The organism is Acidimicrobiia bacterium, from assembly GCA_040902765.1.
Lineage (GTDB): Bacteria > Actinomycetota > Acidimicrobiia > Spongiisociales > UBA11373 > DATKBG01.
The window spans coordinates 1-57175 of the sequence record JBBDWO010000026.1 but is presented as its reverse complement, the minus strand read 5'-3'; the positions used below and the strand labels follow the sequence as shown (position 1 = coordinate 57175).

At 67.3% G+C, this 57175-nt stretch carries 61 protein-coding genes (1 of these 61 cut by a window edge); 24 read left to right on the top strand and 37 right to left on the bottom strand.

Annotated features, from left to right (window positions below; all coding sequences use genetic code 11):
• Both hutH and WEA29_07305 read right to left on the bottom strand, forming a co-directional pair.
• Nucleotides 1–497, bottom strand: the beginning of a protein-coding gene (hutH, locus tag WEA29_07310) for a histidine ammonia-lyase (protein ID MEX2323564.1). Its footprint begins 1012 nt before the window's first position; 497 of the gene's 1509 nt are visible here — the first part of the coding sequence; its start codon is at nucleotides 495–497; the stop codon falls past the left edge of the window.
• Entirely contained in the window at nucleotides 494–1399 is a 906-nt protein-coding gene (locus tag WEA29_07305) for an arginase family protein (protein ID MEX2323563.1), read from the bottom strand. Before WEA29_07305 ends, hutH begins: the two co-directional genes overlap by 4 nt.
• A gap of 45 nt (nucleotides 1400–1444) precedes the next feature.
• On the opposite strand from WEA29_07305, the gene arfB reads away from it, so the two are divergent.
• Complete coding sequence (gene arfB, locus WEA29_07300) at nucleotides 1445–1876, top strand: alternative ribosome rescue aminoacyl-tRNA hydrolase ArfB (protein MEX2323562.1); 432 nt, start codon at nucleotides 1445–1447, stop codon at nucleotides 1874–1876.
• Between the two features lie 114 nt (nucleotides 1877–1990).
• Here the strand turns inward: arfB and WEA29_07295 are convergent, their stop codons facing one another.
• From WEA29_07295 to WEA29_07285, 3 genes are all read right to left on the bottom strand, one after another.
• Nucleotides 1991–3322 carry a TldD/PmbA family protein gene (locus WEA29_07295; GenBank protein ID MEX2323561.1) on the bottom strand — a complete coding sequence of 444 codons (1332 nt, stop codon included), beginning with the start codon at nucleotides 3320–3322 and terminating at the stop codon, nucleotides 1991–1993.
• Entirely contained in the window at nucleotides 3319–4758 is a 1440-nt protein-coding gene (locus WEA29_07290; protein ID MEX2323560.1) for a TldD/PmbA family protein, read from the bottom strand. The genes WEA29_07295 and WEA29_07290 overlap by 4 nt, the downstream gene beginning before the upstream one ends.
• 125 nt (nucleotides 4759–4883) lie before the next feature.
• Nucleotides 4884–6014: a carboxylate-amine ligase gene (locus WEA29_07285; protein ID MEX2323559.1), complete on the bottom strand. Its 1131-nt coding sequence runs from the start codon at nucleotides 6012–6014 to the stop codon at nucleotides 4884–4886.
• Nucleotides 6015–6102: 88 nt separating this feature from the next.
• On the opposite strand from WEA29_07285, the gene WEA29_07280 reads away from it, so the two are divergent.
• Both WEA29_07280 and WEA29_07275 read left to right on the top strand, forming a co-directional pair.
• Nucleotides 6103–7290: a hypothetical protein gene (locus WEA29_07280; GenBank protein MEX2323558.1), complete on the top strand. Its 1188-nt coding sequence runs from the start codon at nucleotides 6103–6105 to the stop codon at nucleotides 7288–7290.
• A gap of 42 nt (nucleotides 7291–7332) precedes the next feature.
• Nucleotides 7333–8082 (top strand): methyltransferase domain-containing protein, encoded by a 750-nt coding sequence (locus WEA29_07275; GenBank protein ID MEX2323557.1) that lies wholly within the window; start codon nucleotides 7333–7335, stop codon nucleotides 8080–8082.
• A 59-nt stretch (nucleotides 8083–8141) separates the two neighbouring features.
• Here WEA29_07275 and WEA29_07270 read toward each other — a convergent pair whose 3' ends face one another.
• Nucleotides 8142–8888, bottom strand: a complete 747-nt coding sequence (locus WEA29_07270; protein ID MEX2323556.1) for an XdhC family protein — start codon at nucleotides 8886–8888, stop codon at nucleotides 8142–8144.
• A complete protein-coding gene (locus WEA29_07265) occupies nucleotides 8885–9199 on the bottom strand; it encodes an XdhC family protein (protein MEX2323555.1) in 315 nt (104 codons plus the stop codon). Before WEA29_07265 ends, WEA29_07270 begins: the two co-directional genes overlap by 4 nt.
• Nucleotides 9200–9291: 92 nt before the next feature.
• On the opposite strand from WEA29_07265, the gene WEA29_07260 reads away from it, so the two are divergent.
• Nucleotides 9292–10848: a putative glycoside hydrolase gene (locus WEA29_07260; GenBank protein MEX2323554.1), complete on the top strand. Its 1557-nt coding sequence runs from the start codon at nucleotides 9292–9294 to the stop codon at nucleotides 10846–10848.
• A 96-nt stretch (nucleotides 10849–10944) separates the two neighbouring features.
• Here the strand turns inward: WEA29_07260 and WEA29_07255 are convergent, their stop codons facing one another.
• From WEA29_07255 to WEA29_07225, 7 genes are all read right to left on the bottom strand, one after another.
• Nucleotides 10945–11766, bottom strand: coding sequence for an MBL fold metallo-hydrolase (locus tag WEA29_07255; protein ID MEX2323553.1), 822 nt, complete (start codon nucleotides 11764–11766; stop codon nucleotides 10945–10947).
• 7 nt (nucleotides 11767–11773) lie between these two features.
• Entirely contained in the window at nucleotides 11774–12190 is a 417-nt protein-coding gene (locus WEA29_07250; protein ID MEX2323552.1) for a cyclic nucleotide-binding domain-containing protein, read from the bottom strand.
• Between the two features lie 61 nt (nucleotides 12191–12251).
• Entirely contained in the window at nucleotides 12252–12446 is a 195-nt protein-coding gene (locus WEA29_07245; protein MEX2323551.1) for a hypothetical protein, read from the bottom strand.
• Nucleotides 12447–12857: 411 nt separating this feature from the next.
• Nucleotides 12858–14288 carry an SBBP repeat-containing protein gene (locus WEA29_07240; protein MEX2323550.1) on the bottom strand — a complete coding sequence of 477 codons (1431 nt, stop codon included), beginning with the start codon at nucleotides 14286–14288 and terminating at the stop codon, nucleotides 12858–12860.
• 451 nt (nucleotides 14289–14739) lie between these two features.
• Nucleotides 14740–16119 (bottom strand): tryptophanase, encoded by a 1380-nt coding sequence (locus tag WEA29_07235; GenBank protein ID MEX2323549.1) that lies wholly within the window; start codon nucleotides 16117–16119, stop codon nucleotides 14740–14742.
• A 136-nt stretch (nucleotides 16120–16255) separates the two neighbouring features.
• Nucleotides 16256–16639, bottom strand: a complete 384-nt coding sequence (locus WEA29_07230; GenBank protein ID MEX2323548.1) for a CBS domain-containing protein — start codon at nucleotides 16637–16639, stop codon at nucleotides 16256–16258.
• Nucleotides 16640–16812: 173 nt separating this feature from the next.
• Nucleotides 16813–17778, bottom strand: a complete 966-nt coding sequence (locus tag WEA29_07225; GenBank protein MEX2323547.1) for a sigma-70 family RNA polymerase sigma factor — start codon at nucleotides 17776–17778, stop codon at nucleotides 16813–16815.
• Nucleotides 17779–18113: 335 nt separating this feature from the next.
• Between WEA29_07225 and WEA29_07220 the strand changes: the two genes are divergently transcribed.
• From WEA29_07220 to WEA29_07205, 4 genes are all read left to right on the top strand, one after another.
• Complete coding sequence (locus WEA29_07220; GenBank protein MEX2323546.1) at nucleotides 18114–20147, top strand: thioredoxin domain-containing protein; 2034 nt, start codon at nucleotides 18114–18116, stop codon at nucleotides 20145–20147.
• Nucleotides 20148–20281: 134 nt separating this feature from the next.
• A complete protein-coding gene (locus WEA29_07215) occupies nucleotides 20282–21196 on the top strand; it encodes a hypothetical protein (protein ID MEX2323545.1) in 915 nt (304 codons plus the stop codon).
• Entirely contained in the window at nucleotides 21181–21381 is a 201-nt protein-coding gene (locus tag WEA29_07210) for a hypothetical protein (protein MEX2323544.1), read from the top strand. The genes WEA29_07215 and WEA29_07210 overlap by 16 nt, the downstream gene beginning before the upstream one ends.
• On the top strand, nucleotides 21371–22075 hold the full coding sequence (locus tag WEA29_07205; GenBank protein ID MEX2323543.1) for a hypothetical protein: 705 nt from the start codon (nucleotides 21371–21373) through the stop codon (nucleotides 22073–22075). Before WEA29_07210 ends, WEA29_07205 begins: the two co-directional genes overlap by 11 nt.
• A gap of 120 nt (nucleotides 22076–22195) precedes the next feature.
• Here WEA29_07205 and WEA29_07200 read toward each other — a convergent pair whose 3' ends face one another.
• From WEA29_07200 to coxB, 6 genes are all read right to left on the bottom strand, one after another.
• Nucleotides 22196–22507 (bottom strand): hypothetical protein, encoded by a 312-nt coding sequence (locus WEA29_07200; GenBank protein MEX2323542.1) that lies wholly within the window; start codon nucleotides 22505–22507, stop codon nucleotides 22196–22198.
• The gene (locus WEA29_07195; GenBank protein MEX2323541.1) at nucleotides 22504–23340 is read right to left on the bottom strand and encodes a cytochrome c oxidase assembly protein; all 837 of its coding nucleotides are present in this window, start codon (nucleotides 23338–23340) and stop codon (nucleotides 22504–22506) included. The genes WEA29_07200 and WEA29_07195 overlap by 4 nt, the downstream gene beginning before the upstream one ends.
• Before the next feature lie 87 nt (nucleotides 23341–23427).
• Complete coding sequence (locus tag WEA29_07190) at nucleotides 23428–23730, bottom strand: cytochrome C oxidase subunit IV family protein (GenBank protein ID MEX2323540.1); 303 nt, start codon at nucleotides 23728–23730, stop codon at nucleotides 23428–23430.
• Nucleotides 23731–23733: 3 nt separating this feature from the next.
• Nucleotides 23734–24333 (bottom strand): heme-copper oxidase subunit III, encoded by a 600-nt coding sequence (locus tag WEA29_07185; GenBank protein MEX2323539.1) that lies wholly within the window; start codon nucleotides 24331–24333, stop codon nucleotides 23734–23736.
• Nucleotides 24330–26324 carry a cytochrome c oxidase subunit I gene (ctaD, locus tag WEA29_07180; GenBank protein ID MEX2323538.1) on the bottom strand — a complete coding sequence of 665 codons (1995 nt, stop codon included), beginning with the start codon at nucleotides 26322–26324 and terminating at the stop codon, nucleotides 24330–24332. The genes WEA29_07185 and ctaD overlap by 4 nt, the downstream gene beginning before the upstream one ends.
• Complete coding sequence (gene coxB / locus WEA29_07175; GenBank protein ID MEX2323537.1) at nucleotides 26321–27406, bottom strand: cytochrome c oxidase subunit II; 1086 nt, start codon at nucleotides 27404–27406, stop codon at nucleotides 26321–26323. Before coxB ends, ctaD begins: the two co-directional genes overlap by 4 nt.
• Nucleotides 27407–27603: 197 nt before the next feature.
• Here coxB and WEA29_07170 point away from each other — a divergent pair, with 197 nt between their 5' ends.
• From WEA29_07170 to hflX, 3 genes are all read left to right on the top strand, one after another.
• Entirely contained in the window at nucleotides 27604–28434 is an 831-nt protein-coding gene (locus WEA29_07170; protein MEX2323536.1) for a hypothetical protein, read from the top strand.
• A 156-nt stretch (nucleotides 28435–28590) separates the two neighbouring features.
• Nucleotides 28591–30378 (top strand): ABC transporter ATP-binding protein, encoded by a 1788-nt coding sequence (locus WEA29_07165; protein MEX2323535.1) that lies wholly within the window; start codon nucleotides 28591–28593, stop codon nucleotides 30376–30378.
• 123 nt (nucleotides 30379–30501) lie between these two features.
• Complete coding sequence (gene hflX, locus WEA29_07160) at nucleotides 30502–31809, top strand: GTPase HflX (protein ID MEX2323534.1); 1308 nt, start codon at nucleotides 30502–30504, stop codon at nucleotides 31807–31809.
• Between the two features lie 133 nt (nucleotides 31810–31942).
• Here hflX and WEA29_07155 read toward each other — a convergent pair whose 3' ends face one another.
• The 6 genes from WEA29_07155 to WEA29_07130 all read right to left on the bottom strand — a co-directional run bounded on the left by WEA29_07155 (nucleotide 31943) and on the right by WEA29_07130 (nucleotide 37227).
• Nucleotides 31943–33541: an acyl-CoA dehydrogenase family protein gene (locus WEA29_07155; protein MEX2323533.1), complete on the bottom strand. Its 1599-nt coding sequence runs from the start codon at nucleotides 33539–33541 to the stop codon at nucleotides 31943–31945.
• Nucleotides 33542–33731: 190 nt separating this feature from the next.
• Nucleotides 33732–34448, bottom strand: coding sequence for a hypothetical protein (locus WEA29_07150; protein MEX2323532.1), 717 nt, complete (start codon nucleotides 34446–34448; stop codon nucleotides 33732–33734).
• Between the two features lie 88 nt (nucleotides 34449–34536).
• A complete protein-coding gene (locus WEA29_07145) occupies nucleotides 34537–35601 on the bottom strand; it encodes an alpha-hydroxy acid oxidase (GenBank protein MEX2323531.1) in 1065 nt (354 codons plus the stop codon).
• A 302-nt stretch (nucleotides 35602–35903) separates the two neighbouring features.
• Nucleotides 35904–36476, bottom strand: coding sequence for a hypothetical protein (locus tag WEA29_07140; protein MEX2323530.1), 573 nt, complete (start codon nucleotides 36474–36476; stop codon nucleotides 35904–35906).
• A gap of 138 nt (nucleotides 36477–36614) precedes the next feature.
• Complete coding sequence (locus WEA29_07135; protein ID MEX2323529.1) at nucleotides 36615–36848, bottom strand: hypothetical protein; 234 nt, start codon at nucleotides 36846–36848, stop codon at nucleotides 36615–36617.
• Between the two features lie 55 nt (nucleotides 36849–36903).
• On the bottom strand, nucleotides 36904–37227 hold the full coding sequence (locus WEA29_07130) for a hypothetical protein (protein MEX2323528.1): 324 nt from the start codon (nucleotides 37225–37227) through the stop codon (nucleotides 36904–36906).
• A 77-nt stretch (nucleotides 37228–37304) separates the two neighbouring features.
• Here WEA29_07130 and WEA29_07125 point away from each other — a divergent pair, with 77 nt between their 5' ends.
• Nucleotides 37305–37877 (top strand): hypothetical protein, encoded by a 573-nt coding sequence (locus tag WEA29_07125; protein MEX2323527.1) that lies wholly within the window; start codon nucleotides 37305–37307, stop codon nucleotides 37875–37877.
• 61 nt (nucleotides 37878–37938) lie between these two features.
• On the opposite strand, the gene WEA29_07120 is transcribed toward WEA29_07125, so the two are convergent.
• From WEA29_07120 to WEA29_07085, 8 genes are all read right to left on the bottom strand, one after another.
• Nucleotides 37939–38559, bottom strand: coding sequence for a hypothetical protein (locus WEA29_07120; GenBank protein ID MEX2323526.1), 621 nt, complete (start codon nucleotides 38557–38559; stop codon nucleotides 37939–37941).
• A gap of 612 nt (nucleotides 38560–39171) precedes the next feature.
• Nucleotides 39172–39786 (bottom strand): hypothetical protein, encoded by a 615-nt coding sequence (locus WEA29_07115; protein MEX2323525.1) that lies wholly within the window; start codon nucleotides 39784–39786, stop codon nucleotides 39172–39174.
• A 47-nt stretch (nucleotides 39787–39833) separates the two neighbouring features.
• Entirely contained in the window at nucleotides 39834–40208 is a 375-nt protein-coding gene (locus tag WEA29_07110; protein ID MEX2323524.1) for a hypothetical protein, read from the bottom strand.
• A 93-nt stretch (nucleotides 40209–40301) separates the two neighbouring features.
• Nucleotides 40302–41390, bottom strand: coding sequence for a hypothetical protein (locus tag WEA29_07105; GenBank protein MEX2323523.1), 1089 nt, complete (start codon nucleotides 41388–41390; stop codon nucleotides 40302–40304).
• A complete protein-coding gene (locus WEA29_07100; GenBank protein MEX2323522.1) occupies nucleotides 41387–42037 on the bottom strand; it encodes an ATP-binding cassette domain-containing protein in 651 nt (216 codons plus the stop codon). The genes WEA29_07105 and WEA29_07100 overlap by 4 nt, the downstream gene beginning before the upstream one ends.
• Nucleotides 42028–43062, bottom strand: a complete 1035-nt coding sequence (locus WEA29_07095) for a hypothetical protein (GenBank protein MEX2323521.1) — start codon at nucleotides 43060–43062, stop codon at nucleotides 42028–42030. Before WEA29_07095 ends, WEA29_07100 begins: the two co-directional genes overlap by 10 nt.
• A gap of 75 nt (nucleotides 43063–43137) precedes the next feature.
• On the bottom strand, nucleotides 43138–43758 hold the full coding sequence (locus WEA29_07090) for a hypothetical protein (protein ID MEX2323520.1): 621 nt from the start codon (nucleotides 43756–43758) through the stop codon (nucleotides 43138–43140).
• A gap of 19 nt (nucleotides 43759–43777) precedes the next feature.
• Entirely contained in the window at nucleotides 43778–44170 is a 393-nt protein-coding gene (locus WEA29_07085) for a hypothetical protein (protein MEX2323519.1), read from the bottom strand.
• Nucleotides 44171–44555: 385 nt separating this feature from the next.
• Here WEA29_07085 and WEA29_07080 point away from each other — a divergent pair, with 385 nt between their 5' ends.
• Nucleotides 44556–45512 (top strand): hypothetical protein, encoded by a 957-nt coding sequence (locus WEA29_07080; protein ID MEX2323518.1) that lies wholly within the window; start codon nucleotides 44556–44558, stop codon nucleotides 45510–45512.
• Between the two features lie 107 nt (nucleotides 45513–45619).
• Here WEA29_07080 and WEA29_07075 read toward each other — a convergent pair whose 3' ends face one another.
• Both WEA29_07075 and WEA29_07070 read right to left on the bottom strand, forming a co-directional pair.
• Nucleotides 45620–46000 (bottom strand): PIN domain-containing protein, encoded by a 381-nt coding sequence (locus WEA29_07075; protein ID MEX2323517.1) that lies wholly within the window; start codon nucleotides 45998–46000, stop codon nucleotides 45620–45622.
• A gap of 8 nt (nucleotides 46001–46008) precedes the next feature.
• On the bottom strand, nucleotides 46009–46248 hold the full coding sequence (locus WEA29_07070; protein ID MEX2323516.1) for an AbrB/MazE/SpoVT family DNA-binding domain-containing protein: 240 nt from the start codon (nucleotides 46246–46248) through the stop codon (nucleotides 46009–46011).
• Between the two features lie 146 nt (nucleotides 46249–46394).
• Here WEA29_07070 and WEA29_07065 point away from each other — a divergent pair, with 146 nt between their 5' ends.
• From WEA29_07065 to WEA29_07015, 11 genes are all read left to right on the top strand, one after another.
• Nucleotides 46395–47270 carry an ornithine cyclodeaminase gene (locus WEA29_07065; protein MEX2323515.1) on the top strand — a complete coding sequence of 292 codons (876 nt, stop codon included), beginning with the start codon at nucleotides 46395–46397 and terminating at the stop codon, nucleotides 47268–47270.
• 147 nt (nucleotides 47271–47417) lie between these two features.
• Nucleotides 47418–47807: an HIT family protein gene (locus tag WEA29_07060; protein ID MEX2323514.1), complete on the top strand. Its 390-nt coding sequence runs from the start codon at nucleotides 47418–47420 to the stop codon at nucleotides 47805–47807.
• A complete protein-coding gene (locus WEA29_07055; GenBank protein MEX2323513.1) occupies nucleotides 47804–48394 on the top strand; it encodes an isochorismatase family protein in 591 nt (196 codons plus the stop codon). Before WEA29_07060 ends, WEA29_07055 begins: the two co-directional genes overlap by 4 nt.
• A 2-nt stretch (nucleotides 48395–48396) precedes the next feature.
• Nucleotides 48397–49734, top strand: coding sequence for a nicotinate phosphoribosyltransferase (locus WEA29_07050; protein ID MEX2323512.1), 1338 nt, complete (start codon nucleotides 48397–48399; stop codon nucleotides 49732–49734).
• A 39-nt stretch (nucleotides 49735–49773) separates the two neighbouring features.
• Nucleotides 49774–50337 carry a hypothetical protein gene (locus WEA29_07045; protein MEX2323511.1) on the top strand — a complete coding sequence of 188 codons (564 nt, stop codon included), beginning with the start codon at nucleotides 49774–49776 and terminating at the stop codon, nucleotides 50335–50337.
• A 206-nt stretch (nucleotides 50338–50543) separates the two neighbouring features.
• Entirely contained in the window at nucleotides 50544–51497 is a 954-nt protein-coding gene (locus WEA29_07040) for a glycoside hydrolase family 3 N-terminal domain-containing protein (protein MEX2323510.1), read from the top strand.
• Nucleotides 51498–51610: 113 nt separating this feature from the next.
• Entirely contained in the window at nucleotides 51611–52921 is a 1311-nt protein-coding gene (gene allB, locus WEA29_07035; GenBank protein MEX2323509.1) for an allantoinase AllB, read from the top strand.
• The gene (gene alc, locus WEA29_07030) at nucleotides 52921–53934 is read left to right on the top strand and encodes an allantoicase (GenBank protein ID MEX2323508.1); all 1014 of its coding nucleotides are present in this window, start codon (nucleotides 52921–52923) and stop codon (nucleotides 53932–53934) included. The genes allB and alc overlap by 1 nt, the downstream gene beginning before the upstream one ends.
• Entirely contained in the window at nucleotides 53916–54425 is a 510-nt protein-coding gene (gene uraD, locus WEA29_07025) for a 2-oxo-4-hydroxy-4-carboxy-5-ureidoimidazoline decarboxylase (GenBank protein MEX2323507.1), read from the top strand. Before alc ends, uraD begins: the two co-directional genes overlap by 19 nt.
• 74 nt (nucleotides 54426–54499) lie before the next feature.
• On the top strand, nucleotides 54500–54826 hold the full coding sequence (gene uraH / locus WEA29_07020) for a hydroxyisourate hydrolase (protein MEX2323506.1): 327 nt from the start codon (nucleotides 54500–54502) through the stop codon (nucleotides 54824–54826).
• Nucleotides 54827–55993, top strand: coding sequence for a urate hydroxylase PuuD (locus tag WEA29_07015; protein ID MEX2323505.1), 1167 nt, complete (start codon nucleotides 54827–54829; stop codon nucleotides 55991–55993).
• On the opposite strand, the gene WEA29_07010 is transcribed toward WEA29_07015, so the two are convergent.
• Nucleotides 55994–56986 (bottom strand): GNAT family N-acetyltransferase, encoded by a 993-nt coding sequence (locus WEA29_07010; protein ID MEX2323504.1) that lies wholly within the window; start codon nucleotides 56984–56986, stop codon nucleotides 55994–55996. It abuts the gene before it with no gap.
• Between the last annotated feature and the right edge of the window lie 189 nt (nucleotides 56987–57175).

The window sequence follows — 57175 nt, the reverse complement described above, 5'->3', positions numbered from 1 at the left end:
ACCGTGACCTCGCCCTCGCCGATCAGCGGAAGGGCCAGGTGGGCGAACGGGGCGAGGTCACCAGAGGCCCCGACCGAGCCCTGAGAGGGCACCACCGGGAGCACGCCGTGTCGCAACAGGTCGACGATCCGCTCCACGACGACCGGGCGAACCCCGGAGTGCCCCTGCGCCAGGGTCCGGGCTCGCAGCAGCATCATGGCGCGCACCAGTTCTGCCGGCAGCGGATCGCCCACGCCGGCGGCATGAGAACGCAACAAAGCCACCTGCATCGCCGCCGACTCCGACGGGGGCACCCGGGTCCCGGCGAGGGCCCCGAAACCGGTTGTGACGCCGTAGACGACGGCGCCCGAGGCCACGGCGGCTTCGATCACGGCCCGCGCCGCCGCCATCCGGTCGGGGACCGACGGATCGATCTCGACGGTCCCCTCACCCGCGGCGACGGCCACGACGTCGTCGATGCCCAGCGGCCCACCGGTGATGGTGACCGTCCGGGTCACGACGATCTCCGCTGCGCCAGACCCGAGCAGAAAGCCAGGAAGGCGTTTACCACTTGCATCGTGGTCGCCCCTGAAGGATCCCGGGTCGGGTCGGCCTCCACGAAGTCGACCGCCACCACCGCCGTGTGGGAACCGGCGGCGCGACACGCCGCGGCAAGTTGTCGCGGCATCATCCCGCCCGGCCGCGCCCCCGGGCACCCGGGTGCGAAAGCGACGTCGAGCACGTCCATGTCGACGTCCACGAAGATCCGATCACAGCGCTCGGCGAGATCGTCGAGCGCTGTCGACACCAGCCACCCGGCACCGACCTCATCGATTGCGGCCATCGTGATCACCTCGATCCCTTGCTCCTCGCAGTAGTGGCGGTAATCACCCGAGTTGGCGAACGAGTGGATTCCCACCTGGGTGACGTTGCGACCCGGCAGGCCGTCCTCGATGAGACCGCGGATGGGTGTGCCGTTGGTCGGGCCGTTGTCGAGAGAACGCACGTCGTGGTGGGCGTCGAGAGTGAGCACGCCGACCCGTTCAAGGTGGCCAGGAAAGAGCCCCCTGACCAAGGGCCGGGTGATGGCGTTGTCGCCGCCGACGAACGCGTGGATCGCCGCGCCATCGAGTGCCCTGGCGAGGTCGGCCACACCTTCGAGAACACCGTGCATGTCCAGCGCATCGACCGCCCAGTCACCCAGGTCGGTGACCGCCAGACCGCCGATGTCGACGCGATCCTCGGAGTCCCAGGTCGAGAACCGGCCGAGCACCTCCCGGAACGCACCGGGCATGCGCCACGCCTCCGACGGACTCAGCGATGCCGAAGAGGTGGGCACCCCGACCACGGCCAGGTCCGGCGACGCCGAACCCGAAGCAAGCCAACCGTCGGCGCGGGGCCAGAGCGGATCGTCGATCATCCGCTCAGGCTACCGGCGGGGACCCCTCCCGTACGATGGGCCGTGATGAGCGGCAACGATCACCTCGATATCGGCGGCGTCTTCTCGATCCCGCCCGGCGAGCTCACCTGGCGCTTCTCGCCGTCCGGGGGACCCGGGGGCCAGCACGCCAACAAGGCGAACACCAGGGTCGAACTGCTGTGGGATGCCGGGACCAGCAGTGCCGTCCCCGAAGACCTGCGCGAACGGCTCCTCAAGCGCCTCGGAAACCGGGTTCGCGGCGGATCGGTGAGCGTCGTCGTCGACGACACCCGCTCCCAATGGCAGAACCGCGCCCTGGCGCGCCGGCGACTGGCCGGACTCCTCGTCGACGCGCTGCGCACGACCCGCACCCGCCGCCCCACCCGGCCCACGTTCGCGTCCCGAAAACGCCGCCTAGAAGCAAAGAGCCAAAAGGCCGAGACGAAGCGATTGCGGCAACGACCCGAGAGGGAGTGATCCGAAGCACTTAGTACGCACCAGACGGCCGCTGCGCGATCGCCCTCCCCCCTCCCCCCCTACGGGGGGAGAGAGGAAGCCGCGCAACGGGAACCGGGCAACCGGCAACGGCGCCTAGCCCTCCGCTCCTCCGGTGAAGTTCCAGGAGGCCAACTGGAGCGACGGTGCCCGGACGAAGCCGGCGCCGAACTCGGAGTCGGCGTACCGGACGTCGTTGCCCACGGTCATCACGTTGCCCGGGCCGATGCCCGAGATGAACGACTGGGTGAAACGCAGGTTGGTGACAGCACCGGTGATCTTCCCATGCTCGATCATGAAGGTGCCGTTGCGGCTCAGACCGGTCACCACCATGCTCTTCGGGTCGAGTACCCGGCAGTAGTTGAACGTGGTCACGTAGAGCCCCCGTTCGACGGTCGAGATCATGTCCTCGAACTCCGTGCCGCCCGCCTGGATGCGCAGGTTGGCCGCCATCGGCCCCCACGCTGCGCTCGCCTCGTGGGCGTGACCGGTCGACTCGACGCCCGCCTTGGCAGCCGTGCGCCGATCGTGGGTGACCCCTGAAGTGATGCCGTTGCGGATCAGGTCGAGACCGACCCGAGGCGTGCCCTCTGCATCGAACGGAACCCACAGCGCATCCTCCGACAGCGGGTCGTCCACCAGTGTGACCTTCGGGTCGAACTGCTCGGCACCGAGATCGACGAAGGACCGTCCGTCCTCGACGGCCTTGCCGTTGAATCCGTAAAAGGTGAGGAACACGATGATCGTCGCCACACACTCGGGTGACAGGACGACCTCGTAGTGGCCGGGCTTGATGTCGTACGCACCCATGCCCTGTCGCGCCAGGCTGGTCGCCTGACCACCGGTGGCAGCGCCGTCGAGGTCTCCGATCGACCGGGAAGTCTGATGGCCCGAACCGGCGCTCTCCCCCGTCTGGTGGATCCCGTCGATGGATGCCCTGGTGTTGCGCCCGGCGGCGCGCTGGCCCAGCGAGTTGGCGAAGCCGATCTGCTGGTCCGAGGTGTCGCAATAGCCGGCGGCCAGATAGTCGGGTCCGGCGGCGATGAACTGACGCACCACCTCGGCGCGGTCCTCCGGTGAGGCGGCAGCGGTGGCCGGGTCCGACCGATCGCTGCTGTTCACCGGTGTTGGCGGCGTGAGCCCCGCCCACTCCGCGTCGACCGGCTGCAAGGAGGCCGCCTCCAAGGCGTCGTCGACGAGCCGCTGCAGCGCCTCGTCGTCGACCAGGTTGCCGGTCAGGGCGGCGACCCGACCGTCCACGGCGACCCTCAGGCGGATGGCGACGGCGTCCTCGCCGACGTTCTGGTGGATGAACGAGTTGGCGAACCGGGTGAGTGCCTCGCGACCGGTGCTGACGGTCGCCTCCGCCTCGGCCCGGTCGCCGACGATCTCGATGAGCCGATCCGCGATCACTTGTGCTTCGTTCATCCCCGTACCCCCACTCGAACCTCGGCGAATCGACCCGGGCTGGCACTGTGCCCGGTGTGCGCCACCTGCATCGGCTGACCCTTCCCGCAGTTTGGCGTCCCCCAATGCACCCACTCGTCCTCACCGGCCAGCATGTCGAGCTGTGCCCAGAAGCGCGGGGTGATCCCGGTGTAGGTCGGGTTCTTGACCATCTTGCCGAGCTTGCCGTTCTCGATCAGCCATCCAATCTCACAGCCGAACTGGAAGTTGAGCCGCTTGTCGTCGATCGACCACGAGCGGTTGGTCGACATGAGCACCCCGCGCTCGGTCTCGGCGACCATCTCGTCCAGCGACGACGAGCCCGGAAGCAGACCGACGTTGGTCATCCGGACCATGGGGAGGCGGTTGTACCCGTCGGCGCGCACCATGCCGCCCGGGGGGAGATCGGCGATCGACGCCGAGTCCCGTCCCGACAGCACGCCCACCCACCGACCCTCGTCGACGATGGGAACGCGCTGTGACGGGGTGCCCTCGTCGTCGAATCCGAAGGTGCCCAGCGCTCCGGGCAGCGTGGCGTCGGCGGTGATGTTCATCAGTTCCGACCCATATCTGTGGGTCCCTAGCTTGGGAAGCTCCAGGTGCGAGGTCCCGGCGAAGGCCGCCTCCCACCCCAGGATGCGGTCGAGTTCGATGGCGTGCCCGACCGACTCGTGGATCTGCAGGGCGAGCTGGCTCCCCTCCAGAATCAGCGTCATCTCACCCTCGGGGCACTGATCGGCCGAGAGCAACGCGGCGGCCTCCTCGGCGATCCGCTCGGCATGGGCCGGAAAGTCCCACCGCCGAATCACCTCGAACCCGCCCGTCTCGTACTGCCCGAAGGACTGCGGGTAGGAGCGACGCTGGGTCTCTGCCTCGCCCACCGCGGTGGCGTCGAAACCACCACCGGTCTCGACGATGTGCTGATGGATGCGATGTCCCTGCGACGACACGAACCACTTGTGGGTGTCCCAGGCCCCGAACGAAGCAGTGGCGATCCGGATCCCCTCGACCCCCGCCATGGTCGTGGTGATACCGGTGAAGAGGTCCACCTTCTCCGACAGGCTCACCTCGAAGGGGGGTTCCTCGTGAGGCGTCTCGTACTCCGCCTCCACGACCGGCACGTCGGCGAGGGGCATCGCCGGTCCGGGTGCGACCGCCGAGGCGCGGGCGATGTCGACGGCACGACGACCCGCGGCGTCGAGGGCGGAGTCGCTCAGATCGGGCGTGGCGAAGAAGCCCCACGACGAGCCGATGAGGGCCCGGACGCCGACGCCGAGGCTCTCGCCCCGATCGACGCTCTCGACGCGACCGTTCTGCGCCTGGATCTGCTCTTCCCGGCTCTCGACGAACCGGGCATCGGCGTATTCGGCACCGCCGGCCAGCGCCGCCTCCACCGCCCGGGCTGCGGGATCGAACACAACAGACTCCCTCGTGGTCAGCGACCGAGAGGCTAGACCAGCTATCAGCTACCGGCTACCAGCTACCAGCCGGACTCGCCCCGGGTTGGTCTGGCTGGTAGCTGGTGGCCGGGAGCTGGTAGCCGTCAAAGTCCTACCTTCGTATCCACTATCAGCTCGTCGACCACGGCGACTAGGCCTTCGTGGACGGAGCCGCCTGCGTCGACGACGGCCCGATAGGCGGCGAGTTGACGATCAGCGCTGGTGCCTTCGGCGGCGATCCCCGGCGCCCGCAGCACGTGGTCGAGGCAGCCCAACTCCTCGGCGTCAGTACGGACCAGCTCGACGATCTCGTCGACCAGGTCGGGGTAAGGAACGAGAACCCCGCGACCAAAGTCCATCAGTGTCGCCTCGACCCCGTAGCGCTGGGCCCGCCACACGTTCTCGCGGATGAGCATCGTCGCGTAGGTGCGCCACCGCTGGTTCTGCTGGCGGCGCCGGAACAGCATCCCGAGGAGCGACTGGAACACGGCGGCGACGGCGAGACCGTCGTCGACGCGGGTGCACACGTCGGAGATGCGCATCTCGATGGTCGGGTAGCGGGCCGAGGGCCGAACGTCCCACCAGAGTCGGGACGCATCCTCGATGACACCGGCGTCGCGCAGCACGGCGACGTGACGCTCGTACTCGGCCCATGAGGAGAACGGCTCGGGCAGCCCGGTGCGAGGCATCGAGTAGAACACGGCCATCCGATACGACTTGAGGCCGGTGTCGCCGCCGTCCCAGAACGGTGAAGAGGTGCTCATGGCGAGCAGGTGGGGCAGGAAGTAGACCACCTGGTTCATCAGGTCGAGCCGCAGATCCGGGTCCTCGATCCCGACGTGCACGTGCATCCCGCAGATCATGAGCCGACGCACCACGCCCTGGAGGTCCTGGGCGAGCATCAGATACCGCTCCGTGTCGGTGATCTCTTGTGCCTCCCAGTGGGCGAACGGGTGGGTCGATGCGGCGATCACCCTGAACCCGTAACGCTCGGCGATATCGCACACCGATGACCGCAGCGACCGCAACTCGGCTCCGGCACCGCCGATGTCCGCCGCCGGGCTGGTCACGACTTCGACCTGAGCCTTGAGGAGCTCCGGGCTCACCCGAGGACCGAGGAGCTCGGCGCACTCGGCCATGAAGGAGCCACCCGGATTACCCACGAGGTCGCGGGTGTCCGGGTCGACGAGCAGGTACTCCTCCTCGATGCCTACGGTGAACGCCGGGCGCTCGATCACCCGCCCTCCCCTTCTCGTGTCGGAACGGGTGAACCCTACCGGTCGGTGCTGCCCGAACCTCCCCGGTGCGAGTAGCGTTGCGGTGGTGACGACAGAACACGAAGGCGTCCTGCAACGCGTGCGTCCGTGGTTCGATGCGAACCCCGATGTCCGCTCCATCGCGGACGGCGAGATCACGGTCGTCGGCGACCGGCCCGTCGGCATCGATGTGGCCGAGAGCGACGGCGACCTGCTGCTGACCCATCGAATGATCGAACCCGAGGCGCCGGCCGACCGCGTTGACGGAATCGTGGCGGCGCTCGCCGAACCGGTTCCCGGGGTCGCCACCGACGTCCGATTCGAAGACGGCGTCTTGACCGCCACCCTCACCGCGCGGATCGCTGCCGACCGACTGTCCAAGCACTCGGTGCTCGGCGGGGTCTATGCCATCGCCGGACTCGCCGAGACCGCACTCGCCCCCTCACCAGCAACCACCGCCGACGCCCCGGCCGTGGCGGTGCCCGAGGCCGGTGCCTCACCGTTCGCACCGCCGGTGTCACAGTTTGACACCGATGCCGCCGATCCGGACGCTACCCAGGTCGTTGACGACGAACCGGAGCCCGAAGCCGAGCACACCCGTGTCCTGGAGCGGGTATGGGCGCCGACTCACGTTGTGCCCCGCGGTGGCCTCCCGGCATGGCCGCGACCGGACGGGAGGGCACCCGCCGACGTGCACCTGGAACCGCGGGTGGAGCTCGTGGTGGCCGAGACGCGAGGTGACTGGGCCCGCGTCGTCGGCGACAACGGCTGGTCCGGCTGGGTGGACAACCGACGCCTGGTGATGCTGGACCGACGCGGCGCCACCCCCGCCGCGTCGAGGGTGTCCGACGAGCGAACCCCGTCGACGCTCCGGCGGTTCGTCCTCCCGCTGCTGGGAATCCTCTCGATCGGGGCTGCGGTAGCCCTGCCCTGGCTCCGCGACGGTGGAGGCGACCTCGATGCCTTCGAGATCCCCTTCGCCTTCCTGTGGGACGTGGCGACCGCTGCGCAACCCGCCATCGCCTGGGTGCTTCTCGGGGCGGCGGCTCTCGCCGCTGCACTCATCGCCCTCCCCCGCGCCCGACTCGCCCATCTCCCTCTCGGGCTGGCCATCCTGGCGATGCCCATTTTCTTCGTCAGCCAGGTGTACCAGGGCATAGGTGGCAGTGTCTCCGACACGATCTCGCTGATCGGGCTCGGACCGACCGCTGCGCTCCTGGCTGGCGTGTTCCTCCTGGCCTCGGCACGCCGATGAGCCCGGCCGCGGCGTGCGGCCCGCAGGTCACGTAGGCTCCGCGTGAGATGGGATCCGGACCGGTACCTCGAGTTCACCCACGATCGCCTGCGACCGGCGGTCGACCTCCTCGCCCGCATCCCCGTCGACTCACCGGGGAGCGTCTGGGACCTCGGCTGCGGCACGGGACTGGTCACGGCGCTCCTCGCCGAACGCTGGCCCCATGCCGACATCACCGGGCTGGACTCGTCGGCGGAGATGCTCGAGGTCGCCCGTCAGCGAACCGATGTCCGCTGGGTCTCGGGCGACATCACCGACTGGGAGCCGCCGGAGACCGCCGACGTGGCCGTGTGCAACGCGGTGCTGCAGTGGGTCGACGGACACACGACGCTGCTCCCACGCCTCATGGCCGGAACCGCCGTGCTCGCTGTGCAGATGCCCCGCAACTTCGACGCCCCGTCGCACACCATCCTCGCCGAGACGGCGGCGAGCCCCCGATGGCGTGACCGTGTCGGACACCTTCGGCGAGAGCGGCCGGTGGCGGATCCCGAGGAGTACTACGACGCCCTGGCCCCGGTAGCCTACCGGATCGACCTGTGGGAGACCGAGTACATCCATCTGCTCACCGGGGACGACCCGGTGCCGCGGTGGGTGTCGGGCACCGCGGCCCGGCCCCACCTGGAGGTCCTCGGCGAGGACGGACCGGCGTTCCTGAGCGAATACGCCGAGCGAGTGCGCTCCGCCTATCCCCGTCGGCCGGACGGCACCACCCTTTTCCCGTTCCGCCGGATCTTCATCGTCGCCAGCCGCTGAGAGCGCGCGCAAATAGGCTCGCCCCGGGATGAGGTTTCTGCTTGCCACAAGCAGAAACCTCATTTGACCCGCGACCTATTTGCGCGCGCTCTGAGCCGATCGGCCCCCCTGCGGGTCACCACCATCTCGGCAAGGATCGACACCGCGATTTCTTCGGGCGTCTCCGCCCCGATGTCGAGGCCGACCGGGCCGTGGATGCGCTCGAGGTCTGTCTCCTCGAAACCTTCGCTCCTGAGCCGGTCGAGTCGGGCGGCGTGCGTCCTGCGCGAGCCCAGTGCCCCGATGTAGCGAACCGACGAGCTGAGCAACAGCGGGAACAGGTCGGCTTCGAAGCGAGCCTCGTGGAGCAGTGACACGACGTAGGTGCGCGAATCGAGCGCGTCGAGGGCGAGGATCTGGTCCGGCCACCCCTGTCGTACCGATCGAGCCATCGGGAACCGCTCGGGTCGCACGAAAGCCCGGCGCGGGTCGATCACGTCCACGGTGAACCCGGCGGGCGTGGCCATCGCGGACAGAGCCTCGGCGATCGGGCCTGCCCCGCAGATCACGAGGGTCGGACCGGGTCCTATCACCTCGACGAACACCTCGGTGTTCCCGAGCTCGACCACGCCCGTCGCCTCGCGCCCGATGACCCCGGTCAGGATGGCGGCCGCGCCATCGTCGATCACGCCGTGCGGGTCGGCGATGGCTTGTCCGTCTCCGTCGACGACGAGGCGTTCCCAGCGGTGCGGGCCGCTCAGCACGGTCACCAGCGCGCCGGTCCTGCCGGCGGCGACGATCTGACGAGCCGCGTCGAGTGCGCTCACCATGGCTCGATGAGCACCCGGATCGTCCCGCCACAGGCGAGGCCGACCTGGAACGCCGCCTCGTCGCTGATCCCGTAAGAACGGACCTGCGGCTCGCCGCTCGCCAGAACCTCGGCGGCGTGAATGACCACTTCCGACTCCACACAGCCAGCGCTCACCGATCCGACGATCTCCCCGTCCGAGGCGATCAGCATCCGGGAGCCGGCCGGTCGCGGTACGGTGCCGCCCACCGCGATGACCGTGACGGCGACCGCGGATCGACCGTCAGCCAGCCAACGATCACGCACGTCGAGGTCGGTGATGAGCGACACGGGCCAAGTATCCCATCGGCCTTCCACCTCCCGAGTCGCAGCGCTCTCCCTATGCTTTGCGCCCAGCCCGCGCGAACGGACCCATGAGGACCATGCGTCAGGATCGCGGCGGCCTCGAGATCCTCGACGGCCGCCGCAGCAGAACCCGCTTCCGACGACCCCGCCGTCGTCGGAACATCGCCGCGCTACTTCTGAAGGGCACCGCCTTCGCCACCGGCGCGATCGTGATCATCGGCCTCTGGATCCTCGTCACCAGCCTCATCAGCGGCGACCCGGTGCATCTCCTGATCGTCGACGAACGCACCGGCCAACCGGTCGTCGGCGCAACGGTCACCAACGAGGGCGGCCGCACGGTGACCACCGACGAGAACGGGGGTGCCGCCATCGCCTTCGAAGCCCCGGAGCGCCTCTTCGTCGCCGCCAGCGGGTACCACCCGGCCACCTACGAGGTCGGCGAGCTGCCGCGGCAGTCCGGGCTGACCCTGATGGTGAACCCGCGGGTCTTGCAGGGGAGGGTGGTCGGCCCTCGCGGTGTCGGGCTGCTCGGAGCCAATGTCACCCTGGGCGACCGGACGGCGATCACCGGCGACTTCGGCTCGTTCGAACTGTCAGGAGTGGAACCGGGCACGCTCGAGATCTCGAAGATAGCCTGGGAGGACACCGAGGCGTACTGGGACGGTGACCCGGGGCGGTTCGACGTCCCGATCGCGCCCTTCGTCGTCCGGGGCATCCGGGTCCACACCGGTGCCGATCTCGACTGGATCTTCGGCCTGATCGAGGGCACGGTCATCAACACCCTCGTCTTCGACACCAAGATCGAGGACGGCCAGGTGGTCTACGCCATGGACCACGAACTGGCGCGGGAGTTCGGCGCCATGACCGCCCACTACGACGCCGAATACGCCATCGCCGAGTCCCACCGCCGAGGGCTGTACACCATCACCCGAGTGGTCACCTTCCAGGACTACTGGGCCGCACCCGCCCGGCCCGAGTGGGCGATCCACAACTCCGAGACCGGTGAGGTGTGGCGCAACGTCAAGGGACTGACCTGGCTGGATCCCACCAATCGTGACGCCTGGGAGTACCCGCTCTCCATCGCCGTCGAGGCGTGCCGGATGGGCTTCGACGAGATCCAGTTCGACTACGTCCGGTTCCCTACCGACGGCAACACCACCGTCGCCGAGTATTCGATCAGCGCGGTTTCCCAGGAGGTGCGGGTCCAGACGATCTCCGACTTCCTCGCCGAGGCGCGTCAGCGACTCCATGCCGAAGGGTGTGCCGTGTCTGCCGACATCTTCGGCATCATCCTGTCGGTGCCCGACGACCAGGGGATCGGGCAGCGGGTCGAGGAGCTGTCGATGTCGGCAGACGCCCTCAGCGGCATGCTGTATCCGAGCCACTACGGACGGGGGTGGCTCAACCTCGATGAACCAAACGACCACCCGTACACGGTGGTGTCCGAGGCACTCGAATCGGCGTCGCTGCGCAATGTCGGCGGGACCCTGATGCGGCCGTGGCTCCAAGGGTTTTCCTGGTCGCCAGCGCAGGTCCTGGAGAGCATCCGCGCCGCAGAGGAGAACGGCGGCGGGTGGCTGCTGTGGAACTCGCTGAGCCTGTTCGACCCGCGGTGGCTCCCGCCCGACGAGTAGCGATCAGAGGGCGCGGCAATGGCTCGCTCCGGGATGAGGTTTCTGCTTGTGGCAAGCAGAAACCTCATTGGACACGCGACCTATTGCCGCGCCCTCTCAGAACGGGATCGACATCCCCTCGAAGGCGGCGTCGGTACGCGGGAAGCGAGTCCGAGCCGCGGCTCGGATGGCATCGATGCCGTCGTCGGAACGATCGGGATCGTGGCTGGTGAGGATCAGACGCTCGACACCGGCCTCCCGTGCGGCCCTGGTAGCACTCTCCCAGTCGCTGTGCCCCCACCCAACCCGCATGGCCCGGTACTCGTCGGGGGTGTACTGCGCGTCATGGATGAGTACCTGCGCCCCCCGCGCCGCCTCGACCAGACGGCCGTCCACCGCAGGATCGCCAGCCTCATGGTCGGTGGCGATGACGATGGACCGGTCCTTGGTGAGCCGGAATCCGATCGAATCCTGAGGGTGAGTGAGGTCGATCGGGTCGACGACCACCGAGCCGACGGTGATCGACCTTTCGATGGTCCGATACTCGACCCGAGCGGTCGCCTTGGCCAGAGTGATCGGCCACCAGGGTGGGCAGATGATGCCGTCGATGATCTCCTGCGGGCCCGAACCCTCGTAGTCCATGCCGTACACCACGAACTCGTTGGCCGCTTCGAAGAACGGAGCGAACATGGGGAGCCCCTGGATGTGATCCCAGTGGTAGTGCGTGAGCAGCAGCGTGAAACGCTTCGGGCCCGGTGTCAGCGAGTGCTGCAGGCGACGGAGCCCGGTCCCCCCGTCCACCACCAGATAGTGATCGGGTTCCACCATGGTGTACAGGCTGGTCGTGTTCCCCCCGTACCGGCGGTACTGCTCGCCGGAGACCCCGATGGAACCGCGGCATCCGGCGACGATCAACGATGCTGAGGCATCCTCGCTCACGCTGGTGTCAGTCCAGCAGGAGTGCGTCGGTGTCGCGGAGACGCCGGAGCAACTCACCCATCATCCGCGCCCCGACGTCCGGATGCGTGGTGAGGAAGGCTCGGAGATCCCAGGAAGTGATCACGAGACAGGTCAGGTCGCTGGTGGCGACGACATCGGCGGTCCGCGGCGTGTCCTCGAGAAGGACCGCCATTTCGCCGAAGTAGCCACCCGGCCCGAAGTCGGCCAGCACCGTCTCGCCTTTGCGCGCCTGAGCGGTACCCGACAAGATGAGGTAGAAGCCGCGCCCGGTGGCACCTTCCTCGATCACCAGATCACCTTCCGGGAAGCTGCGTTCCTTGGCGGTCCGCAGCACGTTGTCCACGTCGGCGTCGGTGAGCCCACCGAAGAGGGCGGTCTTCTTCAGGAAGTCGGCGGCACTCATGTCCCTCCCGTCGGATCGATGTAGGTCCACACGATAAAGCACCGCCCGGCCCCGTGCGCCGTCAGGAAGCCGCTGAGCCCAGGCCTACACCGACACCAACGGGACCGGCCTCACCATCGCCCGCCAACTCCTCAGCCAGAAGATCAACGGACAAGCCGTCGTCGCTGAACGACTCGGACACGCCGGCATCCTCGACCGCCACCAACAAGAACTCAAAGATGCCGCGACCAGCTCGGAGCTGATGATCGTCGAACACGATCTACCCAACGGTCCGCACTGTGTCGGCAGCGCCCATAGCGGCGGCAACCGGACTCTCGATCCACTACGCGTACAAGATCCGGAATGGTGAGCACACACCGCACCGGCGCCACTGGGCAGCCCTGCGAGCGCTGTCCCTGACAACCAACCCTTGAGACTGAACCCGGGGCTGCGAGTCTCTCGGGAGATCGTTCGACCTGAAGCCGGGGCGGTCAAGCCCCGAGCAATCGCAGTGCGGGCCAGGAGCCCCAACGGCGAGTCCGCGGGGCGTCGCCGCAGCGGGTTCCGAGTGGTGGGGTGTCGGCTGCTCCCGGGGTATCCACAGGATCGAACGCATGACGTCACATCGAGGTCGAACACCCCAACCTTCTACGGGCATTGCGCCCCGCCGAAGCTCGTGACCGGAGGGTCAGAGACCGAATGCTCCTGCTACCGGCAGCCAGGTGGTTGATCCCCAGGTGAACTGCGAGTCGGCGTTGCCCTGGGTGTTGGTGTGCCGGAAGTAGAAGGTCGTCGTCGAGGGTCGGAACACCGCCGGGGTGTCCACCCCATCGACGATCCCCCAGTCTCCGGCGATCAGCCGGTCACCGGGATCCCCGAAGATGAACTGGGAGTCGGCGACACCCTGGGTGTGGGTGTTGCGGAAATACACCAGTCCGGTGGACTCGCGATGCAACCCGACGGTCTCTGTCCCGTCACCGTTGAAATCACCCACAAACGGCTTGTCGCCGGGGTTACCGAAGTAGTAGGAGAACTCGGCGGCACCCAAGCCCCCGTCGTTTTGGCCGAGGGCGTTGATGATGAAAAAGCGGCCCTCCGACGGCCGGTAGATCGAAACCGTGTCACAGCCATCTGCGTTGAAGTCTCCGACGATGGGGAGGCCTCCGGGGTTCCCCAAAAAGAACCGGATATCGGCAATCCCCTGGGTGTTGGAGTTGCGCAGGTAGACAAACCCGTCGGACTGGCGGTACATCCCTGGGGTGTCATCCCCATCACAATCCCAATCCCCCACAATCGGGAAATCCCCCGGGTTGCCAAAGTAGAACGACGTCACCGCACCGGCACCGTTCCGCAGATACCACAGGCCCTGCGCCGGATCCACCAAACCCACCGTAGATGCTCGAATCACCGTCACCGTGAACGACGCCGAACCCACATTCCCCGCCGCGTCCGACGCCGAACACGTCACCGTCGTCACCCCGATCGGAAACAACGAACCTGAAGGCGGAACACACGTCGGACCCGAAGTCACTCCAACATTGTCGGTGGCAGAACCCGACCCGAAGCTCACCACCGCACCAGAAGGACCCGTCGCCTCCTCCACCACATCAGAAGGAGGCGTCACCACCGGATCTGTCGTGTCGCCCAACTTCACCACGAACACGTCGCTAGCGCCCGCCGAGGTCAGATTGAGCGTGCCGGCACCGGGATCGAAATCCGCCGTCCCCGAGAAGTGACCGGTGGTATAGACGTTGCCCGACCCATCCACCGCCACCCCTTGGCCAATGTCGTCGAGGCCGCCGCCCAGTTGGCGGGCCCACACCAGGTTGCCGGCGGAATCCAACTTGGAGACAAACACGTCGCCACTGCCAGCCGAGGTCAGATTGAGCGTGCCGGCACCGGGATCGAAATCCGCCGTCCCAAAGAAGTAGCCCGTGGTATACACGTTGCCCGACCCATCCACCGCCACCCCCCTGCCATAGTCATCGCTGCCGCCGCCCAGTTGGTCGGCCCAAACGAGATCACCGCCGCCGCCGGAGCCACGATGAACACCCCTGCAACCAGCATCAGGGCTACGAGGCTTGCCCTGCAGCGAGCACGACCAAACACAGCGCGCCACCCTTGTTGAATTCTGACAGACATCGAGAGGTGCCCAAAGCCTAGCCGACGGCCACCCGCGATGAGCGCGCCTGGATATCCCGGAACCAGAAGCAAGGGCCCGCTAGTCGTCGAGGCCGAATGCTCCTGCCACCGGCAACCAGGTGGATGATCCCCAGGTGAACTGCGAATCTGCCACACCCTGGGTGTTGGTGTGGTGAATCGTTCGGGCTGCGCCCCTGCGGCGGCCTGCTCATACCGGAAGGTCTTTCGTGGCCCGCAGGATGCGCAGCGGTAGGTGTTGCATCGCCCTGATACCCGTTGGCCGATGGTCAGGTTCAACAGGTCGAAATGGACCGCCTCGCAGCGTTCCGGCGCACTCTTCGGCTTCCGGTCGAGAGCTTGTTTGAACACCCGCCAACCGGCAACGACGGCGCCCGCCCCCCTAGCCCCCAATAGCCAAAAGCCAATAGCTACTCCATCTGCTCGAACCTGGCCGTGAAGTGCCGCAGCCAGGGAGCCTGCTCGATGATGCGGTATCCGCGCAGCGTCGGGGCGTGTTCCGCCACGGCGACGACCACTTCCCCCACGTAGTCGATATGGCTCTGCGTGTAGGTCCGGCGGGGGACGGCGAGCCGGACGAGTTCCATGGCCGCCGGTGTCTCGGTGCCGTCGGCATGGCGGGTGGCGAACATGACCGAACCGATCTCGACCCCGCGAACCCCACCCTCTCGATAGAGCTCGACGGCGAGCGACTGCGCCGGGTACTCCGTCTGGGGGATGTGCGGCAACAGGGCCCTGGCATCGAGGTAAACCGCGTGACCGCCCGGCGGCCACACCACCGGGATGCCGGCGTCGCGAACCTTCTCAGCCAGGTACTCGGTGCTGCGAATCCGATACTGGAGATACCGCTCGTCGAGCACCTCGTCGAGACCCTGGGCGATCGCCTCGAGGTCGCGACCCGCCAGGCCTCCGTAGGTGGGGAATCCCTCGGTGAGGATGAGCAGGTTGCGACATTGGGCGGCGAGCCCGGCGTCCCGCATCGCCAGGAACCCGCCGATGTTGGCGATGGCGTCTTTCTTGGCCGAGAACGTGACGCCATCGACCAGCGAGAACATCTCGGTGGCGATATCACGCGGCGTGCGATCGGCATGTCCGGGCTCCCGTAGCTTGATGAACCAGGCGTTCTCGGCGAAGCGGGCGGCATCCATGAACAGCGGTAGACCGTGACGGTCGCACAGCGCCCGGGCGTCGCGTAGGTTCTCCAGCGACACCGGCTGTCCACCGCCGGAATTGTTGGTCACCGTCACCATCACCAGCGGGATGCGCTCGGCCCCCACCTCGCCGATCAGGCTCTCGAGCGCGTCGACGTCGAGGTTGCCCTTGAACGGATGGTCGCTCTGCAGATCGCGGCCCTCGGGGATCACCAGATCGCGCGCCTCGGCCCCCTGATACTCGACGTTGGCTCGCGTCGTGTCGAAGTGGGTGTTGCTCGGCACGATGTGGCCGGGCTCGGTCATCACTGAGAACAGGATCCACTCGGCGGCGCGTCCCTGGTGGACGGGAATCACCTCGGGGAGACCGGTCAGGGAGGTCACCGTCGACGCGAAGCGCTCATACGAGCGGCTTCCGGCGTACGCCTCGTCGCCGACCATCATGCCCGCCCACTGCTCCGCCGACATGGCCCCGGTGCCCGAGTCCGTGAGCAGATCGATGGTCACCTCGTCAGCACGCAGCCCGAACAGGTTGTACCCGGCCCGAGCCAGCGCGGCCTGGCGTTCGTCGAGGCTCGGGAAGGCGATCGGCTGAACGCTGTGGATCTTGAACGGCTCGATGATGGTGCGATAGGGCACAGGGAGACGATAGGGATGGTCAAGCCGAACCTCTACCTCGGTGGCCTCCTCGAGCGAGACCGGGATCCGCGCCTGGCGGCGGCGCGGGCCATCATGGACGCGATCAACCGGCGGATCAGCCCTCACCTCTGAGCGGCTACTCGGCGGCGGGTCCCCCGACGATCGCCCACAGGATGTCGCGGATACTCACGATGCCGAGCAGCTCTCCGTCGGCCATCACCGGCATGTGCCGGTAGCCAACTTCGAGGAGCCACGCAGCCGCCTCCTCGACCTCGACATCCGGCGAGAAGGTGTCCGGAGCGTCCGCCATCCACTTCGACACGACCTCGTCTTCAGGGTCGGCGCCATCGGCGATAGCTCGGACCAGGTCGCGTTCGGTGATGATGCCGACCAGGTTTCGATCCGACACCACGCCGAGGCTGCCCAACCCGCCGTCGACCAGCACTTCGGCGGCGTCGGCGAGGGTGGCCTCCGGCCCGATCACGGCCGCAGATCCACCGACGAGCGATCCGAGCTTCAAGGTGGCCTCCGGAGTAACGAGTAGCGAGGCGAGAGTAGCGAGTAGCGAGTAGCGAGTAGCGAGGCGAGAGTACCGGGGCTCACCGGCGACCGCGTCCGTCCACCGATCCTCGCTACTCGAAGGGCCGCCAGGCCCGACTCGCTACTCGCTACTCGAAGGGCCGCCAGGCCCGACTACACCAGGTCCTGCTCGCGAATGCCGAACGACGGATGGCGGAGACGGCACAGCGCCAGCTTCTCCAGCTGACGGATGCGCTCGCGGGTCAGGTTGAACTCATCGCCGATCTCTTCGAGCGTGCGGGGTACACCGTCGAGGAAGCCGTAGCGCAGCGCCAGGATGCGACCCTCCCGATCGGGGAGACGGGAGATCGAACGCCGCAGGCTGTCGGCGATGTCGCCCTCCTCGGTCACCTTGACCGGATCGACGGCGTCTTCATCCTCGATGAAGTCGCCGAGCTGGGCACCATCCTCACCGACCGGCTGCTCCAGCGAAACGGTGTCGGCGACACCGAGCGCCAGCTCGACCTTGTCGACGGTGACCCCGGCCTCCTCGGCGATCTCGGCCGGCTTGGGATCCCGTCCCAGCTCAGCCTTGAGACTCGCCTGGGCTGCCCGAACCGCCGCCAGCGTGTCGTGGAGGTGCACCGGGATGCGCACGGTGCGCGACTTGTCGGCGATGGCGCGGGTGATCGCCTGCCGGATCCACCAGGTGGCGTAGGTGGAGAACTTGAAGCCCTTGCGCCAGTCGAACTTCTCGACGGCACGGATCAGACCGAGGTTGCCCTCCTGGATCAGGTCGAGGAAATCGATGCCCGACGTATTGGCGTAACGGCGGGCGTTGGCCACCACCAGCCGCAGGTTGGCGGTGAGGAAGTCATCCTTGGCCTGGCGTCCGAGACGGGCCATCCGCTTGAGCTCGACCTCCTCGGCCTTGCCCTTGAAGTCACGAGCCTCCAGGCGCTTCTGCGCCTCCTCGCCTGCTTCGATCTTCTGGGCGAACTCGACCTCGAGCTCGGCGGTGAGCAGCTCGTACTCACCGATTGCCGTGAGGTACTGGCTGACGAGGTCGGTCGTGAGCCGACCGCGCTCGTCGGTCAGCTTGCTCCGGTCACGGTCCCGTCGGGATTTCGAGACTGCCATCGATGAATATCGTCCTCTCCAAGAGAAATCGGGCGGACGCGATCGCCAGCACTCGTCGCGTGTGTGGCGAACGGCCCGTGCGTTGCACGGAAACCCACTGGTCCCAACTATGTCACAGGGACCGCGCTTTGTGAACCCCCCAATACCAGGGGACATTCCCATGGAAGAACCAAGAGACAAGAACCAAGAACCAAGAACCGACAGCCCATAGCCCATCGCCGTCGCGGCGCGTCGATGTCCGGCGCGCTCTCATCGGCGACCCGATGGTCGACCTCGGGCGCCCTCCCATGCCCCTTCCCCAGTGCTCAGTGCCCTGCCCGCGGTACCGTCTCGGAATGGCCAACCGCCTCGCCGACGCCACCAGCCCGTACCTGCTCCAGCATCGGGACAACCCGGTGGACTGGTACGAGTGGGGGGAGGACGCCTTCGCCGTGGCCCGGGAACGCGACGTGCCGGTCCTGCTCTCCGTCGGCTACGCCGCCTGCCACTGGTGCCATGTGATGGCCCACGAGTCGTTCGAGGACGCCGCCACCGCCGAGCTCATGAACCGGTGGTTTGTCAACGTGAAGGTCGACCGCGAAGAGCGACCCGACGTCGACCGCGTGTACATGGACGTGGTCCAGATGATGACCGGCCGCGGCGGGTGGCCGATGACCGTCTTCCTCACGCCGGAGGCAGAGCCCTTCTACGCCGGGACCTACTTCCCCCCCACCGACCGGTACGGGCATCCGTCGTTCACCCGGGTCCTCGAGGCGGTGCACGAGGCGTGGGAGCAGCGTCGCGGCGAGATCGAGGGCCAGGCCGAGCGGCTCCGGACCGCAGTCGCCGCACCCGCCCTCCCCGACCGGGACCAGCCCGACGAGGCGACGCTGGCGGCCGTCCACGACGGCATCGCCGGCGTGTTCGACGCCACGTTCGGCGGGTTCGGGACGGCGCCGAAGTTCCCCCAGGCGTCGACGCTCGAGTTCCTCCTCCGCTCGGCGGGCCGCCCCTGGGCGCCGCAGTCGGCGGACATGCTGGCCGTCTCGCTCACCGCCATGCACCGCGGCGGCATCCACGACCGGGTCGGCGGCGGGTTCGCCAGGTACTCGGTGGACCGCCGCTGGCTGGTGCCCCACTTCGAGAAGATGCTGTACGACAACGCCCTGCTCGCCCGTCTCTACGCCCGGGCGTCCCAGGTCACCGGGTCGCCCCGATTCGAGTCGGCGGCCCGCTCCACCCTCGCCTACATGGAGTCCGACCTGTCGCTGCCCGGCGGCGGGTTCGCCTCGTCCGAGGACGCCGACTCGGAGGGAGAGGAGGGCCGCTTCTACGTCTTCGACCACGACGAGGTGGCTCGGGCCGCCGGCGACGCCGCTCCGATCGCGCTACGCGCCCTGGGCGTCACTCCGGAGGGCAACTTCGAGGGGCGCTCCATCGTTCACGAGCCGGTGACGGCCGAGGAGATGGCCTCCGAGCTGGACATCGGGGTCGTCGACGTGGAGGCGGCCGTCGCCGCCACCCTTCGGGCGCTCGGCGAGCTGCGCGCCCGGCGCCAGCGCCCCGGCCTCGACGACAAGGCGGTGTGCGCCTGGAACGGGCTGGCGGTGCGCGCATTCGCCGCCGCGGGCAGCGCCCTCGCCGATCCCGCGCTCGTCGAGCGGAGCCGCGCCGCCGCCGCCTTCATCCTCACCGAGCTGAGGCGCGAAGATGGCAGGCTGGTCCGGTCGACCCGGGCCGGGCGGCACAGTGGGCCGGGATTCTGCGACGACTACGCCGCGGTCGCCGTCGGGCTGTTCTCGCTGTATCGGGCCACCGGGGAGGGCCGCTGGTTCGAGCACGCCGCCGAGATCACCGCCGACATGGTCGACCTCTTCTGGGATGCCGATCACGGCGGGTTCTTCACGACGGGCTCCGACGCCGAGCGGCTCATCGCCCGCCCGAAAAACCTGTTCGACAACCCGACACCCTCCGACAACGCGCTGGCGGCGGAGGCTCTCCAGCACATGGCCGCCCTCACCGGTGAGGACCGTTGGCACCGCCTCCTCGATGACGTCCTCCGCATGGCGACACCGACGGCGCGTCGCCACCCCGATGCGTTCGCCCACCTCATGTCCGTGGCCCTGGTCTCCCTGGCCCCGCCGACGGAGGTGGCGGTCGTAGGCCCCGACCGTGGTCCGCTCACCGCCATCGTCCGCGGCGGGTACCGGCCCGAGGTGTTCCTCGCCGAAGGCGACGATGACGACACCGTCGTTCCGCTGCTGCGCCAGCGCCCGACGATCGACGGCCGCGCCACCGCCTACGCCTGCCGCGGCTGGGTGTGCGACGCCCCCACCACCGATCCCACCGCCCTAAAGGAGTCCCTGCCACCCCCAATCACGCTGGGGTAGCGCCGTCGACCGCGAATCGCGAATCGCGTTCTGCCGCTCGGCGGCCATCTGCTACGTGACGCGTGCCGCGTGAAACGTGACGCGTGTCTATCGCACCGCGTGCGTAGGATTGTCACCGTCCAGGGAGGCGAAACGTGGAAGGACAGACACCGCGCGGGCCGGAGGAGGGAGAGCCCTTTCCGGCCTTCGACCCCGACTATGCCCGGCAGCAGGCTCGACCCCGGCCTCGGGGCGGCGGGCCCGTGACGCCGCCCCCCGGTACGGGCCGGCCGACGCCCCAGGCGAGCCCGTGGATCGTGGGCCTCGCCGTGGCCGCCGTATCGGTCACGGTGAGCATCATCGCCTTCGGGCTGTTCGCCGACCCGCAGGGAAGCAGCGGCACCAGCACCACCCTGGCCACCGACACCACCACCCCCGGTGACGGCACCACCGATCCCACCGCTACCACGAATCCGGACGATCCAGACGGAACCCTGACCACGCTGCCTGGTGGCGGCGACGATACCAAGCCACCGATCGTCGCCACCGGCGAACCGATCCCGGTGAGCGAGCTGACCATGCAGGCCGACGGCATCGGGACCCTCGCCTTCGGGACTGCCGGCAGCATCGTCCTGGGGCGCTTTGCGGCCACCTTCGGCCCGCCCACCGACGACACCGGCTTCATCGTCGGCTCGGGCACCTGGGGCGAGTGCCCTGGCGACACGATCCGGGTGGTGCGCTGGGGGCCACTCAACATCGTGTCGCGCGGCGAGGCCGCTACCACCGAGTTCGTCTCCTATCGGATAGACCTCCGGTACGGCGGGGTGACGTCCGAGGTCACCGACATGCAGACCCTCTCCGGTCTCCGGGTCGGTGACACGGTCGAGACGCTGCGGACCATCTACGAAGGGTTCGACATCCTCTTCCGGGTGTACCCGTCGATCGGAACCTCGTTCGAGCTACGTGGGTCGCCGCAGGGCGACATCCTGCTGTGGGGTCCGGTGGAGTCCGAGGCCGACAACTCCCGGGTCAACGGCATCTACTCCCCCGACGTGTGCCGCACCAGCTGATAAGCACTTTGCCCTGGGTCGTCGCCCATCACGCGACCAACTGGCTGCTCCTCGCCGTGCCGCTGGTCCTCGTCATCGGATGGGTGCGATGGGCGGAACAGCGCGCCACCCGAGCGGAGGGCGATGGGGTCGCCCCGTCTAACATCCCCGACGATCCCGACGACGGAGAAGACCGTGAGCCGTGAGACTCTCACCGCCAGTGCCCTCGGGGGGTTCACTGGGGCGGCGTTGGGCATCGTGGCACTCGTGTTCGCCGCAGCGCGCACCCTGGAACACGGCCTCGTCCCCGGATCATCCGGCGCCACCTTCGTCGTCGGCCGCGGGTCGATGACCATCTTCATCATGCTCGCCGGTACCGCCCTGGGAGCGGCCGTCGCCGGTCTCGGCTACGGCGTCGGACGCCTCGGCTCCCCGCGGGAGCGTCGCTACCCGGCTGGGGCGTTCATCGGCCTCGGAGCCGTCACCGGAGCGATCGCCGCTTTCGCTGCGTCCCGGGCGGCGATCGGTGCCACCGCCACTTCCATCCTCGACGGAACGGTGACCCTGACGGTGTTCCGGGCGGGCCTGGTCGCCGTCATCGCCGGGGTCGCCACCGGGCTCGTGGTCGCCGCATCCGTAGAGCGCATGTCACGCCCAACCATGTTCGGCTTCGAAGGTGAGGCGTGGCCCACGAGTTTCGCTGCCTTCCTCCGGGAGGCGGCGCCAGCGGTCGGCATCCCCATGGCGGCACTGATCGGCCTCGCCGCCGGGGCGTTCGCCTTCAGCCGCTTCCTGCTGGGGGTCAGCCACCTCACCGCCCTCATCGGGTTCGGCGCGGCAGCAGCCGTGATCCTCTTCGGCGCCGCCGCGATAGCGGCGCGGGAGCCGAAGAAGAGATAGTCGCAATTCGCAATTCGCAATTCGCAATTCGAAAGACGCAGCGAACGGAGCCGCGAGGCAGGTCGATCCTCTGGCTAATAGCGAATCGCGAATTGCGAATCGCGGCGCCGAAGGCGCTACCTACCCATCCTCCAGCAGGATCGCGACGTTGATGCCGTCCTCCACGCGGTAGGTGACCCGCACGGGGAAGCCGTCACGCAGGTGCTCCCACAGGTGTCCGAGTGGAGCACCGATCTCCCCCTCCTCGTCGAGGAACCCTTTGAGATCGGGGCCAGGCACGAAACGCTGGCGACCTTCGGGGGACTGCACCTCGAACGCGGTCACGGTTTGGAGGTCGCCGTCCACGGAAACCACGGTGCCGACCACGCGCTGATCCCCACCGGTGCATCCCGCCAGCACCAACGCCAGGGTGAGTGCGGCCAGGCGTCTCACGGCGCCACCGCCCGACCGGTACGAAGCCGACTCGCCCGCTCCTCGTCGGCGGCCCACGTGAAGAAGATCACCGCGATGGCGGACCACAAGATCGCCCCGCCGCCGACCTTCATGATGAGGCCACCGACGGTCTGATCCGTCACCACGTCCACCCCCCACAGCTTCGGAAGTTGGGTGTAGACCCGGTAGACGGCGTCGTCGGCGAACGTCAGGAACGATGCCGGGATGGTCGGCACCAGGGACTGCAGGAACAGGTACCCCATGGCCGAGAAGGGCCGCAGTTTCGGGATCTCGGGTAGCGGCCCGACCACCGGCCACCACATGAGTAGCGCCGTCATGACGAGCCCCAGGTGGATGCTGAAGTGGGCGAGCTCGCTGGTGACCACCGCAGTCACCACCCCGGGGATGTGAGTGATGGCGATCATGAGGTTGAACAGGATGAAGGCAACGACCGGCTTGGTCAGCCCCCTCACCACCGGCATGAAGGGACGCAACAGCAGCCGCATCAACCAGGCCGGAGTCCCCTTGAGCAGGGCGGGCGAGAAGACGAGAGTGAGCACCAGGTGCTCCACCATGTGCACCGAGTACAGGCTCCCCTCCCCGATGTCGTGGATGGGCGTCGCCTGGACCAGGGCGAACGAAACGACGGCCACGATGAACCAGGCGACCTGGCGTCGCGATGCCGGCGGCTCACCGGGCTCGGCGTACCGCAGCGCCAGCCTCCGCATGGCGTACCAGTAACCCCCCACGAGAGCAACGATGATGCCGATGACCTCGGGATGGACGTGCCACGGGAAAGCTTCCATCCCGACCGCTTCGGCAGCAAAGAGCATGGGGGGAGGTTAGGCAGCTACCAGCTACCAGCTACCCGCTGCGTCGACGGGCAACCGGCAACCGGCGACCGGAGATTGAGCGGGAGCTCAATCTCCGATGAGCACCCCGAAGGTGAAGAGCACGGCACCGAAGAGGACGGGCGCCGCCACGAGGCCAATGAGGAACAGATTCTTCATGAGCCGTTCTTCATAGCGCAGGTGCATGTACCAACCGACGACGATGAAGAACTTGGCAGCACCCATGGTGAGCAGCAGCGGGGCGACCACCGCGTCCAGCCCGGGCAGGTATGTCGCCCAGATCTCAGCGGCAGTGATCACGGCGAGGACGACGGCGATCTTCCAGTAGTCCTTCGGGGTGGGATGCGGGCGGTGGTGGGTTGCTTCAGCCATGGCTCACACCTGCAGCAGGTAGACGACGGTGAAGATGACGATCCAGACGATGTCGACGAAGTGCCAGTACAGACCCACCGCTTCGACGTTCATCCCCTCGTTGGGGCGCATCCTGCCGGCGTAGGAGATACCGGCGGTGCCCAACAGCATGATCACGCCGATGGCGACGTGGGCGCCGTGGAAGCTGGTGAGGACGAAGAAGGCGGTGCCGAACGGGCTGGTGGTGACGGTCAGGCCGTTGTGAACGAACTCGGTGAACTCGAACACCTGCCCGGCGATGAACACGGTGCCAAGCAGAGCGGTCGCCACCAGCCAGATGCGGGACCGGCGCCAGTCGGACCGCTCCGCCGAGTGGTGGGCGAGCACCATCGTCAACGAGCTCATCAGCAGGATGAACGACGACGCCGAGGTGAAGGGGATGTCGAAGATCTCGGCGGCGGTGGGACCGTCGCCGGTCCTGGTCCGAAACAGCAGGAACGTAGAGATGAGGGTGCCGAAGAACAGGCACTCCGACCCGAGGAACACCCACATGGCGACCTTGCGGGTCCGCACCGGATCGGGATGCCCGTCGTGGTGCTCGGCGACGGCAGCGTCAGCGCTCACGACTCACCCCCATCACCCTCATCGCCATCGTCAGTGTTCTCGGCGTCTTCTTCATCAGTCTGCTCGTCGCCCTCGTCGCCCTTGTCGTCCTCGGTGCCCTCGGCGTCCTCACCATCATCCGCATCCGGGCTCGCTGGTGACTGGGAACCGGCAACCGGCAACTCCTCCTTCGTGAGCGGCTCCAACGACCAGCCGAACAGGCCCCACAGGGTGACGCCGACGCCGGCGCCTGACAGGACCAACCCGAGCGGCGGGTACACCAGGCCGAGCATGATCAGGAACAGGCCGAACGCCGCCAGCGCCGGGTAGTACGACGGTGATGGCAGGTGGATGTCGGTGGTCGGCTCGGCCTCGGGATCGGGTGGGTTCGAGCGAGCCACGGCGTGGCCCTCGTCGTTCTCGGTGTACTTGGCGTGCCACCAGGCGTCCTCGGTCTCCACATGCGGGATCTCGGCGAAGTTGTACGCCGGTGTCGGCGACGGCGTCGCCCATTCGAGGGTGCGGCCATCCCAGGGGTCGGCACCGGCGATCTCGCCCCGGGTGCGGGTGCGAATGGCGTTCCACAGGAAGATGGCGACGGAGAAAGCGATCAGGAACGCACCGACCGTGGCCATCAGGTTCCAGAACTCGAAGCCGAGCCCACGCGGGTAGGTGTAGGTGCGGCGGGGCATGCCGTTGAGCCCTAGAACGTGCATGGGGCCGAAGGTCATGTTGAACCCGATGAACATCACCCAGAAGTTCCACTTGCCGAGGCGTTCGTCGAGCAGGCGGCCGGTGATCTTGGGCCACCAGTAGTAGAGCCCGGCGAACAGGCCCAACACGGCGCCGCCGAAGAGCACGTAGTGGAAGTGGGCGACCACGTAGTAGGTGTCGTGCTGCTGGGTGTCGGCGGGGACGACCGAGTGGGTGACGCCGGAGAGCCCGCCGATGACGAACATGGCGATGAACCCAAGCGCGAACAGCATCGGGGTGGCGAATCGGATCGACCCACCCCAGATCGTCCCCAGCCAGTTGAAGATCTTCACCCCGGTTGGCACCGCGATGAACATGGTGGTGATGGCGAAGGTGGCCTCGGCGACCGGCCCCAGCCCGGCGGTGAACATGTGGTGAGCCCACACGCCAAAGCCCATGAAGCCGATGGCGATGCCCGAGAAGATCACGAACGCCCGGCCGAACAGCGGCTTGCGGCTGAACGTCGGCAGCACCTCGGAGACGATGCCCATGGCGGGCAGGATGAGCACGTAGACCTCGGGGTGGCCGAACAGCCAGAACAGGTGCTGCCACAGGATCGGGTCGCCACCGCCGAAGGCGTCGAAGAACAGCGTCCCCAGGTTGCGGTCCAGATACACCTGGAAGAGGCCGACCGCCACGATCGGCAGCGAGAACAGCAGCAGGAACGCCACCACGAACGCCATCCAGGCGAACACCGGCATCTGCATGAGGCTCATACCAGGCGCCCGCATCACGAACACCGTGGTGATGAAGTTGATCGACGCCATGACGGAGGCCACGCCCAGGATTTGGAGACCGAGAGCCCAGTAGTCCATCCGGACCGTCTCGGTGACCTGCTGGGCGAGCGGGGCGTACCCGGTCCACCCGCCATCGGGGGCGCCGCCGAGGAAGAACGACATGGTGAGGAACAGCCCGCCGAAGAAGAAGATCCAGTACGACAGGGCGTTGAGCCGGGGGAAGGCGACGTCACGGGCCCCGATGAGGATCGGCAAGAAGTAGTTGGTGAACGCCGCCGCCGCCGGCATCAGCACCAGGAACACCATCGTGGTGGCGTGCATGGTGAACAGTTGGTTGTATGCATCCGCCGACACCACCGCTCCATCGGGGACGGCGAGCTGGAGCCGGATGATGAGCGCCTCGACCCCACCGACGATGAAAAACGTCATCGCCGAGCCGCCGTACAGGATGCCGATCCTCTTGTGGTCGGTGGTGGTCACCCACGCCCACAGTCCCCTGGCCTCGTGCGTGGTGGCGCTCACTCCAACCCCTCCAGGAAGGCGATGAGTTCGTCGATCTGTTGCTCGGTGAGACCCAACGATGGCATCCCCAGGATCCGACCGGACGACACGTCGTTGCGCTCGGGGGTCATCGGCTTGAGCGACGACGGGTTCCGCAGCCATTGCCGCAGGTGCTCACGGGTGTTGCTGATGGAGGCGCCTCCAAACGACGTCCTCGAGGCGAAGTGGGTCAGGTTCGGCGCCAGCTCAGCCACCACCTCTGTGCCATCGATGGCGTGACAGGAGGCGCACACGATCTTGAAGGTCTCCCAACCGGCCAGCGCCGGGCCCTCGGTGGGCAGGTCCGCCGGCTGTGCCTGCGCGGCCGCCCAGGCCTCGAAGTCGGCCTCGGTGTGGGCGAACACCCGCTGTCGCATGTCGGCGTGGGCGAGCCCGCAGAACTCGGCGCACTGCCCCAGGTACACACCCGGTTCATCTGCCTCGATGCGCAGGTACGACATGCGCCCCGGCACCACGTCGCGCTTCCCGTTGAGGGTCGGGACCCAGAAGGAGTGGATCACGTCGGCAGAAGTCATGGTGAGCCACACCGGGCGACCCGCCGGGATGTGCATCTCGCCGGCAGTGGTGAGTCCGTACTCCGGGTAATGAAACTCCCACCACCACTGATGGCCGGTCACCTCGATGTGGAGGACGTTCTCCTCCTCACCGGGCGGTGACCGCATCTCGAAGATGGTCGACACGGTCGGGACCGCGATCACGGCCAGGATCATCGCCGGCACCAGCGTCCAGCCGATCTCCAACTTGGTGTTGCCGTGCAGCTGCTTGATCGGCCGTCGCTCGCCCTTCCGCTCACGGAATCGGAACAAGGCGAACAGCAGCGCCCCTTGGACGAGCACGAACACGCCGACGGCGATCCAAAAGACCAGCTGCCACAGGCCGTCGATCCGGCGTGCCTCGGGACCGGCGGGCTCGAGCGAATTCTGCGGCATCGAGATGTCGACGACCTCATGGAGTTCGGTCCGATCCGGACCAGAACAGGATGCCAACAACGACACGCCGACGAGCAGCACGAGGAGCACCAACAGTCGGCGGCGGCGTGTCACGGGGCCGGATGGTAACCGAACCGTTGCAGGCCTTCGCAGACCGCGAGTGAGCTGATAGCGAGTGGCGCGTGGGCACACTCTCCTCCCCCGAAGGGGGAGGAGACGGAGGGGGAGGGCGAGCGCGTCGCGAGGCCTCCGTAGCGTTTACCTCGTCCCCTCGCCCCTCGCCCCTCTGGATCCTGCCTACCCTCGCGCCCATGCCCCGCCGTGTCGCAACCTTCGTTCTCGCGTTCGCCATTACTGCCGCGGCGTGTGGTGGGGATGGCGATGAGTCCAATGCGTTCCCAGCGGGAGCTTTCGCTCTCTCTGCGTCGAGTGACCTCGCCGTCGGCACCGAACGGCTCCTCGTCGCCGTTGTCGCCCAGGATGGGGCGCGGCTTTCGTCGCCTGACATCCCGGTGACCGTCCGGGTCCGTCCCGAGGGCGGTGAAGCGACCGAGCCCCTGCCAGCGACGTTCATGTGGGCCATCCCCGATCACTCCGGCCTGTACCGGGCCACCGTCGACTTCCCGACGGCCGGGACCTGGTTCATCGAGGTGATCCCGGAGGGGGGCGGAACCCTCCCCGAGTTCCCGGTCACGGTCCTCCCCGAGCCGATCACCGTCGGCCTCGGCCAGCCCGCCCCGGAGTCGGACACCCCCACCGCCGCCGACTCCGAGCTCGCGGCCATCACCACCGACGACGACCCCGACCCGCGTTTCTACGAGTTGAGCGTGGCCGAGGCGGTGACCAGTGGCCGACCGAGCGTCATCGTCTTTTCCACGCCGCGGTTCTGCACCACCGGCGTATGCGGCCCGACCCTCGACGACCTCAAGGCGATGGCGCCGTCGTACCCGGAGGTGAACTTCGTCCACGTCGAGGTGTTCACCAACCTCGACGACCCCGACAACCTGGCGGTGGTTCCGGCGGTCCACGAGTGGGGGCTGCCGACCGAGCCGTGGGTGTTCGTCGTCGACGCCGCCGGAATCGTCATCGGCCGCTTCGAAGGTGTGATCAGCTCCGAGGAGATAGCCGAACTGCTCGGGTAGACGGTCAACGACGCTCGACGCTGGCGACGCTTAACGCTCAACGCTCAACGCAAGAACGCTGACCTCTGGCGTTGAGCGTTAAGCGTTGAGCGTCAGACCTCAGACCGCAAACCTCAGCGCCAAGCGTGGAGCTTCACGTGCCTACGCTCCTCTCCCGTGACCCAACCCGATCGCCCCCGTCCCCTCGGCCGCCTGTGGCGGTACGCCACCAAGCATCGCGGCCAGGTGGTCCGTGCCTCGACCTGGTCGGTTCTCAACAAGGCGTTCGACATCGCCCCGCCGATGCTGATCGGTGCCGCCGTCGACATCGTGGTCCGCCGGGAGAACTCGGTACTCGGGTCCTACGGCTTCGTCACGCCGCGGTCGCAGATCGTCGCCCTGGCGATCATCACCTTCGTCATCTGGGCGCTGGAATCCCTGTTCGAGTACCTGCAAGGGGTCACCTGGCGCAACCTGGCCCAGACCGTGCAGCACGGGATGCGAGTCGACGCCTACGGCCACATCCTCCACCTGGAGCTCCGCTACTTCGAGGACCGCGCCACCGGCGACCTGATGGCGGTGCTCAACGACGACGTCAACCAGCTGGAGCGCTTCCTGGACCGCGGCGCCAACGAGCTGCTCCAGGTGCTGACCACCGTGGTGCTCATCGGGGTCGTCTTCTTCTACCTGGCGCCCGGGATCGCCTGGCTCGCCTTTCTCCCCATCCCGGCGATCCTGTGGGGGTCGTTCAAGTTCCAACGGCGGCTGGAACCCCGCTACGCCGCGGTGCGCGAACGCGCCGCTGCGGTCAACGCCGAGCTGTCCAATCACCTGGGCGGGATCGCCACCATCAAGGCGTTCACCGCCGAGGACGACTCAGTGGAGCGCATCACCGCCGCCAGCCAGGAGTACCGAATGGCCAACCGGAGCGCCATCCGCCTGTCCAGCGCCTTCTCGCCGCTGATCCGGGTGGTGGTGCTCACCGGCTTCACCGCCACCCTCATCTGGGGTGGCTTCCGGGCGCTCGACGGGGGCCTCGAGGTCGGCGCCTACAGCGTCATGGTGTTTCTCACCCAGCGGCTGCTGTGGCCGCTGACCCGGCTCGGTGAGACCTTCGACCTGTACCAGCGGGCGATGGCGTCCACCAACCGCATCCTCGACGTGTTGGACACCACCACCTCGATCCCCGATGGGACCACATCGCTGCCGCGGGACTCGGTCGTAGGGGCCATCCGCTTCGACCACGTCACCTTCGCCTACCAGGCCGGCACGACCCCCGCCCTGGTGGATCTCGACCTGGACATCGAGGCCGGCAGGACCACGGCCTTCGTCGGCGCCACCGGTGCTGGCAAGACGACGGTGGTAAAGCTGCTGATGCGCTTCTACGACCCGTCGCAGGGATCGATCACCATCGACGGCCACGACCTGCGGACCCTGAGGATGCGCGACCTGCGGCGGGCGATGGGCCTGGTCAGCCAGGACGTGTTCCTTTTCCATGGCACCGTCGCCGAGAACATCGCCTACGGCAACCCGGGCGCCACGCTCGACCAGATCCGTCACGCCGCCGAGATCGCCGAGGCCCACGACTTCATCACCCGCCTCCCCAACGGCTACGACACCATCGTCGGAGAGCGAGGTCAGAAGCTCTCGGGTGGCCAGCGCCAGCGGGTCTCGATCGCCCGGGCGGTGATGGTCGACCCGCCGGTGCTGGTGCTCGACGAGGCCACCTCGTCGGTGGACAACGAGACCGAGGCCGCCATCCAGCGGTCGCTCAACCGCCTCGCCGAGGATCGCACCACCGTGGTCATCGCCCACCGCCTGAGCACCATCCGCCACGCCGACCGCATCTACGTCCTCGACGAGGGCCGGGTGGTCCAGGTAGGCACCCACGACGAACTGATCACCGGGTCCGGCATCTACAAGACCCTGTGGGATGTGCAGACGGGTGAGGCAGTAGGCGCGTAGCGCCGCAATTCGCCATTCGCTATTCGCAATTCGCGGGCCTGGCGAACCGCGAATCGCGAATTGCGAATCGCCGCCCATGAACCGCCCGCGTCAACCCCCAGAACGGCCCCTATCCTTCCCCAGATGTCCGACCGCCATGCCGGGCGCGACCGGCAACGGCTCACTGCTTCAGTAACCGACCTCGGGGTCGTGCGTCAGCGCGCCCTGGCGGTGGCACTGGCCGACGACGCTCGCAGTCCGATCGAGGTCGACGCCTCGCTCGACGAGCTCGAGCGCCTGGTCGACACCGCCGGGTCCGACGTGGTCGACACCGCCGTGCAGCGGCGGGCCAAGCCAGACCCCGCCACCTACATCGGCCGGGGCAAGGCCGAGGAGCTCGCCGGAGTGTGCCAGGCGCTCGACCTGGACCTGGTGGTGGTCGACGGCGAGCTGACCCCGGTCCAGCAGCGCAACCTGCAGAAGATCCTCGGCGTCGACGTCGTCGACCGGGTGGCCCTGATCCTCGACATCTTCGCCCTGCACGCCACCAGCCGGGCCGGCATGGCCCAGGTGGAACTGGCCATGAACCGGTACCGCCTCCCCCGACTGCGGGGCAAGGGCGTGGAGATGAGCCGCCTCGGCGCCGGCATCGGCACCCGCGGCCCCGGCGAGACCAAGCTGGAGAGCGACCGCCGGCGGGTGCTCAAGCGGATCTCTCAGCTCGAAGACGAGCTGGAGCACCTGGTCAAGGTGCGGGCGACACAGCGCAAGTCGCGGGTGCTGGCCGGGGTCCCGTCGATCGCCCTCGTCGGGTACACCAACGCCGGCAAGTCGAGCCTGCTCAACCGGCTCACCGGCTCCGACGTGCTCGTCGAAGACCGCCTGTTCTCCACCCTCGACGCCACGGTCCGCAAGCTGGCCCTGCCCACGGGTCGTGAGGCGGTGCTGTCCGACACCGTCGGGTTCGTCCGCAACCTGCCCCACACCCTGGTCGAGGCGTTCCGGTCGACCCTCGAGGAGGCGGTCGACACCGACCTCCTCATCCATGTCGCCGACGCCGCCGCCGACGACCCGGTGCGCCAGATCGCCGCCGTCCGCGACACCCTCGCCGAGATCGGCGCCGGGTTCGTCTCCGAGCTGCTGGTGCTCAACAAGGTCGACATCGCTGCGCCCGTGACGGTGCGGCGGCTCTCGAAGCTGGAGCCGGGTGCGATCGCCGTGTCGGCGGTGACCGGCCACGGAATCCCACGCCTGCTGGATGCGGTCGACGCTGAGCTGTCCGCCAACGCCACCGACATGGAGGTCCTGGTGCCGTTCGACCGCGGCGACGTGGTCGACCTGATCCACCGGGTCGGCGAGATCCTCTCCGAGGTTCACGACCCCGACGGCACCCGGATCAAGGCGCGCATCCCAGCCCGCCACGCCGAGAGCCTCTCCGCCTTCGTGGCGTGACGCCGGCGACCCCCAGGGCCGACACCGTCGACCTGACCGCCTAGGGGGGTGCGCGAATAGGTCGCTGGCTTCATTAGGTTTCGGCTTGCCACAAGCCGAAACCTGATCCCGGGGCGAGCCTATTCGCGCACCCCTAGGTCGGCAGCGCCCGGTCCAGCAACAGGTCGGTCGGGGCGTCGGTAGCGGCGGCGCCGTAAGCCAGGCCCGGTTCGGAGACTCGCGCCGCGATGAAGGCATCGCCGATTCCCGCGGGCGCGTGCCGGAGCAGCAGTGAGGCCTGAAGCAGGATGGCGACGCGCTCCACGAACCGCCGCGCTGTCGACTCGTCCACGCCGACGAGGTCGTCGCGTGCCCGGGCGGCCGCGACATCGAACGCTGCGTTGGTACCGGTGGCAGCGTCGACCTCGGCAAAAAACGCCTCCACCGCCTCCGGAGCCGATCGCATCACCCGCAGCACATCGAGGCAGATGACGTTGCCCGACCCCTCCCAGATGCCGTTGACCGGCGACTGACGGAACAGCCTCGGCATCCCCGACTCCTCCACGTAGCCGGCCCCGCCCAGCACCTCCAGCGCCTCGGCGGCGTGGCCGGGCGTCCGCTTGGTCAGCCAGTACTTGACCACCGGGGTGAGCATCCGTGCCAGCAGGTGATCGCCGCGGTCGAGCGCATCGGCGAGGCACATCGCCGCCGCCGTTGCCGCTTCCGACTCGAGGGCGAGGTCGGCGAGCACCCGGCGCATGAGAGGCTGCTCCACCAGGTCCTTGCCGAAAGCGCCGCGGTAGCGGGAATGGTGGACCGCTTCGACGATCCCGTGACGCATCTGGGCGGCGGCACCGAGCGCACAGTCCAGACGGGTCCGATTGACCATCTCGACGATGGTCTTGACCCCGGCGCCCTCATCGCCGACCCGCCAGCCGACCACGCCGTCCATCTCGATCTCCGAGGAGGCGTTGGATCGGTCGCCGAGCTTGTCCTTGAGGCGCATGACCCGGATCGGGTTACGGGTGCCGTCGGGCAGCCACCGCGGCATCAGGAAACAGGTGAGCCCGCCGGGCGCCTGCGCCAGGGTAAGGAATAAGTCGGACATGGGTGCCGAGCAGAACCACTTGTGGCCGGTGATGGCATATGAGCCGTCGCCGTTGGGGACCGCCGTCGTCGTGTTGGTCCGCACGTCGGAACCGCCCTGCTTCTCGGTCATCGCCATCCCGGCGATGGCGCCGGTCTTGTCTGCGGCAGGCCCGTCGGTCCGGTCGTAGTCGAGACCGACCAGTCGCGGTTCCCACTCGGCGGCCAGCTCGGGGGCGTGGCGCAAGGCGGGAACCACCGCGTGGGTCATCGAGATCGGACACGAATGGCCGTAGTCCACCGGCGTCCACACGATGAACTTGGCCGCTCGGGCCACGTGGGACCCCCGCTGCGGGTCCACCCAAGGTGCCGCGTGCAGGCCGTGGCCAACGGCAGTGCGCATCAACTCGTGATAGGCGGGGTGGTACTCCACCCGATCGATCCGGTGCCCGTACCGGTCATGGGTGTGTAGCACCGGCCGGTTCGCCTCGGCCATACGCCCCCACTCGGCAGCCTCTGGCGACGCCGACACCACACCGAGCCGGCTCAGATCGTCGTCGGCCCAGCCCGCGCCGTACCGGTCGACCGCATCTCGCAGCGGCCTATTGGCCTGGTAGGCGTTGCCGACATCCAGCGGCGGGGGTTGGTTGGTGACGGTGTGGGTCATCGGGACGCTATTCGCCATTCGCTATTCGCCATTCGCAAGAGGGGCAGGCGTGTCGCGAGGCCCACGTGGCGATCGCCCTCCCCCCTCCCCGCCTGCGGCGGTACTCCCCCCTTCGGGGGAGAGACTTCTGGCGCATACTCGCTACTCGCTACTCGCTACTCGCTACTCGCTACTCGCTACTCGCTACTCGCTACTTCTCTGCCGCTCGCTCCAGGATGGGGTCGAAGTAGCGCTTGAGCTCGGCTTCCAACTGCTCCAGCGAGTCGACGACGTACAGGTTCTCGTGCTGCTCGTACATCACCTTGTCGTGGCCGACGACGTTCTCGATGGTGAAGTCGTCGTACTTCAACTTGCCGGTGGCGGCCTTGGTGAACTCGTCACCGCCCGACATGAGGCCGGTGCCGAACACCTTGAGCACACCGTCCTCCCGCTTCATCCCGAACTCGGTGGAGTACCAGGCGAGCCGCTTGATGTTCTCCTTCTCCTCGTCCGTCTTCGCCGCCAGGTAGGCGGGGGCAAACATCTCCTGGAGCCGCGCGTAACGCGGCAGCATGAAGAACGGCAGGTGCCCGAAGATGTCGTGGAACATGTCGGGCTCCGGCGTCCAGTCGAGTTCCTCCCACGACCGCATGTAGTTGGTGATCAGGAACTCGTGGCGGTCGAAGTACCGGTACCACTCGTCCGAGTCGGTGTAGCGGGTATCGGTGCGTACCACCGTCCAACCGCTCGCCGGCGGGATCCTTGAGTTGAGGAACTCCAGCGTCGGGATCGTCTCGGCCGGCAGCTGGAGTAGATCGAAACCCTCCAGGTACTCCGAAGCGGCGTGCTCACGGATCTTGGGCACCTGCCGCTTGTACAGCTCGGCCCAGGTCTTGTGCTGAACCGGCGAAAAGTCGATGTCCTCCATGTCGGTCACACCTCCGTGCTGTGTGTCGTCCGCGGGGCGAAAGCGCCGTACCGCGGCTCCCGAGTACCAAAGGTACCGCAGTCTGAGATCAGGTGTCGCCCCGAGCGGCGATCAACGACCCATCGATCTCGTCGACGCTGCGACATCCGCACAGCGCCATCGCCCGTTCGAACTCGGCGATCAACTCCTTCATCACGGCGGCGGCACCGTCGGAACCCCCGGTAGCCAGGCCCCACAGGAACGGCCGACCCACCAATGCGGCCGAGGCGCCCATACCGATCGCCTTGAGCACGTCGTAGCCGCCGCGGATCCCCCCGTCGACGAGGACCGGCACCCGCCCGGCGACGGCGTCGACGATGGCGGGGAGGGCGTCGGCGGTGGCGATGGCACCGTCCAACTGGCGTCCACCGTGATTGCTGACCACGACACCGGCGGCACCGGCGGCGACACACCGCTCGGCGTCGTCGGCGCGCAGCACTCCTTTTACCAGCACCGGAAGGCCGGTGACTTCGGCGACCCAGCCGATGTCGTCGGGAACCAGACCGGCGGCGAAGGCGGCGTTGGCGTGCTCGGCGAGCGCCGAACCGCCAGCCGACTCCAGGCCGATCTCGAGGTTGGCCATGGTGATCCCCTCGGGGAACTCGAACTGGTTGATCTCATCACGGCGTCGCCGACCCAGCACCGGCAGGTCCACGGTGAGCACCACCGCCCCATACCAGCTGGCGGAAACCCGCTTCAGCAGGTCGGCGGTGAAGTCGCGGTCGCGTTGCACGTAGAGCTGGAACCACCGGGTGCCGTCCGGAGCGGCTGCGGCGACATCCTCCACGGTCGCCGTCGCCATCGTCGACACCACCATGACCGTGCCGGTGGCCGCCGCGGCTCTGGCCATCCCGACTTCGCCGTCAGCGTGAGCGAGGCGCTGGGCAGCCATCGGGGCGATGAGGATCGGCGCCGCCATCGGGGTCCCGAGCACCGTGGTCTCGGTGGACAGTTGCGACACATCGCGCAGCACTCTGGGCAGCAGCCGGACCCGCTGCCAGGCAGCCCGGTTGTCATGGACGGTGATCTCGTCGTCGGCACCGCTGGCGTAGTAGTCGTACGCCATCGGGTCCAGCACCTCGCGAGCCCGGGCCTCCAGCGCGTCGACGTCCATAGGCGAAGGTTAGGGGCGAGGGGCGAGGGGCGAGGGGCGAGGGGCGAGGGGCGAGGGGCGAGGGGCGAGGGACGTGGGGCGAGGGGCCAGGGGCCAGGGGCCAGGGGCCAGGGGCCAGGGGAGCGCCGACCGCCGCGTGGTTCCTGACTCTCTCCCCCCGACGGGGGGAGTACCGCCCGAAGGCGGGGAGGGGGGAGGGTTAGCGCGTCGCGAGCAGGTGGATCGAAGTGTGGGACAGGTCGCTCAACGCTCACCGCAAGCCCTGGCGACCTGTGGTGTCGAGCAATAGGCGCTGAGCGTTTTCAATGCGCTGCGAACCAGCAGTAGTCGAAGTGTTCTGGGGCGAGCCTGTGCAGACCGGAAGGGCCATCTGCGGAGTCGTCCAGACTCACGGCAACACCCCTCGACTCCATGCAGGCGATCACCTCCTGCAACAGCTCCTCCTGATCACGCTGCGCGATCTGCGTCCTCACCACCTCCCACACGTCCTCGGTCAGCCGTACCTCGCAGTCGGCGGCTAGGGCGCTCAGTTCCTCGAGCTGCTCCTCGGTAACCGCTCGAAGCGAATACCCGACGCTCCCGATCCAGCCCGAGGCGCCGTACTTGATCTCTGGTTCGAACTCGAGGCCGCGCGCCTCCATACAGGCGAAGGATGCAAGGACTGCCCGCTCGAGCTCGGCAGGAGTTACCACACCATCGGCGAGGATCTCGGCCGGGATGCTATCGAAGTCACTGGGATAGTCCTCCGACGACGGTACCCACACCCGAGGATCAGAAACGGCCGGAATGCTGGTGTCGCCGCTCCCGGGGTCGTCGCCCAGCGAACAGGCCGCGGTCGCCAGAGCCAACACGATTGCGATCGTGCCCGCACGCATCGCACGCTCCTCTCGATCACTTGCCCCGTCCAGGACACCAGCCGCCTCTGAGTTGCGAGACTGTCGAATAGCCGACCTTCAAGTTCCGGCGGCGATGACGGGGCGGAGAGCCCGAGGGGAGGCGGTTTCGAGTCGGTTTCAATCCCAGGGCACACACCCGTCCTGGGTCCCGTCGAAGGCCGACATCATCGCCTCGATCTCCGTCGGCGGATCCGACAACACCGAACCCCGCTGCCGGGCGCACTCCCACGCTCGCTCCAGCCACCGCTGAAGCTCCTCGCCAGTCGCCCGATTCTGCTCACGCCACACGAAGCCGATCGCATACGACCACTGCTCCTGACACCGCAACTGCACATCGGAGAGGTGGCTCAACTCCGGCTCCTCAGTAACCCCCGGAAACCAAACGACGAGGTGGTCGTGTGGATCTTCACCGGGTCCTAAAAGCAGCGGTTCCGTCATCCGTGGGGAAGGTCAGCGGCCCCCTCACCTCGAACCCTTCTTCACGGACGCACTGCGCGTACGCGTTCATCGCACGCTCATACTCGTCGAACGTGACCACACCATCCGCGAACACCTCCGCCTTCAATGCAGCCCCACCCCGATCAGGACCCGGATCGACATCCAGGGTGATCTCATCGAACGGTGTCGTCGAGATCGGCGACAACCACGGAGTAGACGAATCAGCGCCGCCAGACCCTTCAGAGCAGCCCATCAGCACCAAAAGGACCAAGCCGTGATGACGCAACGGCATACTGACCTCCCTCCCGCTCGACCATAATCCGGAGGCTACGGTACCGCGCCCGGTTAGAGGGGAGTCAAGGAGCCTCCATGTGGAACTTGGTTGCTCGAGTGCTCGTCGCCCTCGCGTTCGTAGCCACGGCTTGCTCCTCGATCGCGCAGACTGAGCCATCCGAGGAGTTGAGTTCTTGCGAACGTATCGAGTTGATTAACAGCAGGCCATCACCCGACGATCCGGGCCCCGACATCGGCGGCATCGCGATGCGTGAAGAGGTGTTCGCCGACTGCGATGTCACCCGTGATGAGTATGAGCGCGCGGTGCTCGCGGCGGTTGAATGTGTGCGAGGCGACGGTTATGTCGTTGAGGGTCCCTACGAGGTTCCCCCCCACCCAGGCAGGTATCCGCCCGGTCCATTGCATTTCGCCGCTCAAGAAGCACCAGGCGTTGCGGAGACGTTGGATCGGTGTACCGCTCAGTGGCTACATCAAATCGAGATGGCCTGGTTTGACCTGAATCAGCCCTCTGAGAAGGAGAAGACCGGGTGGCTCGAACGCCTATGGGAGTGTGCCCGCATAATGGGAAGCGACCTTCCAGACCCGCCGCTACATGAGGATGACTGGGCGAGAGTGGTAGCCATGGGCTGCCGCCCCTGGGAGGGTTAGACGGGATAGAGGTGCCACAAACCACCTGTCCGACCTCAAGTGCCTACCGGTCTTTACTGCCTCACTCCCAGGGAACACACCCGTCATGCATCCCATCAAGCGCCGAGAGTGTTGCTTCGAGTTCCGTCGGAGGATCCGAGAGCACCGTGCCTCGCTGCCGGGCACAGTCCCACGCCCGCTCCAGCCACTCCTGAAGCTCTATCCCGGTCGCTGCATTCTGTTCCGCCCATACCTTCTCGATCGCAAATGACCACTGCTCCTGGCATCTCAGGTCGGCCTCGCTGTTGCGCTGGTCCTCCGCCTCACTCACGATCCCGGGAAAGGTGACCAGAAGAAAGTTCCGAGGATCGTCCCCCGGAGACAGCGCTGCACCAACCTCGGGGCCCATAGGAACCGGACCATCGACTTGGAAGCCTTCATCGCGCATACATTGGGCATAGGCGTGCATGGCGCGCTCATACTCCTCGAAGGTGACCGCCCCGTCGGCGAATACCTCCGCCTTTAATGCCGCACCACCGCGATCGGGCCCCGGATCGACACCCAACGTGATCTCATCGAACGGTGTCGACGAGATCGGCGACACCCCAGGTGTGGACGACGCAGGACTTCCCGCCTCACCCGAGCAGCCCACCGCGGCGACCACCGCAAGCAGAGCCACCAACCCGCGCCGTGACGCCCTCATGCCGCAACCGCCTTCCAAAGTGTGCGCTCAGTTGAGTGTCTGCACCGCCGAGAGGACAAGGTTCCAGCAATGCCTCGACTGATGGTGGCTTCTCACCACCGTCGTCCCGACTGGCCCTGACTGGACGACCAAGGTGTGCGGGTGAACCGAGAACTTCCAGGCCATCTGGGTCGCACTGTGCGTCAAGCGGACTCTCTGCTCGCAGGTGACCTGGATGTTCGAAGTCCATGCGACCGGGTTGTCGTACTCGCTCGGGTAGTGATATCCCCTGAACGTTCCGACGATCCCGCCTTGGGTGAAGCTCCAGTTCTGACCGTGGCTGGCTGGATGGGCGCTCACTGGAAGTACCACCAGAGCAACTGCTGCGATCGTCGCCGCGGCCGCAGCCTTCCGCACCCGACTAATCGTTCCCACACGCATCACATGCTCCTTTCGCTCAGACGCCCATAATCAGGAGGCTAGCCCCCCCTATAACTGTCACGAGAAACCTTTCCACCCCCTCACCGGTCCTTCAGCTGCGCGGCGATTTTGCCTCGGCCTGACCAGGCCCAGGCGAGGGGGGCGACGATGACGTCGCAGACCGCTAGCGAAGAGGCTGCCTTCGAATCGGTCTCACTCCCACGGCACGCAGCCGTCGCCTACGAAACCAGCATTGGCAGATCGCATGGCCTCGTCCAGAGTGGGCGGATCTGACAGCAATGTCCCCCGCTGGCGGGCGCACTCCCAAGCTCTCTCCAGCCACGCCTCCAGCTCGGCACCTGTCGCGGCGTTCTGTTCCCGCCACACGGTCTCGATCGCGAACGACCACTGCTCCTGACACCGCAGGTCCACCTCGCTATTGCGTGCACGTTTCGGTTCGGAGTCAATCCCCGGAAACGAAACGATGAGAAGGTTGCGTGGATCCTCACCCGGCGACAACGCGTACCCGACCTGGGGACTTTGCACAAATGGGCCATCCACCTCAAACCCTTCGTCGCGGACGCACTGCGCGTACGCATTCATGGCGCGCTCGTATTCGTCAAACGTGACCATCCCGTCCGCGAATACCTCGTCTTTCAAGGCACGTCCGCCCATCTCCGGACCTGGATCCAACGCCCCGGGGCCCGTGAACTGGGGAATCCGTATCTCATCGAACGGGGTTGAAGAGATCGGCGACACCTGTGGCGATCCCGCGCAGGCAGCGAGGAGCAAGGCGACAATGGCGGACCGAGCCGTCAGCGCGACCACTCTCTACCCCTCCTCAAGTGGCGGACTCGCATGCGTCGGATCCGCAGTCAGTTGAGCGTCCGCGTGAGTCCGGCAAGGTTCCAACAGTGCTGCGAGTAATGCAGGCTCGACACCGTGGTCGTGAACACGGGACCATATTGGTCGACATACGTGTGCGGATAAACCGAGTACTTCCACCCCATCTGCGACTGACTGTGAGTGAGCCTGACCCCCTGGTAGCACGTGTATTGAACGTTAGTGGTGTATGCCACCGGGTTGTCGTACGCACTGTTGTAGTGGTACCCCCTGAACGTTCCGACGATCCCTCCCTGGGTGAAACTCCAGTTCTGACCGTGGCTTCCTGAGGCGTCTGCCGGTGGCACGAACCCAATCGCCACGACGAGCAGCGCCAGCGCCGCAGCCGCGGCCGCACCCCTTCTCATCCGACTGATCGTTCCCACACGCATCGCGTGCTCCTTTCGGTCAGACGCCCATAATCAGGAGATTCCTCCTTCTTTCTGCCATGTCAACAGGCATTATCGGTCTTTGAGCTGGGCGGCGATTTGCCCTCGGCCTGACCAGGCCCAGGCCAGGGGGGCGACGATGAGGGCGAGGAGTGTGGCCGAGAGGCTGGTACGGGCGGCGATGAGGAGTTGGTCTAGGCCGGGCTGGCGATCGGCCGTGGCGGCGTGCGCGGCCACTGCCCATAGGTAGCCGGCGGCGGCTGCGGGGACGAGCACGAACACCGCCTCGAACTGGCCGAAGAGCCACAGGGTGGAGGTGCGGGTGCCGACGGCTCGGTAGAGGCCGATCTCGGCGGTGCGGGCCCACACGATCACCCATACCAAGACGGCGGCGGCGATGCCTATGGGTATCCAAGCTTGGCGTTGGGGACGATTGGCGAGTTCAGCGACCGGGTCGCGGGAAAAGTCGTCGAGACGGATCCACCGGCGAACCTCCAGGTTGGGCCGCAGGTCGGCGAACACGGCCTCCATCACCCCCAGCCCGGCGGGGACGGTGCCGGGTTCGAACTCGACCCAGCACTGGTTGGCGGCACCGACAGGTGGCGCCACCTGGATGAGCCACCGGGCCACAAACGGGTTGCGGTCCTCAGTATCGATCACAGCAGCGACCCGCTGGTCCCCACCGACCACGTCCACGGTCACGATCATCCCCGGAGCCAGGCCCAACTCGTTGGCGGCGGCGGAACCAACCACGATCCCGTCAGCAAGGTCGGCCGACGACGGGGCCGACGCCGCCCACTGCTGGATCGCACCCACCGTCGCCGATGCGCTCTGGAACAGGGTGCCCGGCGCCGCCGCGGTCTGCACCGTCGGCCCCGGAGTCATCGCCCCAGCCGAGACCACACCACGCTGCGACGCGATCGACACACACCGGTCCGCGGGGAGATCGCCACGGGTCGCAGATGCCACCACCACCCACCCGCCGCGGTCATCGAAACCTCGCTGGAAGGCAAGCACATGGTCGGTGGTCGCCAACTCCGACCACGCCAGCGCCCCGACCATGCCCGCCATCACCAACATGAGCATCACGGTGCGCCACACCGCGGCGGTCACCGACCGCCACGCCTCACCAACCGCGTCACGCAGCCGCCAGCCGGTCATGCTGCCACCACCCGCCCATCCACCAACCGGATCACCCGATCGCAACGACTAGCGGCGTCGAGGTCATGGGTAGCGATCACCAGCGCCGTCTCGGGTAGTCGTGCCGCCCACAACGCGTCGAGGACCCGATCCGACGTGGAGCGGTCCAACTGGCCGGTCGGTTCGTCCGCCAGCAGGAACCGTGGCCGCGCCGCCACCGCCCTCGCAATACACACCCGCTGCAGCTCACCGCCCGACAGCCGCTCCACCGGCACCGCGCCCATCTCGCCGAGACCCACCGCAGCCAGCGCCTCGGCGGCGAGTCGGCTCGACTCTCCACGACCCACCCCCCGCGCCAACAGCCCCACCGCGGCGTTGTCCAAGGCAGTACGGCGGCGCAGCGTGTTCACCGTCTGGAACACCCAGGCGAACATCTCCGACCGAAGCCGCCCCGCTCGCCGCGGCGACCGCGCCTCCCCGTCGATCACGAGACGACCGTGGGTCGGTGTCTGTAACAAACCCAAGATCGACAGCAGCGTCGTCTTGCCCGACCCCGACGGACCGAGCAGCGCCACCGACTCGCCCGCCCCCACCTTGAGGCTCACCCCCGACAGCACCCACTCGCCGGGCCGATACGCATGGCTGACCTCTTCGGCGATCAGCGACATGCCGGCGCTGCCAGCACATCGGCAGGGTTAGCCAACACCACGTCGCCGTCCGCCAGACCCGACACCACCTCGACCGTCCCCGCCCGACCCGACCCCAACACCACCGGCACCGCAACAAACCCGTCACCGTCGGGCACATACACACACACCAACCCGTCGCCACCCGACACCACGGCCGCCGCTGGGACATCCATCACCACCCGCGGCACCGAGAGGCGCACCACCCCGGACACCACGTCGGTCAGCGGATCCAACGCCGCCGACAGCATCAACACACCAGCCGGGTCCGGGACACCGTCCTCCAAACCCACCACCACGCCGCCAACCTCCATCTCCCACGACCCCGGCAACGACACACTGGCACCGTCGAACGACGCCACCGTGATCTCAGCAATGCGGCGCGGACCGTGCAGCAGCGGCGCGCCCTGGCCCGGGGCCGACATCCCCACGACAACCGCCACCTCGGCCACCTCGAACCCGTCCTCGGATAGCCACACCAGCCACCCCGGATCGAACCCCGACACCGTCCCCACCACACCCAAATCCACAGCCAACGCCCGCACCGCCGTCAGCATCGACTGACGAACCACCCCATCACCCGCCGTCGCCAGATACCCGAGACGCACCAGCGCCTCTTCGAGCATCACCACATCGTCGCCACGATCCCCCGAAGCCAACCGGCGATAGAACGGCGCCGACGACGCCACCGCCATCCGACGCACCCCATCCACCACGACCACCGAGTCACCATCACCCACCACATCACCCGCCGAAACCATCACCCCCGTCACCAACCCGAACCACGACGGCGCCACCACCACCCGCGGCTCGCCCCACACCACCGACACATTCACCGGCTGACGGCCAACATCCTCACGAAACGTCGCCACCGTCTCCAATGGCGGGGCGGCCTGGTGCAGACCGGCAAGGCGATCCTCCACCCCGAGCCGAACCCACACCAGGACCGCCGCCGGGACGAGCACGAGAAGCACAGCGACGAGAGCAACGAGCCGACTACGAGTCATGGCCAAGACTTTACAGATGGCTCGAGCAGCTACGTGGAGCGGCTCCCGGTAGGTCCACTCCCACGACGACTACCCTCACTCCCAGGGCACGCAGCCATCACCGGCGAACCCGTCGTGGGCCGACATGACGGCCTCGATCTCCGTGGGCGGATCCGACAGCGGGAAGCCCCGCAGCCGAGCACACTCCCACGCCCTATCCAACCAGCGCTGCAGGTCCTCCCCGGTTGCTCGGTTCTGCTCGCGCCACACGAATTCGATCGCATACCGCCATTCCTCCTGGCACCGAATGTCGGCCAGTGACAAGCGCTCCGACTCCGAGGCGTCGAACACACCAGGGAACGATACGATGAGCAGATCGCCGGGGTCCTCACCCGGCGCGATAAGGGCACCCACCTGTGGACTCTGCACCGACGGACCATCCACCGGGAACCCCTCCTCGCGGACGCACTGCGCGTATGCGTCCATTGCACGCTCGTACTCGTCGAACCTGACCACACCATCCGCAAAGACCTCGCTCTTGAGCGCGCGGCCACCCCTATCCGGGCCCGGATCGAGGGCATCCGGTCCGATGAAATGGGGCGACCTGATCTCATCGAACGGGATCGACGAGATAGGAGAGACTGCGGGAGCAGGTGAACCACCGCAACCCGCCAGCAGCACGACCACGGTGAACGCCAACCAGTGGCGATATCCCATCACCTACTCGCTTCCCAAGTCAGTTGAGGGTGTACGTAGCTGTTGCGTCGTTCAAACAGTGCCACCCGCGATGTAGGCTCGAAACCGTCACGGCACCAACCGGACCCATGGCGGAGTAGGCCGTCGGATACCCGTAGTACCAGCCCAGTTGTGCCTGAGAGTGAGTCAACCGCACAGCCTCGTAACAAGTCGTGTCGATGTTGGTTGTCCATGCGCCCGGCTGGTCGTACGCGCTGTTGTAGTGATAGCCACGAAACTTCGCCACGACCCCGCTCTGGGTAAAGCTCCAAGTCTGTCCGTGGCTCCCCGAGGCTCCGGCATCCGGCGCCGCCCAAAAGGCGACACCCAATACAAGTGTCGCCACCAAGATGACGATCAGAATCGTCGTCCGATCAGCAGTCCTTGCATGCATGCATGTTCTCCTTTCGGTCACACGCCCATAATCAGGATAGCCCCCCCCCCTGCATCTGTCAACACAATCCGCTCCCGGCACGCTTCAAGGAGGGGAGCATCGTGGCGACCCAAGCCGCTGACAATGCTTGTGCGCGCAACAGCCTCACTGATTCGTTCCCCTGGACCAGAGTGAGGCTGGAGTGACAGGTGGACCCGAGACGATCTCTGGTCCCTCATCTTCCCGCCGCTGCGCTCTCACGCTCGGTGGGTGCTCACAACCCGATACGCAAGACGGAGAGCTCCTTCTTTGCGCGCGGTCGCTGGCCCAACGGGGGAAGCTCGATCCGCCTAGCGGGTTACCGAATGGCCGCCGAGGCACGCGGCCCGTTGGGTAGCGTTCCACGATGCGCTACCTCGACGCTGACGTCACCCGTGAAGCCCTGTCGATGTCTGCGGCGATCGAGGCGATGGTGCCGGCTCTCTCCGACGACCGCGAGACGCCGTTGCGGAACCTGCTCGGGTCATCGCTGTTCATTTCGGCGAGGGTCGGCTCTTCGACCGGCATCGAGGTGGTGTCAACCGTCCCCGGAAAGCCGTGCAGTGTCGTAGCGGTGTTCGACGACGAGGGTGCCTGCCGAGACCTGCACCGCTCGGAGGTCGAGGTGAGAGGGAGTCCACAAGAGAGGCTGAACGACCCCGCGTACCGGTACGGCGGACGCACGGCGATAGCGGCCGTTGCGGTGGCGGTCACCCTCATAGGGGCGTGTTCTGAGACCGCCCCACCCCCGCCGGACCGAACGGCGGACCCGTCGGTCCCGGGGCCAACCTCTGAGACTGTTGCCACGAACAACTACGTGCCCTCAAGCTTCGACGACTCGCCGGACTCGAGATTCGACGATCTGCTCCCGCCCAGAGTTGACAACCCCGAACACGTGACCTTCGCCGACTACGAACGTGCGGTTCTCAACACAATCGCGTGCGTGGAGACACACACAGTGTTCAGGGTGGACGGCCCGTTCCACGCAGATGATCTGAGAACTGGCCTCATCGTGATCCCGGGATACCACCCCCGCGAGTTCCTCACCTACGGGATGCGGGTTCCGGAATGCACGAGCTCTGAGGAAGAGGCGCACCACTTGGCCATCGCCGACGACTGCCAGGCCCGGCTCCTTGACCCGGTGTATCGCCGGTGGCACGACATCCGGGCGCCGACAGAGTCGGACCTTGCACTGTGGTACGCCGAGGCGGAACGGTGCCTCCGCGACCTGGGAGTGCTCACCGAGTCGGCGCCGACGCGAGACGACATTCTCGGCCTGATCGACTACCAGGCCTGTCAACCCTGGACAGTACTGCCACGCTGACGGGCCGCGGTGAGGTGCCGCTATCGCCCACTAAGAATGCGCCCAAGACCGGAACGCGAAGGATCAAGAATAGGACCACGGACCAACCACCCCTCGGACGGCTGCCGCTACGGCTCCACGCGGGTGACCGTGCCGACTCGATCCAGGGATCGATCGAACGAGAGGATGCGGCTTACTCCGGTGGTCTCAGCGCATGCCACCAGGTACGCCTCGGCAAAATCGATGCGGTCGGTCTCGTACACCTCGACGGCACGCAGCAGCAGTGCTGTATCGACGCACAGCACCGTCTCGAACGCCAGCAGCGAGCGCAACGCGTTGGCAACCTGGTTCCGCGGCGCCTCGTAGTAAGACTCCAAGACGAAGATCGTTTCGGCGGCGACCACATCGGTCAGCAGCAGCGTCGGGCTGCTCCGCAGGTACGCGGTCGCTCGGGCGGCCGCTTCCGGTGGATCGCCCGTTAGGTGGCGGATCAAGATGTTCGTGTCCACGAACGCGGTCACCGGCGCGTCTTCGCCCGATCCGTCCTCGTCTGTCGCAGCACCTCGTCCCAGGCGACGTTGCGCTTTGCGGCAGGCACGCCGATCGCCCCGGCAAGGTCGAGGAAATGCGGTGTCTTGGCCACGACCGCACGGTTGCCCTCAACCCGGAAGACAATGGTGTCGCCTCGTTCGATCCCCAAGGCGTCACGCACTGCCTTTGGAACCGTCACCTGGCCCTTCGATGTGATCTTCGCCACGGAGTCCAACTCGTCTCCTTACATATTGTGATTAGTAAGGCTACTCGCTCAGCCATCGCAGGTGAAGCCGACTGTGTCACAGGACGCGCCCCGATTACCACCCCCTTACGCAAGAGCCGGGACTCGGCGCGGGGTAGCGTCCCCGTATGCGCTACCTCGACGCCAAAGCGACCCGTGAAGCCCTGTCGATGTCCGCCGCCATCGAGGCGATGGTCTCCGCCTTCTCCGACGATCGAGAAACGCCGCTGCGCACCCTCTTGGGGGTAGCGCTCTTCATGTCGGGGCGGGTAGGGTCGTCAACCGGGGTCAAGGTGGTGTCCACCGTCCCCGGCAAGCCGTTTGGCATTGTTGCCGTGTTCGACGACGAAGGCGCCTGCCGGGGACTCGTCGATGGGCCGACCCTCACAGCCATCCGGACCGCGGCTGGCGCCGGGCTTGCCACCCGGTATCTCGCCCGGCCCGACAGCCGGACGATGGCGATGCTCGGTGCCGGGGCGATGGCCTACGACCAGGTGATGGCGGTCAAGGAGGTGCGTCCGATTCACGACGTGCTCGTGTGGAGCCGGAGCCGCGCCAATGCCGCAGCCCTCGCCGAGCGGATCGGCGGTACCGCCGTCGATAGAGCCGCCGATGCCGTGTCGGATGCGGATGTGGTGTCGACGGCCACACCGTCCCGAGAGCCGCTGTTCGCCGCCGATGCGGTCAGACAGGGCACCCACATCAACGCTGTCGGCGCTTTCACCCCTGAGATGTGCGAGATACCCCCCGACACTGTGCGAGCGGCCCGGGTGGTGGTCGACGACATCGAGGCCGCACTCGCCGAAGCCGGAGACCTCCTCCAGGCGGGCGTCGATCCGTCGACCACGATGGCCGACCTCATCCACGGTCGCGAGAAGGGACGCACCACCGCCGACGAGATCACCTTCTTCAAGTCGGTAGGCATCGCCAGCCAGGACGTCGCCGCCGGCATGGCGGCGCTCGAAGCGGCGGAGGCAAAGGGGTTGGGGGTCACGCTCGGGTAACGCTTGGCTCAAGCTTGTCGGGTCCGGACAGACGTTCAACGCTTAACGCTCAACGCAAGGCCCGAAGACCTCTGGCGTTGAGCGTTAAGCGTTGGGCGTCTTCTCCGTTGTCTCGCCCCTCGTACCTCATCTCTATCCTGGCTCTCCATGTCCATCTTCAGCCGGATCGCTGGCGGGGAGATACCCGGTCACATCGTCTATGAGGACGATCGGGTGTTCGCCATCCTCGACATCAACCCGCGCGCCGAGGGCCACACGCTGGTCATCCCGCGTCTCGAGGTGGACCAACTGTTCGACCTGCCGGAGGACGAGTACGCCCATCTGTGGTCGGTGGCGCGCACCATCGGAACGACACTGCGCGACGCCATGGGATGCGAGCGGATCTACACCTTCGTCATCGGCGACGAAGTACCCCACGCCCACATCCACCTGATCCCGTCGAACCTGGAGGGACCCATCCCCTTCCCGTCCGGCGACTCGGCGGCGGCCGATAGGCTTGGCGAGACCGCCCAGCTGATTCGAGAGGCCCTGGCATGAACTACGACGGACGCACCGCGCTCATCGTCGTCGACGTCCAGAACGACTTCGCCCACCCGGACGGGAGCCTCTTCGTCCATGAGGGCGATCAGGTGATCAGCACCATCAACGAGCACATAACCGCCGCCACCGAGGCCGGGGCTCTGGTCGTCTACTCCCAGGACTGGCACCCCGAGACCACCCCGCACTTCGCCAAGGATGGCGGTACCTGGCCGGTTCACGGGGTTGAGGACACCTGGGGCGCCGAGTTGCACGCCGATCTGCTGGTGCTCGAAGACGCCGCCCGCATCCGCAAGGGGTCCAACGGCGAGGACGGCTACTCAGCCTTCTCCATGCGCGATCCCCTCGACCCCGAGGCGGTGACATCGACCGGCCTCGACGAGATCCTCATCGAGGTGGGCATCGAGCGAGTGATCGTCGTCGGCCTGGCCACCGACTACTGCGTCAAGGAGACCGCCCTCGACAGTGCCCGCCTCGGCTACGAGACCACCGTCATCGACGAGGCGGTGCGCGCCGTGGAGTTGGAAGCCGGGGACGGCGAAACCGCCAAGGCCGTGATGGTCGCCTCCGGAGTTCGGGTCGCTTGACCGTGGCCTGGGTCGACGACGACAACGCGTCACTGCTCACCGACCTGTATGAGCTCACCATGGCCGCCGCCTACCTGCAGGACGGCTTCGACCACGAGGTGACCTTCGAGCTGTGGGTCCGCGGGCTGCCGCCCCAGCGCCGGTTCATGGTGGTGGCCGGGCTCGATACCGCCCTCACCTACCTGGAGCGGCTTCGCTTCACCCCCGAGGCCCTGCGCTACCTGGACTCGGAACGCACCTTCAGCGCCGACTTCCTGGACTACCTGGCGGACTTCGGTTTTGCCGGGACGGTCCACGCCATGCCGGAAGGGACCATCGCCTACCCGTCCGAGCCGCTGATGCGGGTCACCGCTCCGGTCATCCACGCTCAGCTGGTGGAGACGTTCCTGCTCAACGCCCTTGGCTTCCAGACCATGATCGCCTCGAAGGCGGCGCGGATGTATCTGGCGGCGCGGGGGCGCCGCTTCGTCGACTTCGGGTCCCGCCGCGCCCACGGAGCCGACGCCGCCCTCAAAGCGGCACGGGCGTCCTACATCGGCGGAGCGGTCGCCTCGTCGCTGGTGCTGGCCGGGACCGCCTACGGGATCCCGATCACCGGCACCATGGCTCATTCCTTCGTCCTGGCTCACCCCGATGAGGAATCGGCCTTCCGATCCTTCGCCCGCACCTTTGCCGATGACGACATCGTGTTCCTCATCGACACCTACGACACCGTCGCCGGGGCCCGCATCGCCGCCAAGGTGATCACCGACCTGGCCAGCGAGGACATCACGGTGCGTGCCGTCCGGCTCGACTCGGGGGACCTCGGCGACCTGGCCGTCCGGGTGCGGCAGGTGCTCGACGACGCCGGGCACACCGAGGTCGGGATCATCGCCTCCAGCGGCCTCGACGAGCACGAGGTGGCGAGACTCGTCGACGGTGGTGCCCCCATCGATGGATTCGGCATCGGCACGTCGATGGTCACCAGCGACGACGCCCCCAGCCTCGACATCGTCTACAAGCTGGTGGACGACCGCGGGACCCCCCGCTACAAGGCCTCACTCGGCAAGGTGACCCTCCCCGGGATCAAGCAAGTGTTCCGGGGGCCGGACGGCGACGTCCTCGCCCTGGCCGACGAGACGTTCGACGGCCACGTGCCGCTGCTGCAACCGGCGATGGTCGCCGGGGAGCGGGTGGCGGCGGCCCCGCCGCTCGCCGAGATCCGCCAGCGGGCGCTCGACGCCATCGACGCCCTACCAAACGAGGCGACCAGCCTGGAGCCTCGCACCGTCGACGACTGGCCGGTGACCGTGTCGAGCAGCCTGCAGCGTCTCGCCGACTCGACGGTGCCTCCCAACTAGTGGTCCACTACATTGCGCCAGGCACCCGATGAGGTCCGGATGAGCGCATCAGAGGCAGCAGACACTCAGCCCCCGGCCGCGACCATCGACGCCCTCGCCCGCGAGATCATCACTGCCAATCGGGACGACTTCGCCACCGCCGCCCGAAGCCATCGGTTCGCCTTCACCACGATGAAGTGGGTCTTCCTCGTCGTGTTCCTCGTCGCCCTCGGGGCGATGATCGCTGCTGTGCGGGTGGCGGTGGCGGTGCCCGAATCCGGCTTCGAGTGGCCCCGGGCGGGCGTGGTGGCGGCACTCGCCGGCGCGTCGATCCTCCTGTTCGCCGTGCTGTTCTACATGCGTCCGCTGGCCGCGCTCGAACGCAACAGCACCATCCAGGCGTTCCAGACCCTCGTCATCAATTCGTACTGGACGCGCATGCTGTACCTGGACCGGGCCGACGACCCGTCCCGCTACCTGGAGGAGGCCACCGCCTACGCCACCGAGCACCTCGGGGCGCTACTCGACCGCCAACTGCTCGGCGTCACCCGGTACATGGATCTGGTCCGCCGCGTACAGGACGAGGACGGGCTGGAACCCCACAGCTACGGGTCACCGCTCTGAACCGGCGCCACCGGCCGCTGCTCACCGCCGCCCTCGTCGTCACTGCCTGCACCGCCCCGGCAGCCAACCACAGCACGACGACCGCCACCTCGGCTCCGCCCGCTCCCACCACCACCTCCAGCCTGGTCGCCACCACCACGAGCACCACGACGCTCCCGCCCGGTCTGACCGCGCCAGAGATCGAACGCCTCGCTCGCAGCATCCTGATGACCACCCCGGAGGACCTCGCCCTCGGCTTCCTCGAACGACAGCACCTGGAGCGCGGCGGGAGGGCGATGATCCTGTTCAAACCGAATATCGAGGACCTGGACCAACTCCGCGCCCTCACCAACGACATCGCCTGCGCCGTCGACGGGCCCGCGCTGATCGCCATCGACCAGGAGTTCTCCCCGATCGTCAGACGCCTCACCGACGACATGGTCACCCCGCTGCCCCTCCCGGAAGAGGCGCTGGAGATGACGCTCGACGAGATCCACGCGGCGGCGGTGACACTAGGCGCCGAGATGCTCGCCTTCGGCATCAACGTGGACCTGGCGCCGGTCATCGACGTGGTCGCCATCGACAACCCGTCACTACGCACGCGGCACCTGGGCGACGACCCCGTCCTCGTCGGCGCCATCGGAGCCGCCTTCGTCACCGGTCTGCTCGAAGCGGGTGTGGTTCCCGTACCCAAGCATTTCCCCGGCCATGGCGGCTCCGAGACCGACCCGCACTACGAAACCTCGGTCATCTTCTCCGAGCGGATCGATCTGGAGCGGATCGACTGGCCGCCGTTCGTCGACGCCTTCGCCGCCGGCGCACCGGCGGTGCTGGTGGGCCATCCGGTGTACCCGGCGCTCGACGCCCTGCGTCCGGCGTCGCTGTCGGCTCCGGTGTATCGCATCCTGCGCGACGAGTTCTCCTTCGGCGGCGTCGCCATCACCGATGCCCTGTCGATGACTGCGCTCGAAGAACTGGGCGACGCGGGAGAGATCGCCCTCATGGCCCTCGAAGCCGGCGCCGACCTGCTGCTCCTCGAAGACCCCGAGGTCGTCGAGGAAGTGGTTGCGGCGATCATGCGCGCCGTGATCGCAGGCGACCTGCCAGCCGAGAGACTGCTCGAGGCAAGCCAGCGAGTGGACGAACTCGCCGCGTGGGCGACAAGGCTCCCGTGTAGCTGACGGAGACCGTCAACGCTCAACGCTCAACGCCAGAGGTCGTCGAGTCTTGCGTTGAGCGTTGAGCGTTGAGCGTTGAGCGTTTTCTGCGCATTGATGCACCACAATGACCATCAATGTCCCGCCGCGCCATCACCAGCTCCCGGGTCTTCGTCGACGGTGGTCTGCGACCGGCGGTGGTGATCGTCGAGGATGGGCTCATCGTCGGCGTTGCCGAGCGACCGCCAGCCGGGCCGGTTGACGACCACGGTGACCTCGTGGTCATGCCCGCCCTCGTCGACACCCATGTCCACGTCAACGAGCCGGGCCGGACCGAGTGGGAGGGGTTCGCCACCGCCACCGATGCCGCAGCCGCCGGCGGGGTCGCCGTCATCGTCGACATGCCGCTCAACTCGATCCCGCCGACCGTCACGCCCGATGCCCTCGACCAGAAGCGGGCTGCTGCCGCGCCACAGATCCGGGTCGACGTGGGTTTCTGGGGCGGACTCATCCCGGGCAGTGAGGCCCAGGTCCCTGCCCTCGCCGAGGCCGGGGTGTTCGGCTTCAAGGCCTTCCTGTCGCCGTCGGGTGTCGACGAGTTCCCCAACATCGGCATCGACCAGCTGCCCCGGGCCCTGGAGGCCACAGGCCGCACCGGGCTCCCGCTGATCGTCCACGCCGAATCCCCGACCGTACTCAATCGGGCCCCGGAGGCCGGACCCGACTACGCCTCCTACCTGGCATCACGACCGCCCGCCGCCGAGGTGGAGGCCATCGAGGTGCTCATCGCCGCCGTCGCCTCCACCGGTTCGCCGGCTCACGTGCTCCACCTCTCCGCCGCCGCGGCCATCGACTCACTCGCCCGCGCCCGAGTCGACGCACTCCCCCTCACCGTCGAGACCTGCCCCCATTACCTCACCCTCGACGCTGGCGAGGCTCCTGACGATGCCTCGTGGAAGTGCGCGCCGCCCATCCGCGACCGCGCCAATCAGGATGCGCTGTGGTCGGCGCTCGGCTCGGGGATCATCGACCTGGTGGTTTCGGACCACTCGCCGTGCCCGGGCGACCTCAAAGTGGGCGGGTTCGACCGGGCATGGGGCGGCATCGCCTCGCTGGAACTGCGACTCCCCGCAATGTGGACCGAGGCTCGCCGCCGCGGGCACGACATCGCCGACATCGTCGAGTGGCTGTGTGCGGCACCGGCGCGGTTCGTCGGCCTCCGCACCGGCCGCATCGAGCCGGGGATGCGAGCCGATCTCGCCGTGTGGGATCCAGACCAACGGTTCACCGTCGACGCCGCGACCCTGCGGCAGCGCCACCCCCACACGCCGTATCACGGCAGGGAGCTGTCCGGGGTGGTACACAGCACCTACGTCCGCGGCACCATGGTCTACGGTCCCGGTGCCGACGAGGCTGCCCGGCCCGGACGACTCCTGAGGAGCAGGTGATGGACGAACGCTTCGACATGCTGGTCGACCTCGCCTCCGACCGGGTGGGCGGGCAGGTGGTTGCCGCCAACGACGACTTTTTCGCCCCCAAGGAGAATCTCGTCAGCGACGCTCTCCCGGTGTGGAAACCCGGTGAGTACACCAACCGGGGAAAGTGGATGGACGGGTGGGAGACGCGGCGACGCCGTGAGGCCGGCCACGACTGGGCGATCGTCCGGCTCGGAGTGCGCGGGATCATCCGCCACGCGGTCGTCGACACTTCGTTTTTCACCGGCAACTACCCCGATGCCTGCTCCATCGAGCGGATCGACCTGCCGGGAAGGCCCGACCTGGTCGAACTGGCCCGAGACGCTCAGCGCTGGGAGACCCTCGTGGAACGGCACCTGCTCGACGGCGACACCGTCAACGACGTGCCAATACCGGACCACGACGCGCCCACCTCCCATGCCCGCCTGGTGATCTTCCCCGATGGCGGGGTCGCTCGACTTCGACTGCTCGGCGAGCCGGTCCCCCCGACGGGTCTGCTCGACGGCAGGACCGAGGTCGACCTCGCCGCCCTGCACAGCGGTGGCCGCGCCATCGACTGCTCCGACCGTCACTACTCGTCACCCAACCGGATGCTCGTGGGCGGGAAGCCGAGGGGCATGTGGGATGGCTGGGAGACCAAGCGACGCCGGGGGGAAGGCAACGACTGGGCGGTGATCCGCCTCGCCGGCCGGGGTACGGTGTCGCGGGTGGAGATCGACACCACCCACTTCAAGGGCAACGCCCCGGGCTCGGCCCAGGTCGAGGGGATCGATGCTCCCGACGCCTCCCTCGACGACCTGCGATTCGCCGACTGGGCGACGCTCCTGCCCGAGACGCCGCTCCAGCCGCACCGTCGCCATCGCTTCTCGGAGCTGGCGGTGGCCGGGCCGTTCACCCACCTCAGACTCGACATCTATCCGGACGGTGGAGTCGCCCGCTTCCGGGCGCACGGCACCAGTGACGCTCCGTGGATATCGCTGACCTGAACCGCGCCGATCCCGGCGACGCCACCGCGGCGTTCCTCGACTGCTGCGCCTCGACGGCGTGGGCCGCGGCGATGACCGAGGGGCGGCCCTATCAGGAACTCGCCCACTTGCTCGCCGACGCCGAGGAGCAGTGGTGGGAACTGACCTCAGAGGACTGGATGGAGGCCTTCGCCTCCCATCCGAAGATCGGTGAGCGGTGGGCCGGCAACGACACCCACACGGCCTGGTCCCGTGACGAACAGTCGGCCGTAGGTGACGACAGCGAGCTGGCTACGGCGCTCGCAGAAGCCAACGAGGCGTACGAGGACCGCTTCGGATACACGTTCATCGTGTTTGCCAGTGGCAAGACCGGCGAGGAGATGCTCGCCCTGTGCCGCGAGCGCCTCGCCAACGACGAACTCACCGAACTGGGCATGGCCGCCACCGAACAGGCAAGGATCACAAACCTGAGGCTGCGGAAGATGCTCGGAGGCGGCACGCTCAACGCGTAACGCTCAACGCCAGAGGCCGTCGGGTCTTGCGTTGAGCGTTCAGCGTTGAGCGTTCCTCACTAGCCTCTTTTGCCATGGCTGGCATCACGACTCATGTACTCGACACTGCTGCGGGTCGTCCTGCTGCGGGCGTACCGGTGACCCTCGAGTTCCGTGACGACAGCGCCATCATCACCCTCGTGGAAACCGCGACCGACGCCGACGGGCGCGCCCTCCTCTCCGACGGCAGCATGCTGGCCGAGGGCACCTATCGGATCCGCTTCGACACCGGCGCCTATCACGGCGATGCCGCCTTCTTCCCGGAGGTGACGATCGAATTCCGGGTGACCGACGTGGCCGAGCATCACCACGTGCCGCTCCTTTTGAGCCCGTTCGGCTACAGCACCTATCGGGGTTCCTGAGTGTTCGACGGGCACGCCCACCAGTGGCTGGATCTCGCCATCCGGTGGACGCACGTGATCGTCGGCATCGCCTGGATCGGGACCTCCTTCTACTTCAACTGGCTCAACAACCACATCCGCAAACCCGAGTCGGGCGATGAGGGGGTAGCCGGCGAGCTGTGGTCCGTACACGGCGGCGGCTTCTACCGGGTGCTCAAGTACGAGGTCGCCCCGGAGTCGCTACCCGCGAAGCTGCACTGGTTCAAGTGGGAGGCGTATGCCACCTGGCTGAGCGGGTTCGCCCTGCTCGCCCTCGTCTACTGGCTCGGGCCGATCGGCACCTCCGTCGATCCGTCACGCGCCGACCTGTCCCGCCTGGCGCTGATCGGGATCGGTATCGGGTCGATGCTCGTCGCATGGTTCGTATATGACCTGCTGTGTAAGAGTCCGCTCGGCACCCGGCCAGGGTTGCTAGCCGCGATAGGCGTGGTCGCCGTCGGCGCCCTGGCCTACGGCTTCTCGCAGATCCTCACCGGCCGGGCCGCCTACATCCACGTCGGAGCGGTACTCGGAACCCTGATGACGGCCAACGTGTTCGCCGACATCATCCCGGCGCAGCGCCGGATGGTCGACGCCATGACCCGCGGCGAGACCCCTGACCCGAAACCCCTCAAGGACGCCGCCCGACGCTCTCTGCACAACAACTACCTGACGCTGCCGGTGGTGTTCATCATGGTGAGCATCCACTTTCCGATGACCTTCGGCAGCGAGTGGAACTGGGGGCTGCTGGCGGCACTCAGCGTGATCGGGGCCCTGGTGCGCCACTGGTTCAACCTGCGGGGCCAGGGGCACCTCAACGTGTGGATCCTGCCGGCGGCGGTAGCCGGGATGATCGCCCTCGCCGTCGTCACCGTGCCCCAGCAGGGCGGCGACCCGCCCACCGAGGTCCCCGACGAGATCATGTCCATCATCGACGCTCGGTGCGCCTCGTGCCACTCTCGCACCACCACTCAGGCGGGCTTCACTGAAGCGCCCAAGGGGATCGTGTTCGACACCAAGGAGGACGCCCTACCGTTCGCCATCACCATCGGCCGGGTGGTCGACAACGGGTTCATGCCACTGGGCAACATCACCGCGATGACCGATGAGGAGCGGCAGCGAGTGACGGACTGGGCGTTCGGCGGCTGATCAGTCGAACGGCTTGCGAACCGCGTACGACCGGGCGACCACTTCGTAGCCGAGTCCCTGGTACAGCTGGAACGCCCCGGTGGGGTTCGTCGTGTGAACCCCCAGCGCCACCTCGGTCATCCCAATGTCCTTGAACATCCGCATGCTCTCCGCGATCAGCGCCTTGGCGAGTCCCTTGCCACGCCAACGCCGCTGAGTGGAGATCGACTCGGTGATGCCGCGGCGGCGACCGAACTTATCGTTGTGGGCTTCGTCGACGTAGTTGAGCACCATGCCCGCAATGCCCTCGCCGTCCTCGGCGACCTTCCACAAGGACGGGTTCTTGCTGTAGTGGCCGGTGAGGAAGTCCTGGTAGTCCTCCTCCGATGCCTCGGCGAACCCGACGTGGTCTCGGAAGGCTTCGGTATCGGCGTCGAAGACCTCACGGGCATCGTCGATGGTCTTGGGCACGATGCGCAGGCCATCCGGCAACGGACGATCCGGGATCGGCTCGTCGAGCGAGCGGGTCATCTCGGCATCCACCTCCGACACCGAGTAGCCGTGGTCGGTGAGAAGGGCCTGCTTCTCGGTCTCCCGCTCGTCGTACCAGGACCGGAACTCGGTGGGTCCGTCATGCGGCGTACCCCCGGCGATCTCGCGCAGCCGATCCTCACACCACTCGAGCATCGCCGTGCCGAGACCGCGGCCGCGTGCCCGGGGATCGATCCAGCCGAACTGCTCCATGGCCCGCATGTTCGTGGCCGTTTCCACCCGCCAGGTGACCCGGGAGTACCCGACGATGCCGGTGGGGTCCTCGGCGACGAGCACGTCGGTGAGCGGATCGCAGTTGGTCAGGTGCTGGTAATACTGCCTGGTCTCTTCCACCGTGATCGAACGGTCGATCCCGTCGGCCTCGCTGGCCGCGTCGACGACCCGGACCATCCCGGGAAAGTCGTCATCCCCGGAAAACAGCCGGAACGAGACGTCGCCAATGGGAGAGGGCAAGGAGGGCATGAGGCGCGTGGGAGGTTACCGAAGAGCCAAGAGCCAAGACGGCCTCTCCTCCCCTGTAGGGGGAGGTGGCAGCGGCCGCAGGCCGCTGACGGAGGGGGAGGGCTGACGCGTCGCGAGGCCCACGTAGCGTCTGGCCTCCCCCCTCCCCGCCTTCGGCGGTACTCCCCCTATATGTCACGCTTGGTGGGT

What these genes read in the sequence shown, in the direction of transcription:
- WEA29_07305 (MEX2323563.1), bottom strand. Translation starts at nt 1,399, where the DNA reads ATGATCGACGATCCGCTCTGGCCCCGCGCCGACGGTTGGCTTGCTTCG.
- arfB (MEX2323562.1), top strand. Translation starts at nt 1,445, where the DNA reads ATGAGCGGCAACGATCACCTCGATATCGGCGGCGTCTTCTCGATCCCG.
- WEA29_07295 (MEX2323561.1), bottom strand. Translation starts at nt 3,322, where the DNA reads ATGAACGAAGCACAAGTGATCGCGGATCGGCTCATCGAGATCGTCGGC.
- WEA29_07260 (MEX2323554.1), top strand. Translation starts at nt 9,292, where the DNA reads ATGCGTCAGGATCGCGGCGGCCTCGAGATCCTCGACGGCCGCCGCAGC.
- WEA29_07250 (MEX2323552.1), bottom strand. Translation starts at nt 12,190, where the DNA reads ATGAGTGCCGCCGACTTCCTGAAGAAGACCGCCCTCTTCGGTGGGCTC.
- WEA29_07225 (MEX2323547.1), bottom strand. Translation starts at nt 17,778, where the DNA reads ATGGCAGTCTCGAAATCCCGACGGGACCGTGACCGGAGCAAGCTGACC.
- WEA29_07220 (MEX2323546.1), top strand. Translation starts at nt 18,114, where the DNA reads ATGGCCAACCGCCTCGCCGACGCCACCAGCCCGTACCTGCTCCAGCAT.
- WEA29_07195 (MEX2323541.1), bottom strand. Translation starts at nt 23,340, where the DNA reads ATGCTCTTTGCTGCCGAAGCGGTCGGGATGGAAGCTTTCCCGTGGCAC.
- WEA29_07190 (MEX2323540.1), bottom strand. Translation starts at nt 23,730, where the DNA reads ATGGCTGAAGCAACCCACCACCGCCCGCATCCCACCCCGAAGGACTAC.
- WEA29_07170 (MEX2323536.1), top strand. Translation starts at nt 27,604, where the DNA reads ATGCCCCGCCGTGTCGCAACCTTCGTTCTCGCGTTCGCCATTACTGCC.
- hflX (MEX2323534.1), top strand. Translation starts at nt 30,502, where the DNA reads ATGTCCGACCGCCATGCCGGGCGCGACCGGCAACGGCTCACTGCTTCA.
- WEA29_07155 (MEX2323533.1), bottom strand. Translation starts at nt 33,541, where the DNA reads ATGACCCACACCGTCACCAACCAACCCCCGCCGCTGGATGTCGGCAAC.
- WEA29_07150 (MEX2323532.1), bottom strand. Translation starts at nt 34,448, where the DNA reads ATGGAGGACATCGACTTTTCGCCGGTTCAGCACAAGACCTGGGCCGAG.
- WEA29_07145 (MEX2323531.1), bottom strand. Translation starts at nt 35,601, where the DNA reads ATGGACGTCGACGCGCTGGAGGCCCGGGCTCGCGAGGTGCTGGACCCG.
- WEA29_07140 (MEX2323530.1), bottom strand. Translation starts at nt 36,476, where the DNA reads ATGCGTGCGGGCACGATCGCAATCGTGTTGGCTCTGGCGACCGCGGCC.
- WEA29_07130 (MEX2323528.1), bottom strand. Translation starts at nt 37,227, where the DNA reads ATGCCGTTGCGTCATCACGGCTTGGTCCTTTTGGTGCTGATGGGCTGC.
- WEA29_07125 (MEX2323527.1), top strand. Translation starts at nt 37,305, where the DNA reads ATGTGGAACTTGGTTGCTCGAGTGCTCGTCGCCCTCGCGTTCGTAGCC.
- WEA29_07120 (MEX2323526.1), bottom strand. Translation starts at nt 38,559, where the DNA reads ATGAGGGCGTCACGGCGCGGGTTGGTGGCTCTGCTTGCGGTGGTCGCC.
- WEA29_07110 (MEX2323524.1), bottom strand. Translation starts at nt 40,208, where the DNA reads ATGAGAAGGGGTGCGGCCGCGGCTGCGGCGCTGGCGCTGCTCGTCGTG.
- WEA29_07105 (MEX2323523.1), bottom strand. Translation starts at nt 41,390, where the DNA reads ATGACCGGCTGGCGGCTGCGTGACGCGGTTGGTGAGGCGTGGCGGTCG.
- WEA29_07100 (MEX2323522.1), bottom strand. Translation starts at nt 42,037, where the DNA reads ATGTCGCTGATCGCCGAAGAGGTCAGCCATGCGTATCGGCCCGGCGAG.
- WEA29_07095 (MEX2323521.1), bottom strand. Translation starts at nt 43,062, where the DNA reads ATGACTCGTAGTCGGCTCGTTGCTCTCGTCGCTGTGCTTCTCGTGCTC.
- WEA29_07090 (MEX2323520.1), bottom strand. Translation starts at nt 43,758, where the DNA reads ATGGGATATCGCCACTGGTTGGCGTTCACCGTGGTCGTGCTGCTGGCG.
- WEA29_07085 (MEX2323519.1), bottom strand. Translation starts at nt 44,170, where the DNA reads ATGCATGCAAGGACTGCTGATCGGACGACGATTCTGATCGTCATCTTG.
- WEA29_07080 (MEX2323518.1), top strand. Translation starts at nt 44,556, where the DNA reads ATGCGCTACCTCGACGCTGACGTCACCCGTGAAGCCCTGTCGATGTCT.
- WEA29_07065 (MEX2323515.1), top strand. Translation starts at nt 46,395, where the DNA reads ATGCGCTACCTCGACGCCAAAGCGACCCGTGAAGCCCTGTCGATGTCC.
- WEA29_07060 (MEX2323514.1), top strand. Translation starts at nt 47,418, where the DNA reads ATGTCCATCTTCAGCCGGATCGCTGGCGGGGAGATACCCGGTCACATC.
- WEA29_07055 (MEX2323513.1), top strand. Translation starts at nt 47,804, where the DNA reads ATGAACTACGACGGACGCACCGCGCTCATCGTCGTCGACGTCCAGAAC.
- WEA29_07045 (MEX2323511.1), top strand. Translation starts at nt 49,774, where the DNA reads ATGAGCGCATCAGAGGCAGCAGACACTCAGCCCCCGGCCGCGACCATC.
- WEA29_07040 (MEX2323510.1), top strand. Translation starts at nt 50,544, where the DNA reads ATGACCACCCCGGAGGACCTCGCCCTCGGCTTCCTCGAACGACAGCAC.
- allB (MEX2323509.1), top strand. Translation starts at nt 51,611, where the DNA reads ATGTCCCGCCGCGCCATCACCAGCTCCCGGGTCTTCGTCGACGGTGGT.
- alc (MEX2323508.1), top strand. Translation starts at nt 52,921, where the DNA reads ATGGACGAACGCTTCGACATGCTGGTCGACCTCGCCTCCGACCGGGTG.
- uraH (MEX2323506.1), top strand. Translation starts at nt 54,500, where the DNA reads ATGGCTGGCATCACGACTCATGTACTCGACACTGCTGCGGGTCGTCCT.
- WEA29_07010 (MEX2323504.1), bottom strand. Translation starts at nt 56,986, where the DNA reads ATGCCCTCCTTGCCCTCTCCCATTGGCGACGTCTCGTTCCGGCTGTTT.